This window comes from Saccharospirillum impatiens DSM 12546, from assembly GCF_000423605.1.
GTDB classification, from domain to species: domain Bacteria; phylum Pseudomonadota; class Gammaproteobacteria; order Pseudomonadales; family Natronospirillaceae; genus Saccharospirillum; species Saccharospirillum impatiens.
In genome coordinates, this window is sequence record NZ_KE384063.1 from 2,874 (window position 1) to 50,114 (window position 47,241).

39 protein-coding genes and 1 tRNA gene are annotated in these 47,241 nt (G+C 56.5%); 18 read left to right on the forward strand and 22 right to left on the reverse strand.

The genetic code is table 11. The features are described 5' to 3' along the window. Positions 1-30: 30 nt before the first annotated feature. The 9 genes from G565_RS0121945 to G565_RS0121985 form a co-directional block, all read right to left on the reverse strand. The gene (locus tag G565_RS0121945; protein ID WP_028672694.1) at positions 31-945 is read right to left on the reverse strand and encodes an RDD family protein; all 915 of its coding nucleotides are present in this window, start codon (positions 943-945) and stop codon (positions 31-33) included. A gap of 167 nt (positions 946-1,112) precedes the next feature. Further along, positions 1,113-2,063 (reverse strand): Gfo/Idh/MocA family oxidoreductase, encoded by a 951-nt coding sequence (locus G565_RS0121950; protein ID WP_028672695.1) that lies wholly within the window; start codon positions 2,061-2,063, stop codon positions 1,113-1,115. After that, positions 2,060-2,974 (reverse strand): DUF1932 domain-containing protein, encoded by a 915-nt coding sequence (locus tag G565_RS0121955; protein WP_028672696.1) that lies wholly within the window; start codon positions 2,972-2,974, stop codon positions 2,060-2,062. Before G565_RS0121955 ends, G565_RS0121950 begins: the two co-directional genes overlap by 4 nt. 49 nt (positions 2,975-3,023) lie before the next feature. Then, positions 3,024-3,902: an amidohydrolase family protein gene (locus G565_RS0121960; RefSeq protein WP_211227258.1), complete on the reverse strand. Its 879-nt coding sequence runs from the start codon at positions 3,900-3,902 to the stop codon at positions 3,024-3,026. Positions 3,903-4,114: 212 nt separating this feature from the next. Further along, positions 4,115-5,158: a 4-oxalomesaconate tautomerase gene (locus G565_RS0121965; protein WP_028672698.1), complete on the reverse strand. Its 1,044-nt coding sequence runs from the start codon at positions 5,156-5,158 to the stop codon at positions 4,115-4,117. Beyond that, the gene (locus G565_RS0121970; protein WP_028672699.1) at positions 5,151-5,840 is read right to left on the reverse strand and encodes a 4-carboxy-4-hydroxy-2-oxoadipate aldolase/oxaloacetate decarboxylase; all 690 of its coding nucleotides are present in this window, start codon (positions 5,838-5,840) and stop codon (positions 5,151-5,153) included. The genes G565_RS0121965 and G565_RS0121970 overlap by 8 nt, the downstream gene beginning before the upstream one ends. A 99-nt stretch (positions 5,841-5,939) precedes the next feature. Further along, positions 5,940-7,226 carry a TRAP transporter large permease gene (locus G565_RS0121975; protein WP_028672700.1) on the reverse strand — a complete coding sequence of 429 codons (1,287 nt, stop codon included), beginning with the start codon at positions 7,224-7,226 and terminating at the stop codon, positions 5,940-5,942. After that, positions 7,223-7,750 carry a TRAP transporter small permease subunit gene (locus tag G565_RS0121980; RefSeq protein WP_028672701.1) on the reverse strand — a complete coding sequence of 176 codons (528 nt, stop codon included), beginning with the start codon at positions 7,748-7,750 and terminating at the stop codon, positions 7,223-7,225. The genes G565_RS0121975 and G565_RS0121980 overlap by 4 nt, the downstream gene beginning before the upstream one ends. Before the next feature lie 74 nt (positions 7,751-7,824). Then, entirely contained in the window at positions 7,825-8,847 is a 1,023-nt protein-coding gene (locus G565_RS0121985) for a TRAP transporter substrate-binding protein (RefSeq protein ID WP_028672702.1), read from the reverse strand. Positions 8,848-9,177: 330 nt separating this feature from the next. On the opposite strand from G565_RS0121985, the gene G565_RS0121990 reads away from it, so the two are divergent. Continuing rightward, the gene (locus tag G565_RS0121990) at positions 9,178-10,422 is read left to right on the forward strand and encodes a LysR family transcriptional regulator (RefSeq protein WP_028672703.1); all 1,245 of its coding nucleotides are present in this window, start codon (positions 9,178-9,180) and stop codon (positions 10,420-10,422) included. A 14-nt stretch (positions 10,423-10,436) separates the two neighbouring features. Here the strand turns inward: G565_RS0121990 and G565_RS0121995 are convergent, their stop codons facing one another. The 5 genes from G565_RS0121995 to G565_RS0122015 all read right to left on the reverse strand — a co-directional run bounded on the left by G565_RS0121995 (position 10,437) and on the right by G565_RS0122015 (position 16,103). Beyond that, positions 10,437-11,303 (reverse strand): shikimate dehydrogenase family protein, encoded by an 867-nt coding sequence (locus G565_RS0121995; protein WP_028672704.1) that lies wholly within the window; start codon positions 11,301-11,303, stop codon positions 10,437-10,439. Further along, positions 11,300-13,186: a bifunctional sugar phosphate isomerase/epimerase/4-hydroxyphenylpyruvate dioxygenase family protein gene (locus G565_RS0122000; RefSeq protein ID WP_028672705.1), complete on the reverse strand. Its 1,887-nt coding sequence runs from the start codon at positions 13,184-13,186 to the stop codon at positions 11,300-11,302. The genes G565_RS0121995 and G565_RS0122000 overlap by 4 nt, the downstream gene beginning before the upstream one ends. Before the next feature lie 57 nt (positions 13,187-13,243). Beyond that, the gene (locus G565_RS0122005; RefSeq protein WP_028672706.1) at positions 13,244-14,515 is read right to left on the reverse strand and encodes a TRAP transporter large permease; all 1,272 of its coding nucleotides are present in this window, start codon (positions 14,513-14,515) and stop codon (positions 13,244-13,246) included. Further along, on the reverse strand, positions 14,512-15,009 hold the full coding sequence (locus G565_RS25560; protein WP_051208439.1) for a TRAP transporter small permease: 498 nt from the start codon (positions 15,007-15,009) through the stop codon (positions 14,512-14,514). The genes G565_RS0122005 and G565_RS25560 overlap by 4 nt, the downstream gene beginning before the upstream one ends. An 86-nt stretch (positions 15,010-15,095) precedes the next feature. Continuing rightward, positions 15,096-16,103 carry a DctP family TRAP transporter solute-binding subunit gene (locus G565_RS0122015; protein WP_028672707.1) on the reverse strand — a complete coding sequence of 336 codons (1,008 nt, stop codon included), beginning with the start codon at positions 16,101-16,103 and terminating at the stop codon, positions 15,096-15,098. 238 nt (positions 16,104-16,341) lie between these two features. On the opposite strand from G565_RS0122015, the gene G565_RS0122020 reads away from it, so the two are divergent. Together G565_RS0122020 and G565_RS0122025 are read left to right on the forward strand one after the other, a co-directional pair. After that, a complete protein-coding gene (locus G565_RS0122020; protein ID WP_037341139.1) occupies positions 16,342-17,016 on the forward strand; it encodes a TetR/AcrR family transcriptional regulator in 675 nt (224 codons plus the stop codon). A 73-nt stretch (positions 17,017-17,089) separates the two neighbouring features. Continuing rightward, complete coding sequence (locus G565_RS0122025) at positions 17,090-18,031, forward strand: AEC family transporter (RefSeq protein WP_028672709.1); 942 nt, start codon at positions 17,090-17,092, stop codon at positions 18,029-18,031. Between the two features lie 296 nt (positions 18,032-18,327). Here the strand turns inward: G565_RS0122025 and G565_RS25565 are convergent, their stop codons facing one another. Then, on the reverse strand, positions 18,328-19,224 hold the full coding sequence (locus G565_RS25565) for a helix-turn-helix domain-containing protein (protein ID WP_051208441.1): 897 nt from the start codon (positions 19,222-19,224) through the stop codon (positions 18,328-18,330). A 433-nt stretch (positions 19,225-19,657) separates the two neighbouring features. Here G565_RS25565 and G565_RS0122035 point away from each other — a divergent pair, with 433 nt between their 5' ends. The 8 genes from G565_RS0122035 (at position 19,658) to G565_RS25575 (ending at position 29,169) form a co-directional block, all read left to right on the forward strand. Next, positions 19,658-21,109 (forward strand): aldehyde dehydrogenase, encoded by a 1,452-nt coding sequence (locus tag G565_RS0122035; protein ID WP_028672710.1) that lies wholly within the window; start codon positions 19,658-19,660, stop codon positions 21,107-21,109. A gap of 63 nt (positions 21,110-21,172) precedes the next feature. After that, positions 21,173-22,372: an amino acid ABC transporter substrate-binding protein gene (locus G565_RS0122040; protein WP_028672711.1), complete on the forward strand. Its 1,200-nt coding sequence runs from the start codon at positions 21,173-21,175 to the stop codon at positions 22,370-22,372. A gap of 139 nt (positions 22,373-22,511) precedes the next feature. Continuing rightward, positions 22,512-23,378, forward strand: a complete 867-nt coding sequence (locus G565_RS0122045) for a branched-chain amino acid ABC transporter permease (protein WP_028672712.1) — start codon at positions 22,512-22,514, stop codon at positions 23,376-23,378. Then, positions 23,375-24,325, forward strand: a complete 951-nt coding sequence (locus tag G565_RS0122050; protein ID WP_028672713.1) for a branched-chain amino acid ABC transporter permease — start codon at positions 23,375-23,377, stop codon at positions 24,323-24,325. Before G565_RS0122045 ends, G565_RS0122050 begins: the two co-directional genes overlap by 4 nt. Continuing rightward, positions 24,318-25,052, forward strand: a complete 735-nt coding sequence (locus G565_RS0122055; protein ID WP_028672714.1) for an ABC transporter ATP-binding protein — start codon at positions 24,318-24,320, stop codon at positions 25,050-25,052. Before G565_RS0122050 ends, G565_RS0122055 begins: the two co-directional genes overlap by 8 nt. Beyond that, on the forward strand, positions 25,045-26,160 hold the full coding sequence (locus tag G565_RS27855; RefSeq protein ID WP_084649529.1) for an ABC transporter ATP-binding protein: 1,116 nt from the start codon (positions 25,045-25,047) through the stop codon (positions 26,158-26,160). Before G565_RS0122055 ends, G565_RS27855 begins: the two co-directional genes overlap by 8 nt. 2 nt (positions 26,161-26,162) lie before the next feature. Beyond that, positions 26,163-27,620, forward strand: a complete 1,458-nt coding sequence (locus G565_RS0122065; RefSeq protein ID WP_028672715.1) for an aldehyde dehydrogenase family protein — start codon at positions 26,163-26,165, stop codon at positions 27,618-27,620. Between the two features lie 94 nt (positions 27,621-27,714). Then, positions 27,715-29,169 (forward strand): flotillin family protein, encoded by a 1,455-nt coding sequence (locus G565_RS25575; protein ID WP_037341142.1) that lies wholly within the window; start codon positions 27,715-27,717, stop codon positions 29,167-29,169. A 98-nt stretch (positions 29,170-29,267) separates the two neighbouring features. Here G565_RS25575 and G565_RS0122075 read toward each other — a convergent pair whose 3' ends face one another. From G565_RS0122075 to G565_RS0122085, 3 genes are all read right to left on the reverse strand, one after another. Next, entirely contained in the window at positions 29,268-30,908 is a 1,641-nt protein-coding gene (locus G565_RS0122075) for a sulfatase-like hydrolase/transferase (RefSeq protein ID WP_028672716.1), read from the reverse strand. Between the two features lie 4 nt (positions 30,909-30,912). Further along, positions 30,913-32,877: a TRAP transporter permease gene (locus G565_RS0122080; RefSeq protein ID WP_028672717.1), complete on the reverse strand. Its 1,965-nt coding sequence runs from the start codon at positions 32,875-32,877 to the stop codon at positions 30,913-30,915. A 71-nt stretch (positions 32,878-32,948) separates the two neighbouring features. Continuing rightward, positions 32,949-33,953, reverse strand: coding sequence for a TAXI family TRAP transporter solute-binding subunit (locus tag G565_RS0122085; protein ID WP_028672718.1), 1,005 nt, complete (start codon positions 33,951-33,953; stop codon positions 32,949-32,951). A gap of 160 nt (positions 33,954-34,113) precedes the next feature. On the opposite strand from G565_RS0122085, the gene G565_RS0122090 reads away from it, so the two are divergent. Continuing rightward, on the forward strand, positions 34,114-35,076 hold the full coding sequence (locus G565_RS0122090; RefSeq protein WP_028672719.1) for a LysR family transcriptional regulator: 963 nt from the start codon (positions 34,114-34,116) through the stop codon (positions 35,074-35,076). Here G565_RS0122090 and G565_RS0122095 read toward each other — a convergent pair. After that, entirely contained in the window at positions 35,038-36,441 is a 1,404-nt protein-coding gene (locus G565_RS0122095; protein WP_028672720.1) for a hypothetical protein, read from the reverse strand. The genes G565_RS0122090 and G565_RS0122095 overlap by 39 nt on opposite strands. Before the next feature lie 183 nt (positions 36,442-36,624). On the opposite strand from G565_RS0122095, the gene G565_RS0122100 reads away from it, so the two are divergent. Continuing rightward, positions 36,625-37,392 carry a phosphatase gene (locus G565_RS0122100; protein ID WP_028672721.1) on the forward strand — a complete coding sequence of 256 codons (768 nt, stop codon included), beginning with the start codon at positions 36,625-36,627 and terminating at the stop codon, positions 37,390-37,392. 29 nt (positions 37,393-37,421) lie between these two features. Here G565_RS0122100 and G565_RS0122105 read toward each other — a convergent pair whose 3' ends face one another. Genes G565_RS0122105 through G565_RS25580 form a run of 3 tightly spaced genes read right to left on the reverse strand, consistent with a single transcriptional unit; the run spans position 37,422 to position 39,892 of the window. Continuing rightward, positions 37,422-38,165, reverse strand: a complete 744-nt coding sequence (locus G565_RS0122105; RefSeq protein WP_028672722.1) for an amino acid ABC transporter ATP-binding protein — start codon at positions 38,163-38,165, stop codon at positions 37,422-37,424. Between the two features lie 3 nt (positions 38,166-38,168). Continuing rightward, on the reverse strand, positions 38,169-39,062 hold the full coding sequence (locus G565_RS0122110; RefSeq protein ID WP_037341147.1) for an amino acid ABC transporter permease: 894 nt from the start codon (positions 39,060-39,062) through the stop codon (positions 38,169-38,171). After that, the gene (locus tag G565_RS25580; RefSeq protein ID WP_051208443.1) at positions 39,059-39,892 is read right to left on the reverse strand and encodes a transporter substrate-binding domain-containing protein; all 834 of its coding nucleotides are present in this window, start codon (positions 39,890-39,892) and stop codon (positions 39,059-39,061) included. Before G565_RS25580 ends, G565_RS0122110 begins: the two co-directional genes overlap by 4 nt. A gap of 477 nt (positions 39,893-40,369) precedes the next feature. Here G565_RS25580 and G565_RS0122125 point away from each other — a divergent pair, with 477 nt between their 5' ends. From G565_RS0122125 to G565_RS0122150, 5 genes are all read left to right on the forward strand, one after another. After that, complete coding sequence (locus G565_RS0122125) at positions 40,370-41,920, forward strand: cation:proton antiporter family protein (protein ID WP_028672724.1); 1,551 nt, start codon at positions 40,370-40,372, stop codon at positions 41,918-41,920. 68 nt (positions 41,921-41,988) lie between these two features. Further along, positions 41,989-42,065: transfer RNA gene (locus tag G565_RS0122130), tRNA-Arg, on the forward strand. Positions 42,066-42,446: 381 nt separating this feature from the next. Beyond that, the gene (locus G565_RS0122135; protein ID WP_211227259.1) at positions 42,447-45,524 is read left to right on the forward strand and encodes a BPTD_3080 family restriction endonuclease; all 3,078 of its coding nucleotides are present in this window, start codon (positions 42,447-42,449) and stop codon (positions 45,522-45,524) included. After that, positions 45,521-46,360, forward strand: a complete 840-nt coding sequence (gene dinD, locus G565_RS25585; RefSeq protein ID WP_037341152.1) for a DNA damage-inducible protein D — start codon at positions 45,521-45,523, stop codon at positions 46,358-46,360. Before G565_RS0122135 ends, dinD begins: the two co-directional genes overlap by 4 nt. Positions 46,361-46,369: 9 nt before the next feature. After that, positions 46,370-47,167 (forward strand): DNA methyltransferase, encoded by a 798-nt coding sequence (locus G565_RS0122150; RefSeq protein WP_028672727.1) that lies wholly within the window; start codon positions 46,370-46,372, stop codon positions 47,165-47,167. The last annotated feature ends 74 nt before the right edge of the window (positions 47,168-47,241 follow it).

Here is a 47,241-nt window from a genome sequence, read left to right on the forward strand (position 1 = left end):
GCTCACAGCTCACAGCTCACAGCTCACAGCTCACAGCTCCGGCGCATTAAACCGATGCATCTGGCTGTCCCAGCTGCTGAAAATACCCAGATCAAATCCGTAGGTCAGGTTGATCATCAGCGGTCCCTGTGTGCGAATGCGATCGTTGCCTTGCAGTAACTGACTGGCGATGGTTTGTGCCAGTGCCTCGTCGTCTACCCGATTCTCGGTCAACATGATCTGTGCACTGGTAAAGCGGTTTTCGATGTCACCCCGCTCGGAGTCTACCCGGGCTATTTGCACATGGTTGACGAGGTCGAGTTGCATCAGCTGGGCTGCACTTCGGTCCAGGTCGGGCTGGGGTTCGGCAATATTCGATTGTTGCACCGCCGCAGGTAGGGCCAGGGACAGCACCAGAACAAACCCCACCATCACCGCGTGACCCAGCCATATTGGCTCTGGCCGCTGCGGGTCGCTTTCAAGATTCACGACGAAGGTCCGGCAAATCCAGTCGTGTGGGCCCTGGCGGGTACCACGGTTGAACACCATCAGGTAAAAGATGGATACCAGGCCACCAAACAGCATCAGCGACACCGGATAAATCCAGAAACTGTGCAACAGGGCATTCGGCAAGCCAGACCCCTGTATAAAAAAGGGCGCAATAAGAATCAGGCTGCGCAGCAAAGCGACATCCAGCTTGATGCTTTCGTTGCGCACGTTCACCACCCGAATGGCCAGCAGTCGTTTGCCAATGGTCTGGCCATCGTTCAGTTCGCTGTTCAGCAGGCCGAAATACAGCAGGGCTATGACAAAACCGATGGCACGTGCCCAGACGGACAATTCAACAAAATAGGATTCAAACACCCAGCCCAGCACAAAACCGACCGAGACCAGTACGGCGGCATCAATGACCAGGGCGCCGATTCGGCGGGACAGGCTACTCAGCCAGTTGGGGGACGCAAGCATGTACGGACAACCTGAAACAGAAAACAGGGTCGTATCATACCTGATTTGAATGAATACGCAGACCGGACGATACATCGCTCCGGGGGTGATGCACGAAGGTGAATTCGGAGCCCCCTGACTGGCAGCTCCGGTAGCGACAGGGCCAGGCAGGCCTGGCCAGAGGTGTGTTATTCGGCTTCCAACAACTGCTCGAGGGTATTCAGTGATTCCATCGCCGGCAGGCACTGAGCCACGCTGGCGTTGGGTTCCCGGCCTTCTTTAATGGCCGCGAAGAACTCACGGTCCTGCAGTTCAATGCCGTTGTTCGATACCGCGACACCGCTGAGGTCTACGGGGTTTTCATTGCCATCGACCAGGTCGTCATAGCGGGCAATGTAGGTCCCGTTGTCGCAGATGTAACGGAAAAAGGTGCCAAAGGGACCGTCGTTGTTGAACGACAGCGACAGGGTGCAAATCGCGCCGCTGGGCACTTTCATGCCAATGCTCATGTCCATCGCGATGCCGAGGGTCGGGTGAATCGGGCCTTGCAGCGCTTGCAGTTTGCTGGCGCGCTCACCGACCTGATACTGGAACAAGTCGACGGTATGGCAGGCGTGGTGCCACAGCAAATGGTCGGTCCAGCTGCGTTCCTGCCCCAGCGCATTCTTGTTGCTGCGGCGGAAGAAGTAGGTTTGTACGTCCATTTGCTGAACCTTGAGTTCACCTTTCTGGATCTTGTCGTGAATCCACTGGTGGCTCGGGTTGAAACGACGGGTATGGCCAGCCATGGCGACCAGCCCGGTTTCTTTCTGAACCTTGACCAGTTCGCGCGCGTCGTCAATGTTGTCGGCCATCGGGATTTCGACCATGACGTGCTTGCCTGCCTTCAAACAGGCAATTGCCTGGCTGGCGTGAACCTGAGTCGGGGTTGCCAGAATAACCGCATCGAGTTCGGGCTGAGCCAGAGCTTCGTCGAGATCGGTAAAGGCGTGAGGGATGTTGTGCTTTTTAGCGAACTCCGCGTTCTTGTCAGCATCACGACCGACAACCGAGAGGACTTCAATACCGTCGATCTTGCTAACGGCATCAAGATGCTTCATGCCAAAGGCACCGGCGGCACCGGCGATACAAATCTTCATGATTGAACCTCCTTCATGGGAGTGAGTTTAAAGGTCTTGATCATGGCATCGGTCGTGTCGGCATAGTTTGCCGGGTCTGCAACGATGCCCGAATGTCCCAGGCGGTTTTGCCAGCGTACGGTACTCGCCGACAACGGTTCTTCAAGGCCCAGGTGGTTCAGAAAATGGCACACCTCTTCCATTTCGGAGGCGCGTCGAATGCCATGCTGTGTCATGCGTTCGAGGTTGTAACCAGCGCGCTTTTCCCAGTCGAAACCGGGGTGCGAATGTTCCAGTGACGCCAGCACCTGTGTATCAACACCCGCCAGTCGACCCGCCAGAACGCACTCGGCGAAGAGCGCTTCCATACCTTTGACCATGATGCTGCGCACCATCTTGACCGATGAGGCTGTGCCTACCGGCCCTGGCTCGATGGTCGCGTTCATCGCCAGTGCGTCGAGCAGGGTTTTCGCCGCATCGACATGATCGCCACTGAGCAACAGAGGCGTCCGGTTTTTGCCGGGGTTGACCGGTGCCATCACCGCGACATCGACATAGCGGCCGCCAGCGGCGTCAATCACTCGGGATGAGGCCTGCTTGGTTTGAGGCGCACAGGAATTGCAGTCGAGAAACAACGCGCCTGCTTTTAATAGCGGCGAGGCCGCTTCGGCGACTGCAAAGGCCTGATCGGCAGTAACCACAGAGATAACCACATCAGCGTCACTGATCGCTGCTGCCAAACTGTCACAGTCGGGTACCTGCATTTCGTGGCAACGCGCCTGCATGGCTTGTTGTGCATCAGAGCCCGGTGAGTCGGTCAGACGATCGTAACTGCTCACAGAACCGACTGGGCTGTGATCCATACCGCGCCAAAAGGCTTCGGCGGCCTCGCCAAAGCCAATAAAGCAAAGCTTGAGGTCGGTAGTGTTCATGCGCGTCTCCTGCTGCTTCAGTCGTTTGCTATCAACGTTCCCAGTACAGTTACCTTTCCCAGTACAAGCGCATTGGGTTGTCGATCAGCAGTTTTTGCTGCAATGCGTCGGTCGGTGCGATGTGAGGAATCACATCCACCAATTGGCCATCGTCCGGTACGTGCGACGACATGTTCGGGTGGGGCCAGTCGGTACCCCACAGCACACGGTCGGGAAAGGTCTCGACCAGCTTGCGGGCAAACGGAATCACATCGGTGTACGGCGGTCCGTCGATGGTCAGACGTTCCGGGCAACTGACCTTGGTCCAGATGTTCGGGTTGTCGGCGAGCAGGTTCACGAAGGAGGCGAACTCGGCGCTGTCGACGCCCTTGCTGACATCCGGGCGGCCCATGTGGTCGACCACAATGGTGGTATCAAACTTGGCCAGCAACGGTTTCAGCCCTTCAAGGTCGGGTGCTTCAAAATAGACGACAATGTGCCAGCCAAAGGGTTTGATCTTCTCGGCGATTTCCAGAAAATCTTCCCAGGGCGTGGTGTCGACCAGGCGTTTAACAAAATTGAACCGCACGCCACGAACACCGGCATCGTCCATTTTTTTCAATTCTTCATGGGTCACTTCTTTGCCAACAAAGGCAATACCACGAGCCTTGTCGCCAGCGGTAACCAGGGCGTCCACGAGAGCATCGTTATTCTTGCCGTGACAGGAAGCCTGAACGATCACATTGCGGCTAAAACCCAGGTGGTCGCGCAAGGCAAATAGCTGGTCTTTACCGGCATCGCAGGGCGTGTATTTGCGCTCGGGCGCATAGGGAAACTGATCGGCCGGGCCAAACACATGGCAGTGCGCGTCAACGGCACCGTCGGGCGCTTTGTAATCCGGCTTTTTTGGGTCTGAATGAAACGGCAAATAGCCTTCGCTCATGGTCATGTTGTAATCTCCTGACTGCGCCTTCGGTATGCAGTCGTGGTTAACAGGGTGGCATGGGGTCGGGTAGGACGCTGCCTTCCCAAACGGGGTCGGGCGGGGTGCCGCCCACTCAATACATCCCTGTAGCCTTGGTCGCAGCCGAGGCGTCGGACCGATCCATACTGCGAACACCCCCTTATTAGAAAGCCAGCGCCCGACCCTTTGTCAGGTGGTTAAACGAAAACCCGGCCATCCATTAATTTTCTCGCGGTACGCAGTATCGCGGCACTTTCTATTTCACCTTTGGCGTCACGAGACAACACGACCGTGGTTTCACCAATCGGGTGTTCAATCGCCATGGTATCACCGGACAACTTCGCCACTTCGTTTGCAACGCTGTGTTCAATAGCAGCGGCCGTAGCAACCGAGACCGCGCCGAGCACACCAATAGAGGCGTGGCAGCGGTGTGGAATAAACGTTCTTGTAGAAAGAACACCGCCTTTGGTGGGCGCGCTTACCAGCGTCATCTTGGGGACGGTTTTGTCCGTGACGTCGCCCAGGTTCATCAGGTAGCCGGCCTGCAGACGGATTTTTTCAAGACGCGCTTTCAGTGTGTCGTTGCTGTCCAGTTCTTCACGAGTCTCGTTGCCGGTGATGTCGAAATCACGGGCCCGCAAGATGACGCAAGGCATGCCGTTGTCGATGCAGGTAATGCGCGTGCCTTCTACTGTGTCGTAGGCATTGCCGGTGGGCAACAGAGCACCGCAACTGGAACCGGCGGTGTCCTTGAAGGTGATCAGTACGGGTGCAGACGTGCCGGGCACACCGTCGACGGTGGCGTCACCGGTGTAAACAACCTGTTTGCCGGGGGTCTGCACATTGGCGACGGCGACCTGGCCGGTGTTAACCATGAAGATGCGTACATCGGTATCGTCGCCCGTTGCATCAATCAGCCCGCGTTCGATGGCGAAGGGGCCAACGCCCGCGAGCATGTTGCCACAGTTCTGAGCATCGGATACCAGGGCCTGGTCGACGTAGACCTGCAAGAACAGGTAGTCAACGTCGCAGTCTTCCCGATCGGATTTTCTGACCACGGCAACCTTGGAGGTCAGCGGATCGGCACCGCCCATGCCATCGATCTGGCGGGGGTCGGGTGAACCCATGACACCGAGTAGAAACGCATCGCGTTTGGCGGTGTCGGACGGCAGGTCGTCTGCCAGAAAGAAGCCGCCCTTGGATGTACCTCCGCGCATCCACATGCAAGCGACATCAGACATATTTCAGTCCCTTTTCAGCAAGGCGTTCGCGCATGCTGTAAATGTCGAGGCCAAGTTCGCCGGCCGCCAGTCGCAGTCGTTTGGCTTCTTCATTGGCCATGCGCTCACGGGATTTTTTCAGCACTTCAGCCGCTTCTTCGCGTCGTACGACACAAACGCCGTCGTCATCGGCAACGATGATGTCACCCGGGTTAACCAACTCTCCCGCGCAGACCACCGGCACGTTAACCGAGCCCAGTGTTTCTTTAACCGTGCCCTGTGCAAACACGTTTTTTGACCAGACCGGGAAATTCATCTCGGTCAGATCTTTGGTGTCGCGTACGCCACCGTCGATGATCAGACCAACACCACCGCGTGCCTGCATTGACGTGGCGAGCAAGTCGCCGAAGTAGCCGGCATTGGAGGGAGATGTCGGGGCCAGTACCAGAATGTCACCGGGTTTTACCTGTTCAATGGCCACATGCACCATCCAGTTATCGCAGGGTGGTGCTGATATGGTTACGGCTGAAGCCGCTACCTGTGCGCCCTTATAGATGGGCCGCATGTAGTCGGCCAGCAAGCCCTTGCGACCCTGGGATTCGTGAACCGTTGCCACGCCGCATTCAGCCAGACCGTCGATGATGGCCTGATCGGCGCGTTCGATGTTTTGTACCACCACGTTGGGGTGGGTCAGAGTAGACATAGCAGCCTCCAGAGTTCATTGCATCGGGGGCTGATAGAGTGTGCCCCGGTGCCTGTGTTGTTTTGCAGGGGCTCGGTATCAGCCCCTGGGTAAAAAACGTTACAGCAAGCCCAGCGCCAGTACCGGGAACGCGATGATCAGCGCCAGGCGCACGATGTCGGACAGCACGAAGGGGATCACCCCTTTGAAAATGGACGTAATGCGTACGTCTTTGGCAACAGAATTGATGACAAAAACGTTCATGCCAATGGGCGGAGTAATCAGACCCAGTTCTACGGTGATCACGGTCACGATGCCGAACCAGATCGGGTCGAAACCAGCGGCCATGGCCAGCGGATAAACAACCGGTACCGTCAGCAGCAACATGGCAATGCTGTCCATCACCATGCCCAGCACGATGTACAGCGCCAGAATGCACAGCAGGATCATAAAGGGTGACAGCTCCATCGCCGTTACCGTATTGACCAGACTGTTAGAGACTTGCGACACCGACAGGAAGACGCTGAAGATTTCGGCGCCGATGACCATGAAGAAAATCATCGTGGAAACCACCAGTGTTTCACCCACGGCGTCAACAAAGTCTTTCCAGTTCATGCCCCGGTACAGTGCAATGATCAGGGCACCAAAAGCACCGACAGAAGCGGCTTCGGTGGGCGTAAAAATACCGCCGTAAATACCGCCAATGATTAAGGCGAAAATGCCGCCGAACGGAATCAGGCCTTTGAGTCCAGACAGCTTTTGGCGAAGCGTTGTCGCTTCACCGGGCGTGGCCAGGTGTGGGAAGATTTTCACCGTGATCGCAATGGCCGCCATGTACAGCAACAGGCCCATAAAGCCGGGAATAATACCGGCAATAAACATGTCACCAACCGACTGCTCAGTTAAAAGACCATACAACAGCAGCGCAATGGACGGTGGAATCATAATGCCCAGGGTACCGCCTGCGGCGAGGGTGCCGGTGGCCAGGGAATCGGCATAGCCGTTCTTTTTCATCTCCGGCAGCGCCACTTTCGACATGCTTGCAGCCGTGGCCAGCGATGAACCGGAAATGGCGGAGAAAATACCGCAGGATGTCACTGCGGCGAGCGCCATGCCACCGCGCCAGGCACCAAAGAGTGTTTTAGCGCCGTGAAACAGTTCAGCCGACATGCGTGCCTTGGACGCCAGTACCCCCATGAAGATGAACATCGGAATCGGGCTGAAGTCGTAGTTGGAAATAGTTTCGAAGGCACCGCTTTCCAGGATCGAGATAGCCGGGTCAAAGGCGACAATCCAGCCAAAGCCGACGAAGCCGGCAACTGCCATGCCCAGGGCAATGGGCATACGCAAAGCGATCATGCCAAGCATCCCGGCAATGCAAACAAAACCGATCAGTTGGGAGCTCATAGTGTTTCACCTGCTGTCAGAGGTTCGTCTTTGATAAAAATCTCCTCCCAGGCAATGGCAAAGCCGCGCAGCCCAAGCATAAACATGCCGACGGCGGCGATGTAATAGATAGTGGTCATGGGCAACGCAAGATCCTGAGTGGTCTCGCCCGATTGCAGTGCAGCGTGTGCAGATTCAACCAGGCGAAAGGTCATCAGGAATCCAAAAATTCCGAATAGCAGGGTGTAGATACCAGAGAAAAATGCCTTGACCCGATTGGGCCAGCGATCGGTAAAAATATCGACCACAACCTGGCCCCGGGCCAGACAGTAGGGCATTGAATAGGCAAAGGTAATCATCATGCCGTGGCGGACCAGTTCAAAGCTGCCGTTGAAGGTAAGGTCGACAGCACCGCCGGTCAGGCCGAAGATGGTTCGGGTCAGAATTTCGATCAGCACGATCACCATGGTCAGGATCAGGGCCGTCCCACCGATGATATTGAAGCCGAGTGAAAGCTTTCGTATCCAGTCAATCAGGTTACGCACAGGGATCGCTCCAGGGAAACAGGAAGGCAGTGCCTTACACCCACTCCGGGCGTAAGGCACTGATTGGAAGTCGGTTAGACTTCACATTGCGAACGCAATTCCAACGCGCGTTCATAGACTTCACGTGCTGGCAGGCCACGGCCTTCCAGGTCTGACAGGTAGGTTTCTTTGGCACGTTCGATGTACGGAGCCCAGGCTGGGTTGCTGGTGCCACCTTCGATCTGAATGATCTCGTGACCGGCATCGACGGCTTGCTGACGACCGGCAACGTCCTGTGCATCAAACACTTCGCCTGCTTTTACTGACCAGTCCATGCCAGAGTTGGCATCGATGACCGCTTTGTTCTCAGCCGACAGGTTGCTATAAACGCTTTCGTTCATGGTCAGAATGAACGCCAGGGTGTACAGACCGCCGATTTCAGTGTGCGAATCAGACAGTTCGTTCAAGCGGAAAGACAGAGCGCCTTCCCAGGGCAGGGCAACACCGTCGATAACACCGCGCTGCATGGAGGTGTAGCTTTCGGGTGCGGCCATGCCGACCGGCTGAGCACCCAGTTCAGTCAGGATGTTACCCACTACGGTGGTTGGGCGACGAATGCGCAGACCTTGCAGGTCTTCAGGCGATTCGATACTGGTGCCGGAGACGTGAAAACCGCCGGGGCCGTGGGTGAAAATGAAGATCGGCTGGGTGTCGCTGTATTCGCTGTCGATGTGACCTTCGTCCATCAGGTTTTGCAGGATACAAGCGCCTTGCTTGCCGCTGTCTGAAACGCCGGGCAGTTCAACCACCTGGGTCAGCGGGAAACGGTTCGCGGTGTAGCCCTGTACCGTTGCCGTGGCATCCATAATGCGGTTCTTAACGGCATCATATTGAGCCGGCGGCGCAGCCAGCTGACCACTTGGGTATACCTGCACTTCGATCCGGCCATCGGAGTCTGCTTCGACGGCGTCAGCCCAGGCTTGAACCACATCGGTATGTGCCGCGGCGACTGCTGGCCACAGGTGGCCAACGCGCAGAGTGACTTCTTCTGCCTGTACTGAAGCGGCAGAGAGGGCCATCAGGCCAATCAGGGATGTTGTCTTAACGTGCTTAAGCATTATTCAGTTACCTCGTTGTTTTTGTAATACTCCGACTCCGGGGAGCCAGGGTATCCGGCCGGTATTTCCGGCCAGGCGGCTTCTAACTGCAAGACTACTGCAAGTTCCAGTTGGCACTGTTCAGAAGTGACAGGACAGTGGCCGACTCTTGGCACAGAGTGTACTCCATATCCTGAATTTCGCCTGAACGTCAGGCAATCTGCAACCTTACTGATCCCAGTATTAACAGCCTGACCCGGTTGAACCAGTTAGTTTTCCTTAACAAGGTATTAGTTTATGTTATAAGTTGGTTAAACTTATGTAACATTTCAGGTGACCGGGAGACCGCCAATGCTCGATAATATCCCCAATTTACGGCATTTGCGGGCCTTCAGCGAAGTGGCGCGCTCGCACAGCGTCAGCGCGGCGGCCGAGCGGATATTCCTGTCTCAATCGGCGGTTACCCAGGCGATCGGCAAGCTTGAGTCACGGCTGGGCATTGCGTTGTTTGTGCGCCGCCATAATGGCATGTATCTGACCGACGCCGGTGAATTGCTGGTACATCGGGTCGACCGGTGCATGGCGTTCTTGCGCACGGGTACACGTGAAACGGTGCGCATTGCCGATCGCAAGCAGGAGGGCGTGCGGGCGTCCGTTCATCCTTCCGATCAGATAACCAATGCCCATCTCAGGGCTTTGCTGGCGCTGCAAACGGCGACCAGCTACAGCACCGCGGCCCGGGCTCTGGGTATCTCCCAACCGGCGGTGTACCGGGCAGCCGGTGAACTGGAAGATCTGCTGAACGCGGTGTTGTTCGAAAAAACCAGTATTGGCATCAGCCTGACCCGCGCTGCCCTGCGTCTGGCGCGTTACGCCCTATTGGGGCTGCGCGAGCTTGAGCAAGGGTTGTTCGAAGTTCAGGAAATGCAGGGGGCAGATTCGACTCTGATCCGCGTTGGGTCTATGCCGCTTGCCCGAACGTTTTTATTGCCAGCGGCCGTTAACCGCATTTCGGCGTTGAAGCCGGAAATTCGGCTCGATGTCCTGGAAGGGCCTTACGACGATTTGTTGAACCGTCTGCTGCACGGTGAGCTGGATTTACTGATCGGCGCGCTGCGCGATCCGGCGCCGAGCTCGGACATCCAGCAGGAGCAGTTGCTGACCAGCCCGATTTCAGTGGTCGCCCGAAAACACCATCCGTTGGCCGGGCGTGGCGCATTGACCCTCGACGACCTTCACGGCTACCCCTGGGTTGTCCCCCGCGAGGGCACACCGGCCCGGGTGCTGTTTAACCGAATGGTTGCGGCTCAGGACCCGGCAGCGCTCAGGGGGGTAATCGAGTGCAGCTCACAGATTGTTATTCGCGAGCTGCTGCTGGGCAGTGACCGACTGACGTTCATTTCCAGTCATCAGATCGAACATGAGCAGCAGGAAGGCATTTTAACCGTATTGAACGTTGTCATGCCCCCGGTAGAGCGGCCGATTGGCATCACGACGCGCAAAGACTGGCAACCGACGACGACCCAGAGTTTGTTCATCTCCATTGTCCGGTCACTGGCGCAGTCGCTGGCCCGCAATACGCGCATTATTCGTTAGCTCAGTGCCCCGCATCAACCTGCGCTGTTGAGCACCAGTTGCTTGAAATAGTGATCACGTACTGAAGTGACTTGCGCGTCAATGGTTGTGGTCGGGGTTTGGTTGCTCGCGAAAAACCGGAACGCATCGATGCCCTGGAAGACAAACAGATCAACCCCGGAGAGGGCTGCTGCGCCGTGTTGTTCGGCTGCCATCAACAGATCGGTTCGTGCGGGAATATAGACCGCATCGAACACCCATTGACGGTCGTTCAGGCGGTCGGTTCGAATCGGGCAGCCCGGGTGATTGATGTGCCCGACCGGGGTGCAATTGACCACGCCGTCAAACTGCGTCATGCGGCTTTCGGCTTCGTCGGCGGTCAGGGTTTGGGTGGCAATGCCCTGGGCGTTAAGGTCCCGGCTCAGCGATTCACCGCGAGACTGTTCACGTTCTACCAGAAACAACCGGGTGACTCCCAAGGCACCCAGTGCACAGGCCACCGCTCGACCGACGCCACCGGCACCAATCAACAATACAGAGCCCGCTGGCCGGTCGGCGAACTGGCGACGATAGGCACTGATAAAGCCGCTGTAGTCGGTGTTCTGCGCGTGTATCCGGCCGTTCTCGAACACCAGTGTATTGGATGACCCGACTCGCTGAACGCCCTCACTCAGGGTATCGGCCAGGTTTTTGGCCGCTTCCTTGAACGGAAAGGTCACGTTAGTACCCCGATACCCTTCATGACGAAGGCGCGCCACCGTTGCCGGGAAGTCAAAACCGTCAACGCCCAGTGAATCGACCAGGTCATATTGAGTGTCAATGCCAACCAGTCGACCCAGCCGCTGGTGCAGATCGGGTGATTGGGATTTGGCGATGCCCTCGCCAATCAATGCCAGTTTCATGGTGTGGGGTCTCCATCGGTGTCTGCAGACGGGTTGGCCAGGGCATCCGCTTGTTGCTGGGCGGCGGCACGGACGAATGCGTTCGGCGCGCCGAGGCCCAGATAGCCATCGCGTTGCACCAGTTCAAAAAAGAAGGATTGATGATCGGGCCGAACATACAGTTGGCGAAACTCGCCGCTGGCATCTTCGTCGTACAACACCGAGTGATCCTGCATCCACTGAACCTCGGATTCACCGAGCTCATACCGTGCCAGCAAGTCGCGGTAATAGTTCACTGGAATGGGCAGTGTCGGTGTGTGGGCCCGGGCAAGGCCAGCGACCGTGGCCGTCATATCCCGGGTACGCAGGGCAATGTGCTGCACACCCGAGCCCCCCACTTTTTTAACCAGGCGGTTGCTGGTGGTGTCCGGTGAGGCGCTGGCATTCAGTGCCAGTCGAAAACGCTGGCTCTGGCTGGCGTCGCCGCTGTTGTGTAACACCTGGCTCTGAATCAGCCCTCTCGGATCGGTGACGTCAAAAGACGCCGTTGGTTCCAGCGCAAACACAGAACGGTATTGAAGCATTACCGACAAATAATCGTGATACGACAGCGACAGACTCAGGTGGTCGACATCCAGCAACGGCCCTTCCGGTATCAGTTGTGCATCCACCGTGAACTCGGTATCCCAGACCCGGCTTAATTGTGACGCATCGACAATGTAGGCCAGCGAGCCGTCAATGTTACGCATTGCTGTCATGTCGTGGCTGGCGTTTACATCCTTTGGTTCAACCAGATCGTAACCCATCGCTTTGGCGCGCTTGATCGCCTGGTAGGCGTTGTCGACCTGGACGCCGAACGCGCTGACCGAGGTGGCTTCACGACCGGGTACCCGACCGGCAAAATCGCGCTCGGTATTAACGACGACATTGAGGTCGTTCATGGCCCAGCGTTCGGCCGCGACCCGGGCGTGTTTGCCCACACAACGCAGGCCAAGTGCGCTCAAATCGGTGCGTAATACGTCCGCGCGGTCCGGGTTGATGGCGATTTCAATAAACGCGAGTCGTTCCACCGGTTGTGGCGCAGGCAAGGCTGTATTGTCGGCCATGGTGCGCAACAGCCGGTATGAGTGCATGCCGTCGCGGGCGGTCTGGTCGGAATGGCCCATGCGAAACACATCGTTAAAAATTTCATGAGACAGGGCGCCGTCGTAACGGGTCTCACTCAGCAATTCCATAAATTGCTGCATCTGTAATTCGCCCTGACCGGGGAAGCAGCGGTAATGACGACTCCAGGACAGGTGGTCCATCGACAGGCGCGGTGCGTCGGCGGTTTGAACCAGAAAAATCCGCTCGCCGGGTATGTTGGCAATGGTCTCGAGTTCAGTCTGACGGGAGAAAATATGAAAGGTATCCAGCACCAGGCCGACGGCCGGGTGGTTGGCGCGGCGAACCACTTCCCAGCTGTCGCGGTAGTCGTGAATGTGAGTGCCCCAGGCCAGCGCTTCGAAGGCAATACGCAGGCCGCGCCTGGCGGCTCGATCACCCAGCTCAGCGTAGTCGTCTGCGGCCCGGGCAATGCCCGGTTTGGCATTGGGGTGAACCGAGCTGCAGCACATTAGCAGGTCGGTGCCGAGCTCTTCCATCAGGTCGAATTTGCGCTCGGCCCGGTCGAAGGCCCGCTGACGATCCTTGCTTTCAAGACCTTCGAAATCGCGAAAAGGTTGCAGCGTGACCAGTTCGAGACCCCGGTCACGTATCAGTTGACCGGCCTCGCGGGCGGTACCGTTGAATGCCGTCAGGTCGTTCTCGAAAATCTCGATGCCTTTGAAGCCAGCGGCAGCGATGGCGGTTATTTTATCGTGCAGTGCGCCGCTGAGGCACACTGTTGCTATGGATGAATACATGGTTACGCTCCAAACGGCCTCGTCTGTCGACAGGCCGGACTGTGGATCAAACCCGGGTTACAGGTAGCCGGTGATTCTGGGCAGGAAAGTCACCAGGTCAGGCACAAAGGCGATGACGATCAGGACCGCAATTTCGACCAGCAACATCGGCCACAGCCGACGCACAATGGCCGACAGCCCGACCCGGGCGACCGAATCGGCAACAAACAGGCAGAGCCCTACCGGTGGTGTGATCAGGCCAATCATCAGATTGAAAATCACCAGAATCGCGAAATGCAATGGTTCGATACCAAGCCCGACTGCTATGGGGTGGAGTATTGGCACCAACACCAGAATGGCGGCGATGCCTTCCAGCACCAGTCCGACCAGTAACAGCAACAGCATGACGGCAATCAGGAACATGACTTGCGAGTCGATGGTCGCTAATACCCATTCAGTAATGATGTTGGGAACGCGGTTGTAGGTGAGCAGCCAATTCGCCGCTGAGACCGCACCCATAATGATCATGATCACTGAACTGTCGCGCATAGCGCGGGTAAAAATACGGGGCAGCGCCAGTACGGGAATAGAGCGGTACAGCACCAGGCCTACAAATAGCGCATAGACCACGGCGAAGGAGGCCGCTTCTGTCGGCGTAACGATGCCAAGCAAAATAGAACCAATAACCGCCACGGGCATGAACAGCGGAATAAGGCCATTGAATACGGCTTTGCGACGGGTACCGGGTGCATGAGTTTTGCGGGTGCCGAAGTGACCGGCGAAAAAGAAGACGTAAATCGACAGGCCCATTGCCAGGAGCAAACCGGGAACGATGCCGGCCATAAACAAACCGGGCACCGATACGCCGGATACCGTCAGCGCGTAAATAATCACCGGAATACTGGGCGGAATGATGGGCCCGATAACCGACGACGCCGCAGTGAGTGCGGCCGCGAAGTCACGCGGGTACCCTTCTTTTTCCATTTCCGGAATAAACACCCGGCCCAGCGTAGACGTATCGGCGATCGCAGACCCGGACAGACCGGCGAACATCACCGAAGCCCAGATATTAACCTGGGCCAGACCGGCGCGCATGCGACCGACCAGCGCATTGGCCAGTGCGATGATGCGGCGGGTAATGCCCGCCTCGTTCATGACTTCACCGGCCAGAATGAACAGCGGTACTGCCAGCAATGGAAAGGAGCTCAAACCACCAAAAGCTTGCTGGGCGACTATGCGAATGTGGTAGGGGAAATCGGCACCGGCCATAAACACCAGCAAGGTACCCAAAATAACGAAGGCAAAGGGCACACCGATGATCAGGGTGATAAGCAGTAGGGCGTAGATCATGCATCAGCCTCCGCTTCGGTCATGCCGAGCAACCGGCAACCGGCCATGGTTAAGGCTGAGACAGACAGCAGCACGCCACCCATCAACGTAGAGAATTGAAACAGGCCCAGTGGCAAACCGATGCTGGGGGAATTGCGGCTGCCGCGGCTGTCGATAAATTCGTAGCCTGAAATGGCAAAACCGATGCCGACGGCCAGTACCAGAACGTCAATCAGAATGAGGTTGTAGTGCCTGAGTGAGGCAGGCAGTAAATCGACGACGATGGAAAACCGTACATGACGGTCCTGCAAGTAAGCCAGAGCCACGCCGAACATAATGCCGTAGATCATCGCGTAAATGGCCAGGTCTTCGCCCCAGCTGAACGACCGACCGACGGTATAGCGCCAAAACGCATTGGAGAACACAATGGTGAAAACAGCCAGCATCATCAAGCCCGCGCCGGTACCGTTAATACCGATCAGCAGACGTCGAAGCAGGCGGAGGGTATCGGACATGACACAGACCCCGGACAGGTAACAGAAGAGGCACCGGTCGGATCCAGGCGTTCAGATCCGACCGGGTTTGGAGAACGCCCGCTCGCTTAGTTGGCGGTGGCGCTGTCTACCGCGTCAGCCAGGCGGTCGATCCACTCGGCATCGCTGCCCAGTTCGCCGCGCAGATAGGCTTGAACCGCTGGTTGAGCTGCGGCGCGGAATTCGGCCATTTGCGCATCGGTCGGCTGGGTCACTTCCATGCCTTCTTCAATCAGCTTTGATACGCCTTCGGCGGAACCGAATTGCTGAATGGCACGACCGACGGTACCCGCCACAACGGCAGCGCGTTGCAGAGCGGCCTGGTCACTGGCTGGCAACGATTGAAACAGCTCGTCGTTGATCAGGATATGGTCAACCCCGTAGACGTGGCGATCCAGCGTCAGGTATTTCTGGAACTCGTAGAAGCTGTTGCCGTAAATTACCGAGATCGGGTTTTCCTGGCCATCTACAACACCAGTGGCCAGAGCCGTTGGCACTTCACCCCAGGCAATGCCCTGTGGCTCTGCACCCAGGCCGCGCACCATTTCCAGGTACAAAGGAATTGTTTGTACCCGGAATTTCAGGCCTTCCATGTCGGCAGGCGAGGCAATGGGTCGAACCGAGTTGGTGAAGTGGCGAAAACCGGTCTCACCGTAAGCCAGGGTACGCAGGCCAGTCTGTTCCAGGCAGTGTTCGGCCAATGCCTGGCCAAATTCACCATCCATCACTTCCCAGGCAACGGGCGCTGATGGAAAGGTGTAAGGGATGTCGGTTACCGCAGCGGCGGCACAGTAGTTGGCATATGAGCCGGAGACCATGGAGATGCTGATGGTGCCGTCCTGAGTGCCTTGCACCAGATCGTCTTCACTGCCGAGCGAACCGGCCGGGAAAAGATCGACCGTCATGTCGGTTTCAGCTTCTACCAGATTTTTGAACACCTGACCGGCGGCGCCTTTTTTGGAGGTCGTCCAGTCGTTCGGGTCTACATGGGCAAAACGCAGGTTTTCAGCGGACAGTGCACCTGCGGTAATCATGGCGAGAGCCAGGCCTGTAGCCTGAATGGATAAGCGCTTCATGGTTACTTCCTCTTGTTGTTGTCGTGTTGCCTATTCTTGGTGTGTAGTGGAAATCGGGTCGTTTGCAACAGTGTGCGTTGGCGTCAGCTGTCAATCTCTGCTGATGCCTGAGTCGTGACTTGCCTGAAACGCCGTTGTGGCAAGCGGTTCGGGGTCGTCAATTTCATAATGTACGAAATGGTACGTTCAGTCAACCTATGGCATACTGGCCACATTGCATCGGGTGAGGATAAAAAGAATGACCACAACCAGGGTGGCAGCAAAAGGAAAAGAGCGCAGTCGCAAGAACGACCCGGTTCGGGTACAGGCCGATATCATGCGGGTTGCGACGCGGGAGTTTTCAGAAAAAGGGTTGTCTGGGGCGCGCATTGACGAGATCGCTGAAAAAACGAAAACGTCTAAACGGATGATTTATTATTACTTTAAGGACAAAGAAACGCTCTACCTGAGCGCGCTGGAACGCTCCTACCAGCAAGTGAGACAGCAGGAAGGTGAGCTCGAACTGGACCACCTGGAACCCATAGAAGCGCTGAGTAAGCTGGTGGCATTTACCTTTGAACACCACGTAAAGAACCCCGACTTTATCCGCATGGTTATGATTGAAAACATTCATCATGGCCGTTTCATTGAGCAGTCTGATCTGATTCAGTCGCTCAACGCCGGCGCGGTGGATGAGCTGCAGAACGTGTACCAGCGTGGCCTGGCAGCGAGTCTTTTTCGACCGGGCCTGGAGGCCATTGAATTACATTGGCTCATCAGTGCTTTGTCTTTCTTTAATGTTTCTAATCGCTACACGTTTTCTCGGATTTTTAACTGGGATCAGAACGCAGCGTCCAATCAGGAAAAACTCGCCAGCCATGTGATTGATATGGTGTTGCGGTATGTTGTCAAACCCGAATGCATGAAGGAGTAACTGTCATTTCTGAGAACTGGCAGGGGCTTCTTTATTGCTGTCTGAAACCCTCCCGCTAAGGCGAGCCACTTTCATGCAAGACGTGTCTGTCATTAATATCATCGTCCCCATTTTTCTGGTCATCGGCATCGGCTATCTGGCCGTACGAACGGAACTGATGCCCAGGTCTGTCATACCTGGCATGGGACGATTTGTGTTGTATTTCTGCTTGCCAGCGCTGATTTTTACCACCCTGACCAGCACCTCCATTCTCAATGCCATGACGCCCTTTTATCTGATCGCCTATGGGGTCGGCTCGTTGTTGGCTTACCTGATTGGGTTTGCGTTTTCAAAAGGTGTCTCAAAAACAACCACGGCAGAAGCCGGGTTGAATGGGTTGGGCATGAGCCTGAGCAACAGTGCCTTTGTCGGGTATCCGGTTTTATTGCAGGTGTTCGGAACCTTACCAGCTGCCGCATTCACCATGACACTGCTGGTAGAGAACCTACTGATCATGCCATTGGCACTGATGGTGTTGGAACTGTCACGAGCGCTGTCTGAAGGTGGCAGTACCCGCCAGGTATTCACCCGTTTTATTAAGCGGCTGGTGACTCAGCCGATTTTGCTGGCGATTGTATTTGGCACGCTTTACAGCCTGTCAGGGCTCGGCCTGCCAGGCGTGGTATCCAGCGGCCTGGATTTTCTGGCGAATGCCTCGGCCGGTGTTGCCCTGTTTGTTATCGGGGGTTCCCTGGTGGGGATCAGCGTCAAAGGCGAGCTCTGGAAAATTAGCTGGGTCACCGTGGGCAAGCTGTGTATTCATCCCTTGCTGGTTGCGTTGATGGTTTTCCTGCTACCGCCTTTTGACCGGCAGTTGCAGGTAATCGCCATACTGGCCGCTTCCATGCCCATGCTGAGTATTTACCCGGTTGTTGCAGGGAATTACCTCGACCCCAGCCGCTTTGCGGCAACCCTAGTGGTGGCGACGCTGACCTCGTTCTTTACGATATCAGTGGTGCTGACGCTGCTTTTTTGAGAGGTGGACCCTCTCCCCAGCCCTCTCCCGCGGGACGGGAGAGGGAGCGGTTAGTTGGTTAAATATAGCCCGTGCCAGTCGCTCGCAGCGCTGCACCAACAGTCCTCTCTCCACCCCCGGGGGAGAGAGTTAGAGAGAGGGGGAGCGGCGCAGCCGTTACTGCTGTGGTTTCAATTGGCATGCTGTGAAACCAGAAGAGAACCCTCTCCCCAGCCCTCTCCCGTGCGCCGGGAGAGGGAGCGTTTAGTTGGTTAAATATAGCCCGTGCCAGTCGCTCCCAGCTCTCACCTTTTCTCTTACGGCCACGCCGCAAAGGTGGTGTCTTCACTGGGCGCCTCTTTGCGTATCTTTCGTCGCCAGGTGCCGGGGGCATCGTCCATGTGCCGTTTGAAAAACCGGTTGAAGTAAGCCGGGTCTTTAAAGCCCAGTCCGTAGGCAACTTCGGCGACCGATAGAGGAGAGTGCGCCAAACGCTGGCACGCCTCGCTGATTAGTTTGCGCTGAATAATCATGCTCGGCGTTTTGCCAACATCCCGCTGTGAGGCAAATTCCAGGCGTCGCTCACTGACGCCCATGTGGTGCGTATAGTCGGCGACCTTCCAGTGGTCGCGGAAATGCAGTTCGATCAACCCCAGAAAACGCTGAAATAACGTTGAATGAATGACATCCGTTTCCGGCCCTGTTGCCTGGTCGATTTGCTGTCGGTGGATGAGTGCCAGCAGGGTCGTCAGTTGCGCGGCGACGACGGACTGGGCGCCGGGTTCATTGTCGGCGAGTTCAGACCGTATGGCACTGAAACAAGGTGCCAGCCGATCCAGCAGAGCAGGGTTCGTCAGTGGAACCTCATGCAGGGCATCGGCCATTGAACGAAAGGGTACCTTCGGGTCAAGCGTACGGCTAACAGCCGGGATCAGCCAGTCTTCAGACACCGTCAACAACTCGCCGTGACTGCCCGCTGAAAAGTCACAGCCCAGCATCATTCCGGCAGGCGACCATAGCAACGTTGGCGCCAACAATTCGAGATGCTCACTTTTGAAACGCACCTTCCCACGACCGGATAACAGCAGGATGCATTGCGCGAAATGACGCCAGTCCTGCTTGGGTGCCGTCCAGGTCAGGGTGGACCTGGGATAGCTGATATCTACCAGGTCCAGATGCCGTTGAATGGGGAGTTGCAGCGTGGAATCGTTCATTTATTAACCTCTTCGTTGGGTTAATGTACATTTTTTTGTAGTAAAAGTGCAATGCAAAGCAGTTTCACCCTGTCCGGCTTTTGACTATTGTTCACTCATCAAAGCTTGGGAGGCTATGAACAATTCACGCGGAGCTCTGGCTTATCCGAGGGACCTTGCCGCGAGGCGAACGCATGCCGGAAGGTCTAGACCTTTCAAATGAGTTCAACGAAGTGGCAAGGTTCCTCGGAAAGTCGGAATGCCGCACCACCCGCAGGGCGGGTCCAAAACGTCCTGCCCCGGCGTTGCACTTCTTGACAAGGGCTAAGGCCATTGCGCTGCGAAGTGCGCCTTGTGGCAAAACGTTTTGGCTCCCGCAGAGCCTCGCGTGAATTGTTCATAGCCTCCCTGGTAATGCTTCGATCCAATAAAAAAATAAGTTGAGGATCGCACCATGTTTGACGTTGCCATGCTGGTTAACAACCGGCCAACGCAGGCGCACAACAATCGTGTGTTTGAATGCAAAAACCCAATAACCGGTGACGTCGTCACCCGTGCTGCAGCCGCCAGTGTTGCCGATGCAAAAGCAGCGGCCGATGCAGCAGCAGAGGCCTTCCCGGTCTGGTCGGAAATGTCGCCCAATGAGCGTCGTACCGTTTTATTGAAAGCAGCGGATTGTCTGGCAGCAAAAGCTGACAAAGCCGCGCAAACCGTGATGCAGGAGATGGGCGCGACACCCATGTGGGGTGGTTTCAACATTCACCTGGCGTCGTCCATGTTGCGCGAAGCGGCCGCGATGACCACCCAGCTAACCGGCGAAATTGTACCGTCTGATGTGCCCGGTATGACGGCCATGGCCGTGCGCCAGCCGGTGGGTGTCGTGCTCGGCATTGCACCCTGGAACGCCCCGATCATTCTTGGTGTCCGGTCAATCGCCATGCCACTTGCCTGCGGCAATACCGTGGTGTTCAAAGCCTCTGAAATTTGTCCGGCAACCCACCAACTGATTGTTGAGGCGTTGGTGGAAGGCGGTGCACCGGCCGGTGTTGTGAACATGGTCACCAATGCTCCGGAAGATGCCCCCGATATTGTCAAAGCACTGATCGAGCACCCGGCGGTGCGGCGCGTTAATTTTACCGGCTCGACCCGTGTCGGACGAATCATTGCGCAACTCTGCGCGGAACAACTGAAGCCAGCGTTGCTGGAGTTGGGTGGCAAGGCACCCATGGTGGTACTCGACGATGCCAATGTGGACGCTGCCGTGAATGCCGCCGCCTTTGGCGCCTACATGAACCAGGGCCAGATTTGTATGTCGACCGAGCGCTTGATTGTCACGCCCGGCATTGCCGATGAATTCGTTGAAAAACTGGCGGCCAAGGTCAAGACGATCAAAGCCGCACCTCCCGAAAAGCAGTCCGAGATTTTGGGGGCTGTGGTTAACCAGGCAGCGCTGGATCGACTCAACCGGTTGATCGCCGACGCCGAGAAAAAAGGCGCCACCATTCTGGCCGGCGGGGAGTCTGACACGGTTCTTATGAACGCCACTCTGATCGACGGGGTTACCCGCTCAATGCAGGTGTACAAGGAAGAGTCGTTCGGGCCGCTGTTGTCGATCATTCGTGCCCAGGATGAAGAAGACGCCATTCGCATCGCCAACGACAGCGACTACGGCCTCTCGGCGGCGGTTTTCAGCCAGGACTACAACCGGGCGATGGCCGTTGCCAAACGCATTGACAGTGGTATCTGCCACATCAACGGACCTACCGTTCAGGACGAAGCGCAAATGCCATTTGGCGGCGTTAAAGACAGCGGCTACGGACGCTTCGGCAGCAAGGCGGCCATTGCTGAATTTACCGAACTGCGCTGGATTACGAACCAGGCAGGGGAGCGCCATTATCCATTTTAATAGTGCTCACCCCGGTGAGCCATGTGCACGACCAAAACAACGATAAAAAAAGAGGAACGACTCATGAAACTCAAGACTCTGTCCACTCTGGTGGGCGCCGTGACTTTGGCCGGTGCGGCGGTTTTTTCCGCATCGGCGATGGCAGAAGACACCATTCGCATCGGTGCAGCCGCACCGAAAACCGGTCCTCTCGCGGGTGGTGCAGCGGTGACCTACTGGCCCAATGTTGAACTGTGGGCGCATCAGGTTAACGAGCGTGGCGGTATTTTGTTAAACGACGGTGAACGCCATCCGGTCGAAATCATTGAATACGATGACCGGACTAATCCGACGGAAACCATTCGTGCGGTTCAGCGTCTGGCGACCAGCGACGGTGTCGACTTTATCATCCCGCCCTACGGTACAGGCATGGCGTTGGCCACCGCTCCGATCTTCGACCGGCTCGGTTACCCGATGATCAACGTAACCGCCATTACCGACCAGACCGATGCGCTCACTGCGCGCTATGACGGTGTGTTCTTCACGCTGGGTAAAACAACGCCACTGGCCCAGGGTATTGCGCGCCTGGCAGCGGACATGAAGGCCAACGGTGAAGTCGGAAACCGTCTTGCCATGGTGAATGTAGCGGACGCCTTCGGCATTGAACTGGCCGAAGCTGCTCGCGGTATTTTTGAAGAAGAGGGCTTCGACATTGTGTACAGCACGTCCTACCCGCCGACCATTCAGGATGTGACACCGATCATCAATTCGGCTCAGGATGCCGACCCCGATCTGTTCGTGGCGTTCTCCTATCCACCGGATACCTTTGCACTGACAGAGCAGGCTCAGGTCTCTGGCCTGATGGATGAAGTTGATGTGTTCTACACCGCGGTTGCCAATGCTTTTCCGGCGTACCGCAACCGTTTTGGTGACGGCATTGATGGTGTCTACGGTGTCGGTGGCGTGAACCCTGAAGACCCGGCATTTGTCGAGTACAAGGAAGCCCACATGGCCGTAACCGGTGCCGAGCCGGATTACTGGGCCAGTGCGGTTATGTATTCCTCGCTGCAAGTCCTTGAGCAGGCCATTGAAGGCGTTGGTACTCTGGATCGTCAAGCCGTTACCGAGTATCTCAAGAATAACTCCTTCGATACGGTGATGGGCGAGTGGACTTTTAATAACCAGCAGATATCCAACTACTGGACCGTCGGTCAGTGGCAGAACGGCGATTTCTACGGCGTTGGCTCATTCGGTGATATGGAAGGCACTGCTGACCCCATGTAAGGCACAGGGTGCTTCAATGACAGGTCGGTTGCACCAGTGTAGCCGGCCAGTTTAATGACTGATGCAGGGGCGAGCCCGCCCCTGAAACAGCGCTCTGTTTCAGCCGAGTTTCCTATGGGCCTCCTCAGGTAGTTTAGCTATGCAAATGTTAATAACGGGGATTTTCCTCGGGGGCGTTTACGCCATTATCGCGGTGGGTTTGTCACTGCAATACGGTGTGTCCCGAATCATGAATCTTGCTGTGGGCGAGATGCTGGTGGCCGGTGCTTTTGCGGCATTCTGGTTCAGCACGGCTCAGAGCCTGAACCCTTATTTATCCTTACTGGTGGTGATTCCCCTGGCCTTTGGGGCTAACTGGCTGATCTACCGGTATCTGTTGTTGCCGCTGGTGCGTCGTGCAAAAACGCGGGGTCAGCTTGAAGTCGACAGCATCCTGGTGACCTTTGGCCTGAGCTTCACACTGGTGGGTATATTCCTCTGGGCTTTTGGTGGTGAGTTCTTCAATTACAGTTTCCTGTCGGTGCCGGTCGAAATATTTGACTCACGCTATGGTCAGAATCGGGTATTGGCGTTTGTCATTGCCTTTGTCGTCTGTGCAGGGTTGTGGATCTGGTTAAACCACACGCGTTCCGGTTTATCGATGCGGGCCATTTCGGTTGACACCCGCGCAGCCAGCCTGGTTGCGATAGATGTCGAAAAGTCCTCCAATTTTGCGTTCGCACTGGGGGGTGCCATCGCCGCAACCGGTGGCATGGTGCTCAGTACGTTCCTGACCTTCGACGCCTCAATCGGCATTGTTTTCACGCTAAAGGCGTTGGTGATTGTCATCATGGGTGGCGTCGGTGACATTCGCGGCGCCATTGTTGCGGCGCTGGTGCTCGGTATCACTGAAACCGTGGTAGCTCGTTTGATTGACCCGGGTCTGACACTGGCTGCCGCCTATGTTCTGTTCCTGCTCATTTTGCTGTTTCGTCCCCAGGGCTTGTTCGGGAGGGCGCAGACATGAAATTGAAGCAATCCGATCTGTGGATGGGTCTGGCAATTCTGGCCGCGTTTTTTGTGCTGGCCTGGTTGCCCCTAGCGCCCGGAGCCGATGGCTGGTTGTCCATAGTCGTACCGATCACCATGTACACCGTATTGGCGACGTCCTGGGCGATCTTTTCAGGGCCGACTCATTATGTCTCGCTGGCCACCGCCGCCTTCTTTGGCGTGGGCAGTTATACGCTGGCGCTGGGTCTTGAAAGCTTGCCGTATCCGGTTCTGCTGATCATCGCGGCCATACTGGGTGCCATCATGGCCGCACTCGTTGGCTGGGCGACATTGCGTTTGTCCGGGGTCTACTTTGTGATCTTCACGCTCGGTCTTGCCGAACTGACTCGTCAGGTGTTTACCTGGTACCAGAACAACATGGGCGGCACCCGGGGCAGCTACGTTTTTACCGATCTGACCGACGCGCACATATACTGGCAATTGCTGGCTCTGGCGCTGCTGGTGTACCTGGTTGGCTGGCTGATCAATCGTTCCCGGCTCGGGTTTGCGATTCGCATCATCGGCGGCGACGAGTCGGTTGCCAAGCACAGTGGCATAAACGTCGCCTGGTCTAAGATCGTTTTGTTTATGGTGTCCGGTTCGGTGGCTGCCGTGGTCGGGGCGATTCTGGCACCACGCTTTGTCTACATCGAACCCTCGATGGCGTTCAACCCCCAGTTGTCATTTATGGTGGTGATCATGGCGTTGCTGGGAGGCACTCAGCGTCTCTGGGGGCCGTTGATGGGCGCGATTCCCTTTGCGTTTGTCTGGGAAATTATTGCGTCGAATTTTCCGGCACAGACAACATTGCTCATGGGTGTCGCCTTCCTGTTGGTTGTGTTCTACATCCCCAATGGAATAAGCGGTGTGCTGATCCGCTGGTATCACAAGGCGCGGTCCAAGCCGGGGGTGAGTCATGAGTAGTGCGGTATTGCTTGAGGTGCGCAATGTAGTCAAACGCTTTGGAGGCCTGGTGGCGATCAACGGCGTGAGCTTCGATGTGCACGAGCACGAAGTGCTGGGTCTTATCGGCCCGAACGGGTCCGGCAAAACCACCATGATGAACCTGATTTCCGGCGCACTACCGGCCACAGACGGTTACATCGCGATGGATGATAAACTGCTGACCGACTTGCCCACGCGAAAAATTGCCCGTGCCGGCATTGCCCGGACATTTCAGCTGGTGCGCGTTATTCCTTCAATGACTGTGCTTGAAAATGTCATGGCCGGTGCTGTGTTTGGTCATAAGAAACTCTGGGGTCATGCGTTGGCCGTCTATGCAGAGCGTCAGCTTGAGCGTGTTGGGTTGGTCGGCATTTCACACAAACTGACCGCCGATCTGACTTACATCGACCAGAAGCGGGTTGAGCTGGCGCGAGCGCTGGCGTCCGACCCCAAGGTGATTTTGCTGGACGAATGGCTGGCGGGTCTGAACCCGACGGAACTGCAAACCGGCATCGAACTGATCCGTTCACTGCGTGACGACGGTCGCACGGTCATTCTGGTAGAGCACGTGATGGATGCGATTCGCAGTCTGTGTGATCGCTGTGTGGTGATGAGTACCGGCAACATCATTGCCCAGGGAACACCCGCGGAAGTGCTGGCCGACCCGCAGGTTATTGAAGCCTATTTGGGAGAAGACTATGAGTGAACAACAAGGTCTTCAGGTCAATGGTGTCAGTGTTGCCTATGGCAAACACCAGGCACTGGACAACGTATCCATTTCAGTCGCGCCCGGCGAGATTGTCGTTATTCTCGGCGCCAACGGCGCGGGCAAGAGTTCGCTGCTGGGTACCATTTCCGGCTTGGTGCATCGCAATGCCGGTTCAGTGACGGTTAACGGGCAGGCGACAGCCGGTTTCAAGGCTCACCAGGTGGTGGCAGCCGGGCTGGCACTGGTACCGGAGGGGCGCGGGATTTTCGGCGACCTGACGGTCGAGGAAAACCTGACTCTGGGTGCCTATTCAAAGTTTGCACGCGAGCGTGAAGACACGCAGCGGCAGTTGGTTTACCAGTTGTTTCCCAAGCTCATCGAGCGGCGCCAGCAAATCGCGCGCACCATGAGCGGCGGTGAACAGCAAATGGTGGCGATCGGCCGGGCCATGATGTCGGCTCCGGGCATACTGATGCTGGATGAACCTTCGCTGGGTTTATCTCCGCTGCTGGCCAGTGAGGTGTTCAAAACACTGAAAAAAGTCAGGGAGACGGGGCTCGGTATCTTGCTGGTCGAGCAAAATGCGAAGCAGAGTTTGTCGATTGCTGATCGGGGTTATTTGCTGGAGAACGGTCGCATCACGGCTGAAGACAGCGCACAGAAACTGCTCAGTGATCCGGCTGTGCGTGAAGCCTATCTAGGTGGTGCAGGCAGCAAGGAATCGCCCCGGACGCATCACCCGGCATCGGTTACCCAGCCCGCAAGGTCAGCAACAGAGCAAACCGTCGGCACTGCCGCAGCGGTCTCACCACTGGCGGCTGGCCATATTCGGCCAGCCGGGCTCGACAAGCGACCGCCTCTGGCGTCCGAACAACTCGCCGGAGGCAATATTCAGGAGTGGATTCGCAACGCCGAAGTGATACAGCGCAGCGCCTGGCAAACCGGTGTTCGTGCCCATCGCAGCGACGTGGCCGGGCCGAGTGATAATACCTCCGGCAGCCTCGCTGACATGCTTGCACGAATGGAACGGGCGGCGCGAACGTCGGCAACGGGTAGCGGTTCTTCACCGGACAGCACTTCTTCTACAAACGGCTTGGGAGAGTAACCATGCATCCGTTTAAAGGTAATTACATCGGTGGTCAGTGGGTGCCCACTGAGCGCACGTTCAACGACATCAATCCATCGAACGGAGAGATCTGGGGCAAGGCACCGGACTCGGGCGTGGCGGAAACCCGCGCGGCTATTCGTGCCGCTCAGGACGCCTTTCCGGCCTGGCGTGACCTGCCCTATACCGAACGCTCGGCGTACATGCTGAAAGTGGCGGACATTTTTGAAAAGCGCAAACCCGATATCGTCAAAGCCGTTCAGGCTGAAGGCGGTGGCTGGTTTGGCAAGGGCATGTTTGAGGTGGGGTATACCGCCGGTGTCTTTCGTGCCGCCGCTGCCATGAACTACAACTCGATTGGCGAAGTCATGCCGTCGGAATACGGCAAGGTCAGCATGGCCATGCGACAGCCCATGGGCGTGGTGAACGTCATCAGCCCCTGGAACATGCCACTGATTCTGACCTCGCGCGGGCTGTCGTTTCCCTGCGCCATTGGCAACACCATCGTGTTGAAACCCTCTGAAGATACACCCTATGTCGGCGGTCTGATGTTCGCGGAAATTTTCGAAGAAGCGGGTGTGCCACCGGGTGTACTGAACGTCGTGACTTGCTCGCGAGAGTCCGTGACAGCGGTCGGCGATGAACTGATCGAAAACCCGGCGGTCAAAGGCATTTCCTTCACAGGTTCAACGCCGGTAGGGCGTTTTATTGCGGCCAAAGCCGGCGCGCACCTGAAGAAGGCCTGTGTTGAACTCGGGGGTAAGGACTCGCTGATTGTCTGCGAGGATGCGGACATGGAGCGTGCCTTGTCGGCGGCGAATTTCGGCAGCTTCATGCACCAGGGTCAGATCTGCATGTCAGTCGAGAAGGTGCTGGTGCACGAAAAGATATACGACGAATTCCTGCGCAAATTCGTCGCCCGGGCGGCCAAGCTGAAAATGGGTGACACCACGACCGACCCCTCCAATGTCATCGGTCCGCTGATCAACGACCGACAGGCGGCAAGGGTTAAGGATCAGATCGATGATGCGGTTGCCAAGGGCGCAAAGATCGTACTCGGTGGCGGCGTGCACGGTCGCTTTGTTGAGCCGACCATCATGACCGGCGTCACACCTGACATGAAACTCTACCAGGACGAGACCTTTGGTCCGGTGGTTCCGGTCATCCCATTCTCAACGGATGAAGAAGCCGTTGCCATTGCCAACGACACCGAATATGGCCTGTCGTCCGGCATCATTACCGCCAACGAAGAACGTGCGCTGCGCATGGCACGGGTACTGGAAACCGGCTCCTGCCACGTGAACTGTTCATCCATTAACGATGAACCCCACGTGCCCTTTGGTGGCTCCAAAGCGTCCGGGCTTGGCAACCACGGTGGTCGCTGGTCGGTCGAGACGTTTTCGCAAACTCGCTGGATCACACTGGACCGGGGCGGACGCCCTTACCCACCCGTGTTTTGATGTCGTCAATAACTGATTTTCCGGCATGCTCTGGCTTGCCGTGTTTACTGGAGACTAACAATGAACAATAACAAGTGTCAGTGGGAGATTGGGCATGGCTAACGCAATAATCTGGGTGATTCTTGGCCTGATCGTTCTGGCCATCATCATCGCAATTCTGGCTAAGTTTTATGAGCGGGGAACGCGCGAGGTCAGCCTCGTGCGTACCGGATTGGGCGGCCGCAAGGTCTCTCTGGATGGCGGCGTGCTGGCCATTCCCTATTTCAACAACGTGGCGCGCGTTAACATGCAGACACTGCGTCTGGAAGTGAAGCGGGCAGGCAACGGGTCGCTGATTACTCAGGATAAACTGCGGGTTGATGTCGGCGTCGAGTTTTACGTCTCGGTGATCGACACCGAAGAGGGCGTCTCTCGGGCGGCCCAGACGCTGGGCAACCGGACCTTTGATGCCGGCAAGTTACGCGAGCTGATTGAAGGCAAACTGATCGACGCGCTGCGCTCGGTAGCGGCACGCTTTACCATGGACGACCTCCATGAAAAACGCGGCGACTTTGTCCGTCAGGTAAAAGAGCTGCTTGAGCCGTCTATGACATCCAATGGCCTCGCGCTGGAAAGCGTATCGCTGACCGATATGGACCAGACGCCGTTTGACGCACTTGATGAAAACAACGCCTTTAACGCCGCGGGCATGCGCAAACTGTCTGAGCTGATCGCACGCTCTCGCAAGGAGCGCGCCGACATTGATGCCGATGCCGAAGTAGCGGTGCGCCAGTCGGCACTGACCCTGGCCAAGCGAAAACTGGATTTTGACTTGGAAGAAGCCCAGGCCCAAATTCAGCAAACCCAACAGATGGAAGTGCTGAAGTCCCGGCAAATGGCTGAAGTAGCTGCCTATAAAGCAGAAAGCGAACGTGCCATTGCGACGAGTCAGATCGACATGGAAAAAGCGATTCGTCAGGCCAAACTGGGGCGCGACATCGAATTGCAAGAGAAATTGCGTGAAGAGCGGGAAGCGCAAGTCAAACTCGAAGAAGCGGAAGTACGGGTCATTACCGCCAAAGACAAAGTGGCTACCGGCAAGGCGGTCAGTGACGCCGAGCGGGCCAAGAAAGTGGCTATGCTTCAGGCAGAAGAAGCAGCGGCAATTCGCGTTGCCAGTGCCAATGCTCACCAGGCCGAACTGCTGGCAGAAGCCGAAGGCCGACGCGCCATGATTGCGGCAGAAAACGGCATGAGTGACAGTCTGATTGCCATGAAGACCGAGCAGGCGCGACTGCAAGCGCTGCCGGGAATTGTCGCGGAAATGGTGAAGCCGGCCGAGAAGATCGAGTCGATCCGGATCAACCAGATCACCGGTTTGGGTCAGCCACTGGGCAGTGACGGCAACCGTGTCGGCGAACGCCCGGCGATCAACCAGGCGCTCGACAGCATCATGGGTATGGCGGTTCAGTTACCGGCGTTGAAGAAGCTGGGTGAGGAACTGGGTGTTAGCTTTGAGTCAGGGCTGGGTACCGTGCCCACAGCCAAGAGTGAAGAATTGCACAAGTAGATTGTGCAGTTTGCTGATTACCGGGTTAGTGGCTGTTGCTAAGGCGCCACTAACCCGGTGTCTGCTCCAAGCTAATGATAGGACGAACTGGCTACCGGCTATTTAACGCCAATACTCAGTGGCGGTTTCAGTTCATCGGGCACGGAGGCCCGGTTCCAGTACCCGATCAGAATTCCCTGACGTCGGGACAATCCATTGGCACTCTTTTCCATCTCCCGGCTAACGGCACGGCGATTGTGCAGTGTGGCACTCCAGTCAAGCAGTCGATCGCGCAGGTCGCGACGCACATGTTCATAACCCGGGTCACTGCCCAGATCAACAAGCTCTTTCGGGTCGTTGTGAAGGTCGAACAGTATGTCTGCAAAGCCCGGGCAATGAACCAGCTTGTAGCGTCCGTTGAACGCCATGGTCATGCGTGCTGCCAGAGAGTCCACCCCAAGTTGCGCAGCAACGGGTAGCCGGCCGTAATCGTCCTCGGAGACAATGAATTCCCGTTCAAACGGACTCGCCGACTGATGAAGGAAGGGGAGCAGAGACCGACCTTCCAGCCGATGTTCGGCAATCTCTCCGCCAGCACATTCGATCAAGGTAGGGAGCACATCAATGGCACCGACCAGGGCATCGCATTGCTGACCCCGCGCGGCATCCGCTTCGGGGCGTGGGTCGACAACAATCAATGGCAGTTTGACGGAGGGTTGATGGAACAGATCCTTTTCACCGAGCCAGTGGTCGCCCAGGTAGTCGCCGTGGTCAGCGGTCAGAACAATCAGGGTGTCATCGGTTAACCCTTTGGCATCCAGGTGCGCGAGCACCCGGCCGATGTGATCGTCGACCTCTTTGACCAGACCGTAATAGGCTGGCAGCACATGAGACCGTTTGGCATCGTCGGAGAAGGTTTTGCTGACACCGAGCTGCATGAATGCCTGATAGATCGGGTGAGGGGTCTGTCGCTCGGATTCGGACTTTACGGCCGGTGCGAAGTCAGCATCCCGGTACATGTCGTTATAAGGTGCCGGTGCAAGGCACGGCCAATGAGGCTTGATGTAAGAGGCGTGCAAGCACCAGGGCTCGTCGCCCATCGCATCGATGGTTTCCATGATGCGGTTGGTCAGGTAGGCCGTTTCCGAGTGTTCTTTGGGGATGCGTGCCGGCCGGTGAGCGTGTTCCATATAAAACCCGGATACCAGATCACCCTGTTCGTCTTCAGCGGCATTAGCCCACTCAAGCCAGGGATTTTCCCCGTCAAACCCCTGTGCGCGCAAGTACTTGTTATAACGAGGCTCTTGTTTGGAGTACTTTCCGGCCGGGCCTTCAGGGTGCAATCCGTCGTCGTGTTCGCCTTCGGTGAAGCCGGCGTTGGCAAGACGCATGCCCAGCTTGGATGCGGGCTCGATGCCGAGCCTGCCCATGCCTTCAAGGTCGGGTTTCATGTGGGTTTTTCCGAGCAAAACCACACGCTGGTTTAGCGGCTTCAGATAGTCGGCCAACGTCCATTCGTTGAGGCTAAAGGGCCAGTCGTTCCAGGTCGCCCCATGCGAGCGCATGTGCAGGCCGGTGTAAAAGGACGCCCTGGAATTTCCACAGCTGGTGCCCTGGGTGTAGGCGTTGTCGAACCGGACACCGCGTTGCGCCAGCCGGTCAATGTTTGGTGTATCGACAATGCGATTGCCATAGCAAGACAACGCATCCCAGCGCAGCTGGTCGATCATGATGAACAGGGAATTTTTGACCGCTTTCATAAACTTATCCTTTCGCCAGTTGCGGGTGGTTGGCAGTAAGCGTGTTGGTTCGGTGACGCCAGGCATGCAGGGCCATTATCAATAAGCCCATAGCCAGGCAAGCAATACTGACGATGAGGTAAGGCGACAGCAGGCCCAGTGCCAGAGCAAAGCGAACAGCGCTATCCGGCAACGACAGTTTGGTGCGATCAAAACGCGCCAGGCTGCTGGTAATGAGATACAACGCCAGCACCAGTTGAGCGATCAGCCAGGCGTAGGCGCCCATCGAAAAGTCACCGCCCGCGGCCGCTGACGTAAGCATTAGTGGGTTGTAGGCAAACGCAAAGGGAATCAGGAACAGCACGGCTGAAATACGGGTGCTGGCAATAGCGGTCGCCATGGGCTTTCCGCCAGAGATCGAGGCAGCTGCATAGGCGGCGATTGCCACTGGCGGTGTAATCACTGAGGCGACACCGAAGAAAAACACGAACATGTGCGCGGTCAGCAGCTCCATGCCAAAGGCCTGCAAGGTGGGCCCCATGACTGAGATAATCGCGATGTAAGCGGGCAGTGTTGGCATACCCATGCCCAACACTATGCACCCCAGCGCTGTGATCAGCAGAGCTGCCAGCAACGAGTAGTCTGACGCGTTCGACAACAACACGGCAAAGGTCGTTGGGATGCCAGTCGCAGCGAGAGTCGCGACAATAACGCCGACCACAGCAATGGCCATCGACAGGCGCCCAACGGTTACGCCGCCATCCGCCAGTGACGTCAGCAGAATCAGAGGCTTCTGTCTGACGCTGGGGTTTAGAAAACTCAGTACCAGCAACAAAAGAATGGCACTGATCGACGCACCGGCCGGAGACAGGCCTTCAATGAGCAACCAGACAATGGTGGCCAGCGGAGCCAGAAGCAACAGCAGGTTGATCCAGTCCTGACGATCGATCGGTTCAGGCACTTCGCCTTCCGGCTCGGCATTAAGCCCCAGTTTCTTGGCTTCAAAATAGACGGCCAGAAACAGGCTCGTGTAGTAAGCGATCGCGGGAATCATGACCGCTACGATGACCGTGAGGTAAGAGACGCCGACATAGTCGGCCATAACCAGGGCCGCCGCACCCATGATCGGAGGCAGGATCTGACCACCGGCGGAGGCTGAAGATTCCAGGCCACCGGCAAAGTCGCCGCTGAAGCCACGCTTGCGGATCATCGGAATGGTCACAACGCCGGTACCCACTACGTTGGCTACGGCACTGCCGGATACGGTCCCGAACATCCCGGATGCGAGGATGGCCGCATAGGCCGGTCCACCGCGGAAGCGCTGCATCAGCGCAAAGGAGATGCGAATCATCGAGGAACCGGCACCGCAGCCCTCAAGTACACCTCCAAGAATAATAAAGGGTAAAACGGTCGACAGAATAACGGCAAAAATAGACCCGACCACACCGTTGTCGCTGCCAAACCAGAGGTTGGCTGCTAACCGGTCCATGGCATTGCCACCAGCCGTCTGCAGCACACCGGGCCAATACTCGCCGGTCGCCAGGTACAAAACAGCAATTAATCCAATGATGGCAATGGGCGCTCCCCACAGCCGCCAGCAGATCACGGTGGCCACGAGCACCGACATGAGTGCGGTAATGCCGTCCCAGGTCGTAAAAAACACGATGGACAGTTCCATTACCCGGGCAACCTGGAAATAGCGCACGCTGCAATACAGGGTTATCGCCATCAGAACCAGGTCGATGGCAACGCGAATGCTCGAAGGGTTGTCGCCGGTCAACGCTTGCGCACGCCACTGGTACAAAATGCCCGTAATCACGCAGAGGGTAAAAAAGAACGGCCGAAACCATTCAAGTTCAAAAGGGCCCAGTCGCGGCAGGAAACCGTAGGTGGGCAGTACGTTAATCAGACCAACCAGTGCCAGCACACCGCCCACGATCCACAGAGCGATTTGCAAACGATTGGCGAGTTTCATCGACCGGGTCGTCATGGGTGAGTCCTCCGGATGCCCGTGAACCGGGCACCCATATCAGGCAGCTGAATTGGTTAAGGGGCGCTCGATTAAGACGGCATCAATTCCTCGGGGATCGCAATGCCATTTTCCTGATAGTACTGTACTGCGCCCGGATGCAGCGGCGCGTTGACGCCTTCGAAGGGGTTCTCGGTACTGATCGTACGCAACAACGCGTTGGATGCTTTCAACTCGTCGATGTTTTCCCAGTAGGCTTTGGCCAGCCGGTACGCCATGTCATCGGACATCGACGCGCCCACGCCCATCCACATGATGTTGGAGGCCGTCACGATATCCTGATCGCCATTGGTCTGCCCCCGATACGTGCCGGCCGGAATAACGGTGTAGGACATGGCAGCCGCTTTGACGTAGTCGTTCCATTCAGGGGTTCCGATGCGTTCTTCAGGAATGCCCAGTATGCGAATCGGGTTTTGCAGGCTCATCTCATTGATCGATTGCTGCCCAACCGGAGCCGACAAAACCAGCACGTCGTATTGGCCGTCCTGAAACCCTTGTACCGCTGCACCCCAGGGCGCGCGCACGGCTTCATAATCACCGTCGACCAGACCCGAAGCGGCCTCAATCATGCCCATGATCTGCATGTTGGCGGCACCGGCGGGGGGACCAACGAAAACGCGCTTACCGCGAATGTCGTCCCAGCTTTCAATGCCGGCCCGTTCCCAGGTAATGGCGTGATAGGTGCTGCCGGGCAACCCGGTAATGGCCCGAACATTCTTGGATAGGGCCATTGCCTGCTCAGCGTTGCTGGCATAGGGGCCGACACCCCGCTGCATGGCACTGAATGCGGGTGGGGGTACCACGGAGGAGCCAAGCCGATCTGCACCGAGCATCATGACCGAGCGGGTGAGTGTCTGACCCAATACAACCTGCAGATTGATGCCTTCGCGATTGGTGTATTGAGCGTATGCCTGGGGCAGCATGCCGGTTACAGAAGCGGCACCGCCGGCATCCATTTGCAGGTTTTCTGCCTGACTGAAACCAGCAGAGAAGGTTAGCACCAGGCTGGCAAGCCCCAAAGTGAGTAGTTTGTTCATATCGACCTCGTCATTGCTTGTTGTTGGACTTATAGGGTTTTTGACGTTCAGAAAGTGTGCAATCTTTCTTCGCATTCGTATAATTCGTTTTTAGTTCTCTAAATGTACATTTTTGTATATATCGAGAGCGCTTGAAACGACTAAATTCCGAGAGGTGCCTGTGGAATCGAAACATCTGGTGCAATTGGCCACCATCCTCGACAGTGGCTCAATCAGTGCGGCAGCGTCCCGCCTGAACGTGACCCAGCCGACCCTCACGCGCAATATCCAGACTCTGGAAATGCAGGCGGGAGGCCCGCTGTTCACCCGCAGCCGCCACGGCGTGCGCCAGACACCGCTGGGTGCTGACCTGGCGCGTCATGGTCGGGCAATTGCCAAGGCCGTGTGGTCGGCGCAGCAGGTTGCCGTGCGCCATGGCCTGGGGCTCAAGCAGGAACTGCGCATTGGCGTTGGTCCGTTGCTGGCCAACAACCTGATGAACGAGATGGCTCAGGATTTAATGGCAGAGCATGACGACTTATCGTTGCTGATTCGAGTGGACACACCGTACCGAATGATTGAGCAGATTCATGACGAAGAACTCGATCTGGTGTTTTCTCCCAAGGTCCAATCCCAGACCCGCGATCTGGTGTGCGACCTGGTTCTTGAAGATCGTCTGGTGGTGGTGTCTTCAAGCCAGCACCCACTGGCTATCCGGGCTCAACAGACAGGTTCTCTGGCCTTGTCGGATATTGATAATCAGGCGTGGATCAACATGGGTACTTACGCCCGCTTTGAGGAATCACCGGTAGAGCGTTTGCAGTCGATGGGTGTGAGTGGTATCCACACACCCATAGCGTTATCCGGTGATGCCGCGATCACCCTGAAAATGCTGCGCGAAGGGAACCATCTTAGTCTGATGCCGGAAAAACTGACGCGGCGCGTGGAGCAGCAATACAATCTGGTGGTCTTGCCGGTAGACGCCGACTTTGGCCGGCGGGATATCTTTCTCTGGTACCGCGCCAGGGACCTGGACCGGCGTTGGGTCAAAGTGGTCAGCGCCGCCTTTGCCCGACGCATGGCCGTGGTCGGTGATCAAACAGAATCAATACAACCACTGCAACCCAAACAACCAGACGCATAAAAACAAAAAGCTCACCAGCAAATACCGACGATTCCAGTTCCACGCCAGGTGCCGGGGTGACACCTGACTCAAGTACCCGACAATCGATACGGATATTGTGAAGGGCGATGAGTTCACCGTTAGACACCAGGCCGACATCAAGCCCAGTGCCAGTAATTCATGGGTCAGCCCAAATGCGGTGACCGGCTGGAGGGCAGAGGCTAGCAAGGTCACGCTGACGATCGGGTTGAAGCCGACCTGACCCAAAGCGACGGTCAGGATCATGGCGGCGATTAACAGAAAATACCCGTCCAGATGCAGCAATGAGACCAGCCAAACAACCTGCGATTCAGTCACCAGGCCGGTAATGATTGCACCCAGAAAACCCGCCCCGGCCAGCAGGCTGACCTCACCGCTGAGCGGTGCCACCTGATTGGGAATATCGGTCTTCAACCGGCGCCCGAGCAGCACCGTTGCGCCCTTTAACCCAGCCCGGTTGCCCTGCCAGGCAAGCCAGCCGATGCCGACCAGTGGGCTGGTCAGAATCACAGACAACGTCAGCGACAGGTTGGTTTGCGTCTCCAGCAAAAAAGCCGCACTGGTCAGCAGACCAATCAGGCTGACCAGTTGAAACGCCGGTCGCCAACTGGTTTGGCTGGTGTTGGCGACCATGCCCGGCGGCAGGCGTCGGGGGTTGTGACGAAAATCCTGTATCCAGCCGATCAGAATCAACAGGGCCGCGGTTACAAACCCGATGGGTAGAATGTCCTGCCAGCGCAACCCGGGAATGATGGTCAGTAACAGCGCCAGGGTAATGGAAAACGGCGAGGTCATCGGCAGGGCGGCAAATCCGCGCAGCATGGCAAGCGACATGCGCCGCTGACGCGTGCGCATGACACTCACGTTTCCCTGTGCCGCTGCCAGGGTATTGCCCCGGCTCACCATCAGCCCGAGCAAATGCAATACACCGAAATTCAGGATCAACCCGAATAACGCCGTGGTGTAGCTGAGAATCCCGTAACGCCGTCCAGGCGGCTGATTCACGGCGAGCGCACCGCAGCGGCGAACCATGCGTGAACGCTGCGCGGCCAGGCGCAGAAAACTCAGCGCGATCAGGAACGTCGAAAAGTAGCCGGCGCGGTCAAAGGCAGTGCGCAACACCGCCCATGGATTCTCCGCCCAGGGCAGAAACAGACCGCTGAACAACGCCAGGCCAACCAGTATGCGGGGGGATCGCGGCAACCGTGGCCAGCGAATGGCCACAAAAGCGATCAGAGCGGCGCCGGCAATCCATAAAGCCGACTCAATACCGGCTAACTGATACAGTAAGGTAGCAGTCAGAACCAGCGCCAGCAGTGGCAGTGTCAGAGAGCGTTCAAAGGCCATGGGAACCAGGTGACTCGGGTATTTTAACGACACTTACAGTGTAAGGGGCTGCGCCCGATAAAGCGAAGGGTGTACCCAAATACCCGCCGTTACCCGATGCGGCGAGTCTGCTGGTTCATTAAAGCGTCACGGACGGTGTGCTATGATGGACAGCTCTTTTGCTGACCACAGGGCCATTCGTTAATGCGCATTCTGACCGACACCCACGCCCACACCGTTGCCAGCGACCACGCATACAGCACTGTGCACGATTACTTCCAGATCGCCCGCGACAAAGGGCTGCAGTTGTTCAGCATCACCGACCACGCACCCACCATGCCCGATGGCGCCCACTACTGGCATTTCGGCAACATGAAGGTCATTCCCCGGGTGATCGGCAATGTTGGCATGTTGCGCGGTATGGAAGCCAACATTCTTGAGCCAACCGGCGGGCTGGATATTCCCGACAAACTGCATCAGTTTCTTGATTTTGCCATCGCCAGTTTCCACGAGCCGGTGTTTGCACCGGCAGATAAAGCCACCTGCACAAAGGCGGTGATTAATACCATAAAGACCGGTGAATGCCAGATCCTCGGGCACCCCGGTAATCCGAATTTCCCGCTCGATTACGAAGAAGTGATTCGGGCTGCGCGAGACAATAACGTGGTATTGGAGATCAATAACTCGTCGTTCTCCCACTCCCGTTTAGGCAGCGAATCCAACTGCGTTCATATCATGGAGCTGATCGACCGGCTGGACTGGAAAGTGGCATTCGGCTCGGATTCTCACGTTGCTTACACCGTGGGTGACTTTGACCATGCAATTGGCCATGCCGAGCGCATTGGCTTTCCGGAGCATCGCATTGTTAATGCCAACGCACCCCGTTTTTTGCGGTTTTTGGGTGAACATGACAAGCCAGTGGCATTGGAAATGAAAGAGTGGGCGAGTCAGTTTGAAACGGATGCGGTGTAACTGTAGAGGTTAACTCATGCCACTAGGCACTATAACCGCCCCGCCTCAATGATCCGATCCAGAAACGCCCGGGTGCGTTCGTGTTGCGGCTCGTTGAACATATCGGTCGGGTTACCCTCTTCGAGGATTCGTCCGCCTTCCAGAAAGCAGACCCGGTCGGCGACATCGCGGGCGAAACCCATTTCATGGGTGACGATCACCATGGTCATGCCCTGGGCTTTCAGCTCCTTGATGATACCGAGCACCTCGCCAACCAGTTCCGGGTCCAGAGCGGCGGTCACCTCATCGAGCAGCAACACATCCGGCTTGTTCATCAATGCACGAACGAACGCCACACGTTGTTGTTGGCCGCCGGACAGCTGCTCCGGGTAGGCTTTGGCAAAACGTCCCATCCCAAAACGGTCGAGTTGTTCCTGTGCCTGGGCTTCGGCCTCTTTCTTGCTTTTACCATGCACTTTGCGCGGGGCCAGCGTCAGGTTATCCAGCACGGTTAAATGCGGGAACAGGTTGTACGACTGAAACACAATACCGATGCGCTTGTGCAACCCTACCTTGCCAAAGCTTTCATCAGTGACTGGCACGTCATCCAGATAGATGTCACCGTAATCGGCTTTCACCAGCCGGTTAATGCAGCGCAACAGCGTCGATTTACCGGAGCCCGAGGCGCCAATCAGACACACAACTTCATGTTGCGCGACGGATAGATCGACCTGGTCCAGCACCAGGTTATCGCCAAAATACTTGGTCACTTCAGCTAATTGAACACGCGGCACCGGCTAACCTCCTATCTGCAAACGGCGGGCACGATCGCGGCGGGTGATGTAATCGGCCAGGCGCGCCATCGGAATCGTCGCCAGCAGAAAGAGGCCAGCTGCAACGATCAAAGATGAATAATTGAAGGTTGAGGCCGTGTAGATTTGTGCCTCGCGCACCGCATCGCGCACGCCAATGATAGACAGCAGCGCCACGTCTTTCTGCAGTGCCACAACGATGTTCATCATCGCCGGCATTACATTGCGCACGGCTTGCGGCAGTATGGTGTAAATCATCGTTTGCCATTCGGTCAGCCCGAGCGACTTGGCCGCCGCCCACTGGCCCTCGTGCACTGCATCGATGCCGGAGCGGTAAATCTCGCAGACATAGGCGGAATAACTCAGCACCATGGCCACCGCGCCCCAGAACAGACTGCTCGACGGCAAGCCGGGCAGGTTCAACGCGGGAATGCCAAAGCCGAACAGCAGCACCAGCAGCAACACCGGCAGGCCCCTAAACAGATCAATGTACAGGATGACCATCAGCCGAAAGGGCGCAAACCAGGGCGCGCGCAGCGAGCGGATCACCGCCAGGGCAATGCCTAGAATCAGAATACACGCCAGCACAATCAGCCAGATACGCATGTTGATCCAGAAGCCCTGCAGCACACGCGGGAAGGCCGCGATCATCGCATCGACGTTAAAGAACTGCAGCTTGATGCGTGGCCACTGCTCGGCCGAGGTGATCACCCAGGCCAGGGCTCCGAACACCAGAATGATGCTGAGAAGGCTGAGAAGGCTGATCAGGCTGGGGGCCAGCGCTTCGCGCCAGTCATGGTTGCGGCCAGGTGGTGGCGGTGGCGGGCGCCGTGTGGCGCCGCCAGCAGAGCCCTGGTCGGGCAGGTTGGTATGGCTCATTGGGTAATGAAGGGCAGGTCTGGGTCGGCAATCAGGTATTCGGCTTTCAGGTTTTCGACGACACCACGCTCGATCACGACAGACAAGGCATCGTCGACCCATTCAACCAGCGGGTTGTTGTATTCGAATAGCAGGCCATGGCCCCGGTCGTTTTCATCCGGTGGCAGCAACGCCACGATATTTGCGTCGGGAACTTGAACCGCAGTGACGAACAACGCCGTGGGCAAGGAGATCAGGGTACCATCGATCTGTCTGGAGCCCATGGCCTGAAACACATCGACCTGCTCGTTATAGATCGACGCCTCGGTGATGCCCAGAACGTTCACCAGATAATCGTTGTCGGTGGTGCCAATGGTGGCCCCCCAACGGGCTGCGCGCAGGTCATCGTAGCTGGTGGCGTCTTCCAGCGGGCTGCCCGGCAGGGCGATCACGGCTTTTTCAGGCTGAAAGTATACCTGGCTAAAGGTGACAATCTGCTTGCGTGCTTCGGTCACGGAAATCTGCTGAATGGCAAAATCGTAGGGCTTGTTGCCCGGGGCAATGGCCTGATCGAAGGTTTGGGGAATCCAGACGACGTCATCGGCGTCGAAACCCATTTCTGCTGCCAACTCGTAAACGAGGCCATTTTCGAAGCCCTCACCGCCGGCCGGGTCATTGTTCAGCATCCAGGGCGGGTAGACCGGGTCACCGGTGCCGACGGTCAGCTTGCCGGGCGTGACCAGACGCGGGTCCATGGTTGTTCGCTCTTCAGCAAAGGCCTGGGCAAATACCGTCATCGACAGCGAAAACAGAACGATCAAAGCACTTCGAAAGGCAGTACGTTCAGACATGACAGACTCCAGTGTGAAGGTCGAAACCGACCGGGTAAGGGGGTTGTTTCCGGGCACTGCACGGCGTAAGCGGAGGCCGGGCGCCGGTAGCGTTCACGGGAATACCTCTGGAATGCTGACGAATACGGGCTTTCAGGTCAAGTCTGATCGCCTGGTGGTTGCTCTGTCGTCCGGTCTTTAGGCGGCTAAACCGGTCGTAGGATGATGCAAAGACTGAAGCACTATGATCATTTCTTTCACCCGTTTAACGCTGTAAAGTTTGGAACTGCTGTGCGAGTTACGGCGTTTGAGGTGCCTGTCGCAAACGCCATCCAACAGTGAATTGCCCGCACTGACGCTACTGGTGGCCGAGTCCGACCCCGCCAACAAAGAGACCATAATTCGCCTGGTCATGAACAGGCTCGCGCGCGATGAGATGAGTGAACCAGTCCATATTTGCTTGGTACTGATGATTGAATTCTAAAAGGAAACCTTATTTTGATTGAAGTAGTCGGGTTGTCTTTGGCCTTTGTGATGGGCCTGCTGGTCAAGCGAATAGGCCTTCCACCCCTGGTGGGATTTCTGCTTGCTGGGTTCGGCCTGAATGCACTGGGCCCTTATGTGGGCTTACCTTCCTATACCGGGCCGGTGCTTGAGCACATCGCCCATCTGGGTGTGTTGTTGTTGCTGTTTACGGTCGGGTTGAAACTCAAGGTCAAGAACCTGATCGAGCCGGTTGTTGTTGGCGGGGCTTTGTTGCATTTCGTCATTACCGTCTCGGTTTTCGGCGCCGGTCTGATGCTGTTTACCAGCCTGGCACTGGACACCGTTATTCTGCTGGCCATTGCGCTGAGTTTTTCATCGACGGTATTGGCTGCCAAAGTGTTGGAAGCCAAGCGGGAGCTGGGCGCTTTTCACGGTCGGGTAGCGATCGGGATTCTGATCATTCAGGATCTGATTGCTCTGCTGGTGCTCAGCATTGCGGGCGGCAATAGCCCATCCTGGTGGGCGCTGATCGTTTTCGCGCTGCCGTTGCTGCGGCCGGCTTTGTATTGGCTGCTGGACATGGCCGGCCACGATGAACTGATGGTGCTGATGGGCATGGTGCTCGCCGTCGCCGTCGGCGGTATGGGGTTTGAATCACTGGGGCTCAGTTCTGAACTCGGGGCGCTCGCCATGGGCGTAATGCTGTCCGGCCACAGTCGCTCAACGGAGCTGTCTCATTCATTGTGGGGCCTGAAGGAAGTGTTCCTGATCGGCTTTTTCCTGCAAATCGGCATGAACGGCTTGCCAGATACGCAAGCCCTGATCTTTGCGGTGGTGTTTGCCCTGGTTCTGCCGCTGAAAGGGATATTGTTTTTCGGCCTGTTGATTCTGTTCCGGCTTCGCGCGCGCAATGCGTTCCTGGGTGCATTGAGCCTGACCTGCTACAGCGAGTTCGGGTTGATTGTCGCCTCGGGCGTGCTGGAAGAGTGGCTGGTGCCACTGGCGATTACCGTCGCGTTGTCGTTCATTATTGCGGCACCGTTGAACCGCCTGGCGCACCCGATATTCGAGTGGTTGGAACTTAAGTTGGTTCGCCTGGAACGTAAGAGCATGCACCCCGACGAGCAGCCCGCTTCACTGGGTGATGCGACCGTCATAGTATTGGGAATGGGGCGCACCGGTACAGCAGCCTACCGGGCTATGGTGGAGCGTGGTTACCACGTCGTCGGTCTCGATTCAGACCCCGATAAAGTGGCTCGGCAACAAGCCCTTGGGCGCAATGTAGTGTATGCCGATGCTGAAGATACCTGCTTCTGGCATGGAGTCGACCTGTCGGCCATTGATGCCTTTATACTCGCCATGCCCGATACCGAGGGGGTGGTTGTGGCAGCCAAACAGATCCGCAAACTGAACTTTACCGGGCCAGTGGTCACCCATGCGCTGTATGAAGACGCCGCAGCGCTTATGCAAGCTGCCGGTGCGGATGAAACCTTCCTGACCATGAGCAGTGCGGGCATGGGTCTGGCGGAGCGTACATCAGCACGGTTGGCCACACCCGGGTGAGCTAACCCCTTGAAATCCCACCCAATTGTGGACTTAAGCCGGTAAATCTGTATACTCCGCCCCGTTACGCGCCCGTAGCTCAGCTGGATAGAGCGCTGCCCTCCGGAGGCAGAGGTCGCAGGTTCGAATCCTGCCGGGCGCGCCACCCCTCACTGCTTTTCCTCGTTAGTAACTGCTTACCTTTTCGCTTTTGTGACCAAATTGTGGCCAAGGTGTGGCCATATTTATTTGGACGTTTTTCTTAGTTGTATAAGTGTGACCTCTGCTCTGATATTGCTAGTAATGGTAATGGTCACAGAATTCATGAATCTAGAACGAGTTGTAGCTTTGTAAGCTGGCAGAAAATCAAGTTGTTCATGCGCGTAGCGGTCATGAACGACACCCTCTCATTGTTTAGTCTGTAATTGCCATATACAGTGGTTTAAAATAGTTACATTAAAACACTGTTAGTTCTGTTTCAGTTTCGTGAGCATATCGTCGTGTGTCGAGGATGAATACACTCATATTGCTCATGATATAGGGATTTATGATGTCTAACCCTTTTTTTGATCGTCCAGTTCTCAACTCTCCCTATGACTACCCCGCTCGCCACTGGGAACTGGACGAGTCCGGCCAGCCCACCCAACAAGTCCTTGAGAAGCGCCGCCGGGCCGAGTTCATTACACCGATACCGAAACCGAAAAAGCTCAAGGGCAGTGGCGAGCAAGCCAGCATGGCCTTTGATGAAGGCCATGGCCTGTCTACCGAAGAACAGCAGTACGACCACACGGCCGTCATTAATGCGGTCCGGGACGAGGTCGACAAATGGCGCCTTATCCCCAATCCCGCTAACTGGCGCGTTACCCCAGAAACCGCCCGCCTGCTACAGCACTGGCGGGATCACAAATTTTCCGGTATTCGGCCTTTTTTCTGCCAAGTGGAGGCCGTGGAAACCGCCATCTGGCTTACCGAGGTGGCCCCACAGCTTGGGAAAAATGGCGAACGCTTTCTTAAGCATCTGGAGGATGCCAACACGGCAGCGAACCCGGGTTTGATGCGGCTGGCGCTCAAGCTTGCCACCGGCGCAGGCAAAACCACGGTGATGGCCATGATCATCGCGTGGCAAACGGTGAACGCTGCCCGCAGGCCCAACAGCAAGAAGTTTACCCGTGGCTTCCTGCTGGTAGCCCCCGGCATCACCATTCGCGACCGCCTGCGCGTACTGATGCCCAACGATCCAGACAGCTATTACAAAAGCCGAGAGCTGGTCCCCACCGATATGATGGAGGACCTCAACAAGGCCAAAATCGTTATAACCAACTACCATGCTTTCAAACTGCGTGAACGCATAGAGCTATCCAAAGGCGGTCGTCTGCTGCTGCAAGGCCGCGATGGCGACCCGCTCAATACACTGGAAACAGAGGGCCAAATGCTCCAGCGAGTGATGCCCGAATTGATGGGCATGAAGAACGTCCTGGTGATTAACGACGAGGCGCACCACTGCTATCGGGAAAAGCCCGAAAGCGATGAAGAAGCGTTAAAAGGCGACGACAGAAAAGAAGCGGAGAAAAACAAAGAGGCTGCCCGCCTGTGGATCTCCGGCCTGGAAGCCGTGAACCGCAAGCTCGGAGTAGCGCGAGTCTTCGACCTCTCCGCCACGCCTTTCTTTCTCAGTGGCTCCGGTTATGTTGAAGGCACACTATTCCCCTGGACCATGAGCGATTTTTCTCTCATGGATGCCATTGAATGCGGCATCGTCAAGTTGCCGCGAGTACCGGTGGCAGAGAATATTCCCGGCAACGAAATGCCTATGTTCCGCGAGCTGTGGAAGCACATTGGCAAAAAGATGCCCAAAAAAGGGCGCGGGCAGGGCAAAGCGTTGGACCCGCTCAGCATACCGGTAGAGCTTCAAACCGCCTTGCAAGCGCTCTATGGCCATTACGAAAAAACCTACCAGCTTTGGAAGCAGGCCGGCGTCAAAGTGCCCCCTTGCTTCATCGTGGTCTGTAACAATACCGCGACCTCAAAGCTGGTGTATGACTATATGTCTGGTTTTATCCAGGAAAACGAAGATGGCACCTCCAATGTCGTAAATGGCCGTCTAGAGCTTTTCCGCAATTATGATGAGCACGACAACCAGCTCGCCCGTCCCAATACGCTATTGATCGACAGCGAGCAGTTGGAATCTGGTGAAGCGTTGGATAAAAACTTCCGCGATCTGGCCAGTGATGAAATCGATCGTTTCAAACGCGAAGCGCTACAGCGTGGCGGTGATCTGGCCAATCAGATCCGTGCCGGTAACGACATTGACGATGCGACCCTGCTGCGTGAAGTAATGAACACCGTGGGCAAAGATGGCCAGTTGGGCGAATCCATTCGCTGCGTGGTCTCGGTATCCATGCTCACCGAAGGTTGGGACGCCAACAACGTCACCCATGTGTTGGGGGTGCGCGCCTTTGGTACTCAGTTGCTGTGCGAACAAGTCATTGGCCGCGCCTTGCGCCGCCAGTCCTACGAGGTGAATGAAGAGGGATTGTTCAATGTTGAGTATGCCGATGTGCTCGGCATTCCCTTCGACTTTACCGCCAAGCCAGTTATCGCTCCACCTCAGCCGCCACGAGAAACCGTGCAGGTAAAGGCCGTCCTGCCCGAGCGGGAATCTTTGGAAATTTCGTTCCCTCGGGTCGCCGGGTACCGCGTAGAGCTGCCCGAGGACCGCCTCAGCGCGCAGTTCACGGACGACTCCATTTTCGAGCTCACCCCAGCTATCGTTGGCCCCTCTATCACAAAGAACGCGGGGATTATCGGCGAAGATGTAGACCTGAGCCTCGACCACATTAAAGACATGCGCCGCTCCAGTTTGTTATTCCATTTGACCCAGCGCCTGCTTTACACCAAATGGCGCGACCCGGGCGAAGAGCCAAAGCTTCACCTGTTTGGCCAACTCAAGCGTATTACCAAAGAGTGGCTGGATACCTGCTTGGTTTGCAAAGGCGAAACCCATCCTGGCCTGCTGATGTACCAGGCCTTGGCTGATGTCGCTTGTGACCGGATAACCGCCGCCATCACACGCGCCGAGCATGGCAAAAAGCCCATCAAGGCAGTACTGGATCCCTATAACCCCACCGGCTCTACCGTTCACGTCAACTTCAACACCTCGAAGACGGAGCGCTACGAGACCGACAGCCGCCGCTGTCAGCTCAATTGGGTAATTCTGGATAGTGACTGGGAGGCCGAGCTCTGCCGCGTCGCCGAAGCGCACTCGAAAGTGCTGGCCTACGTCAAAAACCACAACCTGGGGCTGGAAGTGCCCTACCGCTACGCCTCAGAAAACCGCAAGTACCGGCCGGACTTTATTGTTCAGGTCGACGACGGCAACGGTGCGCATGACCCGCTCAACCTGATCGTGGAGATCAAAGGCTACCGGGGCGAAGACGCCAAAGAGAAAAAGTCCACCATGGACACTTACTGGGTGCCGGGTGTGAACAACCTGGGAGCCTATGGGCGATGGGGCTTCGCCGAATTTACTGACGTATTCCATATGCAGTACGAATTTGCCGCCAAAGTCGAAGCTGAATTTGACGCTATGATTGACAACGCACTCAGTAAGGAAGAAACCACATGAAAACGGAGCTCATTCAATCACTGACCGAAACGTTCGAAGGTCACGCTCAGCAGACCGAAACGGGAGTTGAATACTGGCTTGCCAGAGACCTTCAGTACCTGCTGGGGTATACGGAATGGCGCAATTTTACCCAGGTGATCACCAAGGCAAGGATTGCCTGTGAAATCTCGGGTCACTCCCCCGGGGATCATTTTGTTGACGTCAACAAAACGATAGCCATGCCCAAGGGCGCGGAAAAAGACGTCCCTGACCTCATGCTCACCCGCTACGCCTGTTACCTGATCGCCCAGAACGGCGATTCCAAAAAGCAGCCCATCGCCTTCGCCCAGACCTATTTCGCGGTACAAACCCGCAAGGCCGAGCTGATAGAGCAGCGGTTACTGGAAACTGAGCGCCTGTCAGCCCGTAAAAAGCTTACTACTACCGAAAAGGAGCTTTCCGAGGTGATCTATGAGCAAACCGGAGGCAACCAAAACTTTGGGGTGATTCGCAGTAAAGGCGACCAAGCCCTGTTTGGAAAAACCACCCAGGCCATGAAAGCCCATTGGCAGGTGCCCGACAATCGGCCCCTAGCTGACTTTGCGCCAACCATTATTCTCAAGGCCAAAGACTTCGCCACTGAAATCACCATCTTCAATGCCCGTCAGCACCAAATGCAAAACGAGGGCGCCATTTCCAGCGAGCACACCACCAACAATCAAGCCGTTCGCGGTACTCTGCTGGAGCGGGGCATTCGCCCGGAGGCCCTACCTGCCTCCGAAGACGTGAAAAAGGTCGAGCGCCGTATTGCCTCCGCCGACAAAAAATCTCTTAAAAATCCCGACTCTCTGGACTGAATATTTGTTATGGCCAAAAAACCAAAAGCCCCCAAGTCCGTCGAAGCCCTGACCCACGACGAAGCCAAGCGCCGAAACATCCCCACGGCGGAATACCAGTCCGTCATGAAAAAAGACGACCAGGCGCCGGTCAAAGTCAACTACCCGCGCGGCAGCGAAGGGCTGGAGGAGGAAAAGGAAAGCCGCAATCGGGATCTGGACCCGCAGCTGGTCTGGCGCGGTAAAGATCAACAGGACTGGTCGGACTTGGTGGTCAACGCCCCGCCGCTCTATATTCAGGAAAAGGTCCACCCCAAGGTTCTGATCGACGATCTGCGTCGCCGCACTGAAGCCGCTGAAAAAGAGGAAGAAGCCGAGCAGGTTGGCGCCATGGCGGACCTTTTCGCCGACTTCAATGGCCTGCCCGATGAGGGCGCCAAAACCGAGTTCTACCAACACGATGCCCACTGGACCAACAGGATGATCCTTGGCGACTCATTGCAGGTGATGGCCAGCTTGGCAGAGCGTGAAGGTCTACGCGGCAAAGTACAATGCATCTATTTTGATCCGCCCTATGGCATTAAATTTAACTCCAATTTTCAGTGGTCGACGACTAGCCGGGATGTGACGGATGGCAACGCCGCCCATATAACTCGCGAGCCGGAGCAGGTTAAGGCGTTTCGGGATACATGGCGGGATGGCATTCACTCCTATCTGACCTACTTGCGGGATCGGTTGACGGTTTCAAGAGACTTGCTGGCAGACTCCGGTTCTATTTTTGTTCAGATTGGCGATGAGAATGTGCATCTAGTTAGTGCCCGTCCATAAACGGCTAAGCTTCTGAAAATAAAAGAAAAATCTCGATCAGAGGGTTAAAAAGGCCCTAATACTTTGTAGAATTG

What these genes read in the sequence shown, in the direction of transcription:
- G565_RS0121945 (WP_028672694.1), bottom strand. Translation starts at nt 945, where the DNA reads ATGCTTGCGTCCCCCAACTGGCTGAGTAGCCTGTCCCGCCGAATCGGC.
- G565_RS0121950 (WP_028672695.1), bottom strand. Translation starts at nt 2,063, where the DNA reads ATGAAGATTTGTATCGCCGGTGCCGCCGGTGCCTTTGGCATGAAGCAT.
- G565_RS0121955 (WP_028672696.1), bottom strand. Translation starts at nt 2,974, where the DNA reads ATGAACACTACCGACCTCAAGCTTTGCTTTATTGGCTTTGGCGAGGCC.
- G565_RS0121960 (WP_211227258.1), bottom strand. Translation starts at nt 3,902, where the DNA reads ATGACCATGAGCGAAGGCTATTTGCCGTTTCATTCAGACCCAAAAAAG.
- G565_RS0121965 (WP_028672698.1), bottom strand. Translation starts at nt 5,158, where the DNA reads ATGTCTGATGTCGCTTGCATGTGGATGCGCGGAGGTACATCCAAGGGC.
- G565_RS0121970 (WP_028672699.1), bottom strand. Translation starts at nt 5,840, where the DNA reads ATGTCTACTCTGACCCACCCCAACGTGGTGGTACAAAACATCGAACGC.
- G565_RS0121975 (WP_028672700.1), bottom strand. Translation starts at nt 7,226, where the DNA reads ATGAGCTCCCAACTGATCGGTTTTGTTTGCATTGCCGGGATGCTTGGC.
- G565_RS0121985 (WP_028672702.1), bottom strand. Translation starts at nt 8,847, where the DNA reads ATGCTTAAGCACGTTAAGACAACATCCCTGATTGGCCTGATGGCCCTC.
- G565_RS0121990 (WP_028672703.1), top strand. Translation starts at nt 9,178, where the DNA reads ATGCTCGATAATATCCCCAATTTACGGCATTTGCGGGCCTTCAGCGAA.
- G565_RS0121995 (WP_028672704.1), bottom strand. Translation starts at nt 11,303, where the DNA reads ATGAAACTGGCATTGATTGGCGAGGGCATCGCCAAATCCCAATCACCC.
- G565_RS0122000 (WP_028672705.1), bottom strand. Translation starts at nt 13,186, where the DNA reads ATGTATTCATCCATAGCAACAGTGTGCCTCAGCGGCGCACTGCACGAT.
- G565_RS0122005 (WP_028672706.1), bottom strand. Translation starts at nt 14,515, where the DNA reads ATGATCTACGCCCTACTGCTTATCACCCTGATCATCGGTGTGCCCTTT.
- G565_RS25560 (WP_051208439.1), bottom strand. Translation starts at nt 15,009, where the DNA reads ATGTCCGATACCCTCCGCCTGCTTCGACGTCTGCTGATCGGTATTAAC.
- G565_RS0122015 (WP_028672707.1), bottom strand. Translation starts at nt 16,103, where the DNA reads ATGAAGCGCTTATCCATTCAGGCTACAGGCCTGGCTCTCGCCATGATT.
- G565_RS0122020 (WP_037341139.1), top strand. Translation starts at nt 16,342, where the DNA reads ATGACCACAACCAGGGTGGCAGCAAAAGGAAAAGAGCGCAGTCGCAAG.
- G565_RS0122025 (WP_028672709.1), top strand. Translation starts at nt 17,090, where the DNA reads ATGCAAGACGTGTCTGTCATTAATATCATCGTCCCCATTTTTCTGGTC.
- G565_RS25565 (WP_051208441.1), bottom strand. Translation starts at nt 19,224, where the DNA reads ATGAACGATTCCACGCTGCAACTCCCCATTCAACGGCATCTGGACCTG.
- G565_RS0122035 (WP_028672710.1), top strand. Translation starts at nt 19,658, where the DNA reads ATGTTTGACGTTGCCATGCTGGTTAACAACCGGCCAACGCAGGCGCAC.
- G565_RS0122040 (WP_028672711.1), top strand. Translation starts at nt 21,173, where the DNA reads ATGAAACTCAAGACTCTGTCCACTCTGGTGGGCGCCGTGACTTTGGCC.
- G565_RS0122045 (WP_028672712.1), top strand. Translation starts at nt 22,512, where the DNA reads ATGCAAATGTTAATAACGGGGATTTTCCTCGGGGGCGTTTACGCCATT.
- G565_RS0122050 (WP_028672713.1), top strand. Translation starts at nt 23,375, where the DNA reads ATGAAATTGAAGCAATCCGATCTGTGGATGGGTCTGGCAATTCTGGCC.
- G565_RS0122055 (WP_028672714.1), top strand. Translation starts at nt 24,318, where the DNA reads ATGAGTAGTGCGGTATTGCTTGAGGTGCGCAATGTAGTCAAACGCTTT.
- G565_RS27855 (WP_084649529.1), top strand. Translation starts at nt 25,045, where the DNA reads ATGAGTGAACAACAAGGTCTTCAGGTCAATGGTGTCAGTGTTGCCTAT.
- G565_RS0122065 (WP_028672715.1), top strand. Translation starts at nt 26,163, where the DNA reads ATGCATCCGTTTAAAGGTAATTACATCGGTGGTCAGTGGGTGCCCACT.
- G565_RS25575 (WP_037341142.1), top strand. Translation starts at nt 27,715, where the DNA reads ATGGCTAACGCAATAATCTGGGTGATTCTTGGCCTGATCGTTCTGGCC.
- G565_RS0122075 (WP_028672716.1), bottom strand. Translation starts at nt 30,908, where the DNA reads ATGAAAGCGGTCAAAAATTCCCTGTTCATCATGATCGACCAGCTGCGC.
- G565_RS0122080 (WP_028672717.1), bottom strand. Translation starts at nt 32,877, where the DNA reads ATGACGACCCGGTCGATGAAACTCGCCAATCGTTTGCAAATCGCTCTG.
- G565_RS0122085 (WP_028672718.1), bottom strand. Translation starts at nt 33,953, where the DNA reads ATGAACAAACTACTCACTTTGGGGCTTGCCAGCCTGGTGCTAACCTTC.
- G565_RS0122095 (WP_028672720.1), bottom strand. Translation starts at nt 36,441, where the DNA reads ATGGCCTTTGAACGCTCTCTGACACTGCCACTGCTGGCGCTGGTTCTG.
- G565_RS0122100 (WP_028672721.1), top strand. Translation starts at nt 36,625, where the DNA reads ATGCGCATTCTGACCGACACCCACGCCCACACCGTTGCCAGCGACCAC.
- G565_RS0122110 (WP_037341147.1), bottom strand. Translation starts at nt 39,062, where the DNA reads ATGAGCCATACCAACCTGCCCGACCAGGGCTCTGCTGGCGGCGCCACA.
- G565_RS25580 (WP_051208443.1), bottom strand. Translation starts at nt 39,892, where the DNA reads ATGTCTGAACGTACTGCCTTTCGAAGTGCTTTGATCGTTCTGTTTTCG.
- G565_RS0122135 (WP_211227259.1), top strand. Translation starts at nt 42,447, where the DNA reads ATGATGTCTAACCCTTTTTTTGATCGTCCAGTTCTCAACTCTCCCTAT.
- dinD (WP_037341152.1), top strand. Translation starts at nt 45,521, where the DNA reads ATGAAAACGGAGCTCATTCAATCACTGACCGAAACGTTCGAAGGTCAC.
- G565_RS0122150 (WP_028672727.1), top strand. Translation starts at nt 46,370, where the DNA reads ATGGCCAAAAAACCAAAAGCCCCCAAGTCCGTCGAAGCCCTGACCCAC.